The organism is Acidimicrobiales bacterium, assembly GCA_035531755.1.
In the GTDB taxonomy this organism is placed as follows: Bacteria; Actinomycetota; Acidimicrobiia; order Acidimicrobiales; family UBA8190; genus DATKSK01.
The window spans coordinates 1-46,034 of the sequence record DATKSK010000012.1 but is presented as its reverse complement, the minus strand read 5'-3'; the positions used below and the strand labels follow the sequence as shown (position 1 = coordinate 46,034).

Annotated in this window: 46 protein-coding genes, 2 tRNA genes and 1 riboswitch; of the genes, 26 read left to right on the top strand and 22 right to left on the bottom strand. The window is 72.2% G+C overall.

Going from position 1 to position 46,034, the window contains the following annotated elements:
• The 3 genes from VMV22_02855 to VMV22_02845 form a co-directional block, all read right to left on the bottom strand.
• The coding region (locus VMV22_02855; protein HUY21259.1) for a DUF1697 domain-containing protein at positions 1-516 on the bottom strand (516 nt) is incomplete at its 3' end.
• A 13-nt stretch (positions 517-529) separates the two neighbouring features.
• On the bottom strand, positions 530-1,099 hold the full coding sequence (locus VMV22_02850) for a TIGR03086 family metal-binding protein (GenBank protein HUY21258.1): 570 nt from the start codon (positions 1,097-1,099) through the stop codon (positions 530-532).
• 35 nt (positions 1,100-1,134) lie between these two features.
• Complete coding sequence (locus VMV22_02845) at positions 1,135-2,733, bottom strand: ABC-F family ATP-binding cassette domain-containing protein (GenBank protein ID HUY21257.1); 1,599 nt, start codon at positions 2,731-2,733, stop codon at positions 1,135-1,137.
• Between the two features lie 434 nt (positions 2,734-3,167).
• Between VMV22_02845 and VMV22_02840 the strand changes: the two genes are divergently transcribed.
• Positions 3,168-6,650 carry a fibronectin type III domain-containing protein gene (locus tag VMV22_02840; GenBank protein HUY21256.1) on the top strand — a complete coding sequence of 1,161 codons (3,483 nt, stop codon included), beginning with the start codon at positions 3,168-3,170 and terminating at the stop codon, positions 6,648-6,650.
• A 91-nt stretch (positions 6,651-6,741) separates the two neighbouring features.
• On the opposite strand, the gene VMV22_02835 is transcribed toward VMV22_02840, so the two are convergent.
• Positions 6,742-7,428 carry a hypothetical protein gene (locus VMV22_02835; GenBank protein HUY21255.1) on the bottom strand — a complete coding sequence of 229 codons (687 nt, stop codon included), beginning with the start codon at positions 7,426-7,428 and terminating at the stop codon, positions 6,742-6,744.
• A gap of 373 nt (positions 7,429-7,801) precedes the next feature.
• A tRNA-Leu gene (locus tag VMV22_02830) sits at positions 7,802-7,883 on the bottom strand.
• Positions 7,884-8,058: 175 nt separating this feature from the next.
• Here VMV22_02830 and VMV22_02825 point away from each other — a divergent pair.
• The 9 genes from VMV22_02825 to VMV22_02785 all read left to right on the top strand — a co-directional run bounded on the left by VMV22_02825 (position 8,059) and on the right by VMV22_02785 (position 17,989).
• Entirely contained in the window at positions 8,059-8,646 is a 588-nt protein-coding gene (locus tag VMV22_02825; protein HUY21254.1) for an ATP-dependent Clp protease proteolytic subunit, read from the top strand.
• Between the two features lie 90 nt (positions 8,647-8,736).
• Positions 8,737-9,801, top strand: a complete 1,065-nt coding sequence (locus VMV22_02820) for an ABC transporter permease (protein HUY21253.1) — start codon at positions 8,737-8,739, stop codon at positions 9,799-9,801.
• Positions 9,802-9,808: 7 nt separating this feature from the next.
• Positions 9,809-11,023, top strand: coding sequence for an ABC transporter ATP-binding protein (locus tag VMV22_02815; protein ID HUY21252.1), 1,215 nt, complete (start codon positions 9,809-9,811; stop codon positions 11,021-11,023).
• A 74-nt stretch (positions 11,024-11,097) separates the two neighbouring features.
• On the top strand, positions 11,098-12,150 hold the full coding sequence (locus VMV22_02810; GenBank protein HUY21251.1) for a methionine biosynthesis protein MetW: 1,053 nt from the start codon (positions 11,098-11,100) through the stop codon (positions 12,148-12,150).
• Positions 12,147-13,253, top strand: a complete 1,107-nt coding sequence (locus VMV22_02805; protein ID HUY21250.1) for a glycosyltransferase family 4 protein — start codon at positions 12,147-12,149, stop codon at positions 13,251-13,253. The genes VMV22_02810 and VMV22_02805 overlap by 4 nt, the downstream gene beginning before the upstream one ends.
• Positions 13,250-14,419, top strand: a complete 1,170-nt coding sequence (locus VMV22_02800) for a glycosyltransferase (protein ID HUY21249.1) — start codon at positions 13,250-13,252, stop codon at positions 14,417-14,419. The genes VMV22_02805 and VMV22_02800 overlap by 4 nt, the downstream gene beginning before the upstream one ends.
• Before the next feature lie 107 nt (positions 14,420-14,526).
• Complete coding sequence (locus VMV22_02795) at positions 14,527-15,621, top strand: glycosyltransferase family 4 protein (GenBank protein ID HUY21248.1); 1,095 nt, start codon at positions 14,527-14,529, stop codon at positions 15,619-15,621.
• A complete protein-coding gene (locus tag VMV22_02790; GenBank protein ID HUY21247.1) occupies positions 15,618-16,784 on the top strand; it encodes a glycosyltransferase in 1,167 nt (388 codons plus the stop codon). The genes VMV22_02795 and VMV22_02790 overlap by 4 nt, the downstream gene beginning before the upstream one ends.
• Positions 16,781-17,989: a glycosyltransferase family 4 protein gene (locus tag VMV22_02785; GenBank protein ID HUY21246.1), complete on the top strand. Its 1,209-nt coding sequence runs from the start codon at positions 16,781-16,783 to the stop codon at positions 17,987-17,989. Before VMV22_02790 ends, VMV22_02785 begins: the two co-directional genes overlap by 4 nt.
• A gap of 175 nt (positions 17,990-18,164) precedes the next feature.
• Here the strand turns inward: VMV22_02785 and VMV22_02780 are convergent, their stop codons facing one another.
• Together VMV22_02780 and VMV22_02775 are read right to left on the bottom strand one after the other, a co-directional pair.
• The gene (locus VMV22_02780; protein HUY21245.1) at positions 18,165-19,088 is read right to left on the bottom strand and encodes a hypothetical protein; all 924 of its coding nucleotides are present in this window, start codon (positions 19,086-19,088) and stop codon (positions 18,165-18,167) included.
• Positions 19,085-19,426, bottom strand: coding sequence for a PadR family transcriptional regulator (locus VMV22_02775; protein ID HUY21244.1), 342 nt, complete (start codon positions 19,424-19,426; stop codon positions 19,085-19,087). The genes VMV22_02780 and VMV22_02775 overlap by 4 nt, the downstream gene beginning before the upstream one ends.
• Positions 19,427-19,520: 94 nt before the next feature.
• Here VMV22_02775 and VMV22_02770 point away from each other — a divergent pair, with 94 nt between their 5' ends.
• Positions 19,521-21,287, top strand: a complete 1,767-nt coding sequence (locus VMV22_02770) for a SpoIID/LytB domain-containing protein (protein HUY21243.1) — start codon at positions 19,521-19,523, stop codon at positions 21,285-21,287.
• A 92-nt stretch (positions 21,288-21,379) separates the two neighbouring features.
• Complete coding sequence (locus VMV22_02765) at positions 21,380-22,240, top strand: aldo/keto reductase (GenBank protein HUY21242.1); 861 nt, start codon at positions 21,380-21,382, stop codon at positions 22,238-22,240.
• 22 nt (positions 22,241-22,262) lie between these two features.
• Here the strand turns inward: VMV22_02765 and VMV22_02760 are convergent, their stop codons facing one another.
• Both VMV22_02760 and crcB read right to left on the bottom strand, forming a co-directional pair.
• Positions 22,263-22,610 (bottom strand): DUF190 domain-containing protein, encoded by a 348-nt coding sequence (locus VMV22_02760; protein ID HUY21241.1) that lies wholly within the window; start codon positions 22,608-22,610, stop codon positions 22,263-22,265.
• Positions 22,607-22,978, bottom strand: a complete 372-nt coding sequence (gene crcB / locus VMV22_02755; protein ID HUY21240.1) for a fluoride efflux transporter CrcB — start codon at positions 22,976-22,978, stop codon at positions 22,607-22,609. The genes VMV22_02760 and crcB overlap by 4 nt, the downstream gene beginning before the upstream one ends.
• Before the next feature lie 23 nt (positions 22,979-23,001).
• A riboswitch (Fluoride riboswitch) is annotated at positions 23,002-23,065 on the bottom strand.
• 89 nt (positions 23,066-23,154) lie between these two features.
• Here crcB and VMV22_02750 point away from each other — a divergent pair.
• The gene (locus tag VMV22_02750; protein ID HUY21239.1) at positions 23,155-23,886 is read left to right on the top strand and encodes a class I SAM-dependent methyltransferase; all 732 of its coding nucleotides are present in this window, start codon (positions 23,155-23,157) and stop codon (positions 23,884-23,886) included.
• A 38-nt stretch (positions 23,887-23,924) separates the two neighbouring features.
• On the opposite strand, the gene VMV22_02745 is transcribed toward VMV22_02750, so the two are convergent.
• Genes VMV22_02745 through VMV22_02735 form a run of 3 tightly spaced genes read right to left on the bottom strand, consistent with a single transcriptional unit; the run spans position 23,925 to position 26,828 of the window.
• Positions 23,925-24,986, bottom strand: a complete 1,062-nt coding sequence (locus VMV22_02745) for an LLM class flavin-dependent oxidoreductase (protein ID HUY21238.1) — start codon at positions 24,984-24,986, stop codon at positions 23,925-23,927.
• Positions 24,987-25,017: 31 nt separating this feature from the next.
• Positions 25,018-25,878 carry an HAD-IB family hydrolase gene (locus VMV22_02740; protein ID HUY21237.1) on the bottom strand — a complete coding sequence of 287 codons (861 nt, stop codon included), beginning with the start codon at positions 25,876-25,878 and terminating at the stop codon, positions 25,018-25,020.
• Positions 25,875-26,828 carry a crotonase/enoyl-CoA hydratase family protein gene (locus VMV22_02735; GenBank protein ID HUY21236.1) on the bottom strand — a complete coding sequence of 318 codons (954 nt, stop codon included), beginning with the start codon at positions 26,826-26,828 and terminating at the stop codon, positions 25,875-25,877. Before VMV22_02735 ends, VMV22_02740 begins: the two co-directional genes overlap by 4 nt.
• Positions 26,829-26,965: 137 nt before the next feature.
• Here VMV22_02735 and VMV22_02730 point away from each other — a divergent pair, with 137 nt between their 5' ends.
• Together VMV22_02730 and VMV22_02725 are read left to right on the top strand one after the other, a co-directional pair.
• Positions 26,966-27,601 carry a peroxiredoxin gene (locus VMV22_02730; GenBank protein ID HUY21235.1) on the top strand — a complete coding sequence of 212 codons (636 nt, stop codon included), beginning with the start codon at positions 26,966-26,968 and terminating at the stop codon, positions 27,599-27,601.
• Positions 27,602-27,701: 100 nt separating this feature from the next.
• A complete protein-coding gene (locus VMV22_02725) occupies positions 27,702-28,487 on the top strand; it encodes a methyltransferase domain-containing protein (protein ID HUY21234.1) in 786 nt (261 codons plus the stop codon).
• A gap of 40 nt (positions 28,488-28,527) precedes the next feature.
• Here the strand turns inward: VMV22_02725 and VMV22_02720 are convergent, their stop codons facing one another.
• The gene (locus VMV22_02720; protein ID HUY21233.1) at positions 28,528-29,751 is read right to left on the bottom strand and encodes a PspC domain-containing protein; all 1,224 of its coding nucleotides are present in this window, start codon (positions 29,749-29,751) and stop codon (positions 28,528-28,530) included.
• Here VMV22_02720 and VMV22_02715 point away from each other — a divergent pair.
• Positions 29,750-31,276 (top strand): PspC domain-containing protein, encoded by a 1,527-nt coding sequence (locus VMV22_02715; GenBank protein ID HUY21232.1) that lies wholly within the window; start codon positions 29,750-29,752, stop codon positions 31,274-31,276. The genes VMV22_02720 and VMV22_02715 overlap by 2 nt on opposite strands.
• Positions 31,277-31,284: 8 nt before the next feature.
• Positions 31,285-32,064, top strand: a complete 780-nt coding sequence (locus VMV22_02710; GenBank protein ID HUY21231.1) for a response regulator transcription factor — start codon at positions 31,285-31,287, stop codon at positions 32,062-32,064.
• A gap of 5 nt (positions 32,065-32,069) precedes the next feature.
• On the opposite strand, the gene VMV22_02705 is transcribed toward VMV22_02710, so the two are convergent.
• The 3 genes from VMV22_02705 to VMV22_02695 all read right to left on the bottom strand — a co-directional run bounded on the left by VMV22_02705 (position 32,070) and on the right by VMV22_02695 (position 34,502).
• Positions 32,070-32,546 carry an SRPBCC family protein gene (locus tag VMV22_02705; protein ID HUY21230.1) on the bottom strand — a complete coding sequence of 159 codons (477 nt, stop codon included), beginning with the start codon at positions 32,544-32,546 and terminating at the stop codon, positions 32,070-32,072.
• Positions 32,547-32,688: 142 nt separating this feature from the next.
• The gene (locus VMV22_02700) at positions 32,689-33,525 is read right to left on the bottom strand and encodes an ABC transporter permease (GenBank protein HUY21229.1); all 837 of its coding nucleotides are present in this window, start codon (positions 33,523-33,525) and stop codon (positions 32,689-32,691) included.
• Positions 33,525-34,502 (bottom strand): ATP-binding cassette domain-containing protein, encoded by a 978-nt coding sequence (locus VMV22_02695; GenBank protein HUY21228.1) that lies wholly within the window; start codon positions 34,500-34,502, stop codon positions 33,525-33,527. Before VMV22_02695 ends, VMV22_02700 begins: the two co-directional genes overlap by 1 nt.
• 169 nt (positions 34,503-34,671) lie before the next feature.
• On the opposite strand from VMV22_02695, the gene VMV22_02690 reads away from it, so the two are divergent.
• On the top strand, positions 34,672-35,292 hold the full coding sequence (locus tag VMV22_02690) for a DsbA family protein (protein ID HUY21227.1): 621 nt from the start codon (positions 34,672-34,674) through the stop codon (positions 35,290-35,292).
• 53 nt (positions 35,293-35,345) lie between these two features.
• On the opposite strand, the gene VMV22_02685 is transcribed toward VMV22_02690, so the two are convergent.
• Genes VMV22_02685 through orn form a run of 4 tightly spaced genes read right to left on the bottom strand, consistent with a single transcriptional unit; the run spans position 35,346 to position 39,683 of the window.
• A complete protein-coding gene (locus VMV22_02685) occupies positions 35,346-36,164 on the bottom strand; it encodes an SDR family NAD(P)-dependent oxidoreductase (protein HUY21226.1) in 819 nt (272 codons plus the stop codon).
• Positions 36,164-37,963: an AMP-binding protein gene (locus tag VMV22_02680; GenBank protein ID HUY21225.1), complete on the bottom strand. Its 1,800-nt coding sequence runs from the start codon at positions 37,961-37,963 to the stop codon at positions 36,164-36,166. The genes VMV22_02685 and VMV22_02680 overlap by 1 nt, the downstream gene beginning before the upstream one ends.
• Before the next feature lie 34 nt (positions 37,964-37,997).
• The gene (locus VMV22_02675; GenBank protein HUY21224.1) at positions 37,998-39,050 is read right to left on the bottom strand and encodes an aldo/keto reductase; all 1,053 of its coding nucleotides are present in this window, start codon (positions 39,048-39,050) and stop codon (positions 37,998-38,000) included.
• Positions 39,051-39,086: 36 nt separating this feature from the next.
• Positions 39,087-39,683 (bottom strand): oligoribonuclease, encoded by a 597-nt coding sequence (gene orn / locus VMV22_02670; protein HUY21223.1) that lies wholly within the window; start codon positions 39,681-39,683, stop codon positions 39,087-39,089.
• An 86-nt stretch (positions 39,684-39,769) separates the two neighbouring features.
• On the opposite strand from orn, the gene dut reads away from it, so the two are divergent.
• The 3 genes from dut (at position 39,770) to VMV22_02655 (ending at position 41,851) form a co-directional block, all read left to right on the top strand.
• Positions 39,770-40,213, top strand: a complete 444-nt coding sequence (dut, locus tag VMV22_02665; protein HUY21222.1) for a dUTP diphosphatase — start codon at positions 39,770-39,772, stop codon at positions 40,211-40,213.
• Positions 40,214-40,244: 31 nt separating this feature from the next.
• Positions 40,245-41,690, top strand: a complete 1,446-nt coding sequence (locus VMV22_02660) for a wax ester/triacylglycerol synthase family O-acyltransferase (protein ID HUY21221.1) — start codon at positions 40,245-40,247, stop codon at positions 41,688-41,690.
• An 85-nt stretch (positions 41,691-41,775) separates the two neighbouring features.
• A tRNA-Gly gene (locus VMV22_02655) sits at positions 41,776-41,851 on the top strand.
• A 161-nt stretch (positions 41,852-42,012) separates the two neighbouring features.
• On the opposite strand, the gene VMV22_02650 is transcribed toward VMV22_02655, so the two are convergent.
• The gene (locus VMV22_02650) at positions 42,013-42,195 is read right to left on the bottom strand and encodes a transposase (protein ID HUY21220.1); all 183 of its coding nucleotides are present in this window, start codon (positions 42,193-42,195) and stop codon (positions 42,013-42,015) included.
• 124 nt (positions 42,196-42,319) lie between these two features.
• On the opposite strand from VMV22_02650, the gene VMV22_02645 reads away from it, so the two are divergent.
• From VMV22_02645 to VMV22_02625, 5 genes are all read left to right on the top strand, one after another.
• Complete coding sequence (locus VMV22_02645; GenBank protein ID HUY21219.1) at positions 42,320-42,571, top strand: ribbon-helix-helix domain-containing protein; 252 nt, start codon at positions 42,320-42,322, stop codon at positions 42,569-42,571.
• On the top strand, positions 42,558-42,866 hold the full coding sequence (locus VMV22_02640) for a type II toxin-antitoxin system PemK/MazF family toxin (GenBank protein HUY21218.1): 309 nt from the start codon (positions 42,558-42,560) through the stop codon (positions 42,864-42,866). Before VMV22_02645 ends, VMV22_02640 begins: the two co-directional genes overlap by 14 nt.
• Before the next feature lie 50 nt (positions 42,867-42,916).
• Positions 42,917-43,237 carry a transposase gene (locus VMV22_02635; protein HUY21217.1) on the top strand — a complete coding sequence of 107 codons (321 nt, stop codon included), beginning with the start codon at positions 42,917-42,919 and terminating at the stop codon, positions 43,235-43,237.
• A 103-nt stretch (positions 43,238-43,340) separates the two neighbouring features.
• Positions 43,341-43,649, top strand: coding sequence for an AbrB/MazE/SpoVT family DNA-binding domain-containing protein (locus VMV22_02630; GenBank protein ID HUY21216.1), 309 nt, complete (start codon positions 43,341-43,343; stop codon positions 43,647-43,649).
• Between the two features lie 6 nt (positions 43,650-43,655).
• Positions 43,656-43,946 (top strand): hypothetical protein, encoded by a 291-nt coding sequence (locus VMV22_02625; GenBank protein ID HUY21215.1) that lies wholly within the window; start codon positions 43,656-43,658, stop codon positions 43,944-43,946.
• Positions 43,947-44,855: 909 nt separating this feature from the next.
• Here VMV22_02625 and VMV22_02620 read toward each other — a convergent pair.
• Positions 44,856-46,034 (bottom strand): hypothetical protein (locus tag VMV22_02620; GenBank protein HUY21214.1); only part of this gene is annotated, 1,179 nt, incomplete at its 5' end.

Here is a 46,034-nt window from a genome sequence, read left to right as displayed (position 1 = left end):
CAGCTCGGCCACCGTCTGCAGGTTGCGCGTCGTGGCCACCACGTCGAGCGCACGTTCGAAGAAGCCGTTGTTGAGCTTGGTCCGCCCGTACCCGTCGGGGCAGTGGACGTACACCTCCCGGCCGACGATGCGGAACTCGTCGGGGAGGTACGCCCCGGGGTCGACCGCCCGGGCACGCGCCGACGTCGGCGCGCCGGCCAGGAAGCTGATGTGGAGCTTGGCCCTGTCCCTGCCGCCACCGGCCAGCGGGTTGCGGTCGAGAGCCTTCACGAGCTGCGCGTTGGTGCGCAGCACCACCTTGATGGGCAAGCCGAGCGATCCCTCGATCCGCTCCTCGATGGCCGTCGACAGTACGGCGGCGCGTCCCGGCGTCCGGAACACGACGTTGCCGCTCTGGATGTACGTGCGTACGTCGCCGTACCCGAGGTCGGTGAACAGGGTACGGAGATCCGCCATCGCCACCGTGGCACGGCCGCCGACGTTGATCCCCCGCAACATGGCGACGTAGGACGCCATGGCGCCCACCCGCCTACGGCCGGCGCCCGGACAGGTCGAGGAGGCGCTGCTGGAGGGGCGCGTCCTCACCGACCGTGCCGCAGGGCCCGGTGCCGAACGGCCCGATGGTGCCGATGGCCTCCGCCATGGGCTGCATCGTCGCCCAGGCCGACGCCACGAGGTCTTCGGGGAGCGCGTCGTCCCCGCCGGCGGCACGGGCCAGGTCCCAGCTGTGGAGCACGTAGTCGAGGGTGCGGAACTCGAGCAGCACGGTCGCCGGGATGTCACCGGCCGCGGGATGGTGGACCGTCTGGTCGAGCGCCCCCGGCTCGCCGAACGTGGCCAGCTCGTCGGCGAAGGCGGCGTCGAACTCGGCGCCGAGGTCCGGCCCGTGGGACGCGCCGAAGACACTCCTCGCCTCGGCTCCGGTAGCGCCGCAAAGCAGGCGCAGCGCCATGCGGCTCCCCTCGATCATGTGGACGACGAGGGCCCGAATGTCCCACTCGCTGCACGGCGTGGGCAGGGCCCGCTGGGAGCCGCCGATCGCAGCCACGCGGCGTCGGGCTTCACCCTGGGCAGCCTCGAGATCGGAGACTTCGGGCACGGTGTCCTCCTTCGGGTACGGCGTGGGCTCTCGCCTCATCGCAGCTCGACGTGGTCCAGGTACTCCTCGCGCCACAGCTCGTAGCGCTCCTCCGGCAGGTGCAGCGCGTGTGTCGGGCGTAGGGCGTCGACGAACAGGCGGTCGTGGCTGACGGCGACGACGGTGCCCGGCCACACGCTCAGCATGCCGCCCACGGCCTCCACCGACGCCGGGTCGAGGTTGTTGGTGGGCTCGTCGAGCACGAGGAGGTTGGCGCGGCCGGCCGACAGCATCGCCAGGCTGAGCTTGGCTCGTTCGCCGCCGGACAGCGAGGGTGGCAGCTGCTCGGCGGTGCCGCCCGTCAGACCGAACGAGCCCAGAAGCGCCCGGCGTTCCGACACCGTCCGCAGCACGCTGTCGTCGATGTGCCCCATGGCGGGCACGGACGGGTCCAGCTGCTCGTGCTCCTGGGCGAAGTACCCGAGGACGACGTTGTGCCCGGTCTCGACGCCGCCATCGGTCGGTCGCTGTACCCCGGCGAGGCAGCGCAGCAGGCTGCTCTTCCCGGCGCCGTTGCGACCGATGACGACCACCCGGTCGCCGCGCCCGACCACGAAGTCGACGTCGAGGAGCACCTTCTTCGCCCCGTAGGACACGCGCACCCCGCGCACCGTGAGCGGGACCGCACCGGACCGCGACGGCACGGGGAGGCGGAAGGAGACCTTCCTGTCACGCTTCACCAGCTGGGTGCGGTTGTCCTTCATCTTCTCGACGCGCCGGTCGAGGACCTTGGCCTTGCGGGCGCGGTCCTCGGTGCTGGCCCGCATCGAGTCGGCGAGCGTGCTGAGCCTGCGAATCTGGCGGTCCTCCAGGGCCCGGCGCTTCTCCCGCAGCTCGATGTCGACGGAGAGCTGAGCGCGGAAGGCCGTGTAGTTGCCGGGGAACTCCCGCAGGCCGCCCTCGGCCAGGCTCAGGACCTTGGTGATGACCCGGTCCAGCAGGGGGAGGTCGTGGCTGATGACGAGGAGCGCGCCCGGGAAGCGCTCCAGCTCGGCCATGAGCCACCGCTTGGCCGAGAGGTCGAGGTGGTTGGTGGGTTCGTCGAGCACGAGGGTGTCGGGCTGACCGAAGAGCACCCGGATGAGGTCGACGCGCCGGCGCTGCCCGCCGGACAGCGTGTCGATGTCGGCGAAGAGCGCGTCCTGGGGGAGGCCGAGACCGTCCGCCAGGCGGGCGACGTCCTTCTCGAGGCTGTACCCACCGGCCGTGCGGTACCGCTCCTCGAGGTCGGAGAACCACGCGATGGACTGCTCGGTGGGGTTCGCGGTCACGTCGGCGCGCGCCTGGTGGAGCTCCTCGTCGAGCACGTCGAGGCCGCGGGCGGAGAGCACATGGGAGAAGCCGGTGGGCTCGCGTCCGAGGCCACCAGGGGCGGGGACCTGGGGCAGGAACCCGATCGTGCCCTGCACGGAGACGTCGCCCCGCGTGCGCAGGTGCGGCGGGACCGCCCCGCAGACAACCGACACGAGCGACGACTTGCCCGTCCCGTTCCGGCCGACGAGGCCCACCTTGTCGTCCGGGCCCACGACGAACGACGCGTCGCGCAGCAGGGTCCTGCCCCCGATCTCCACGGTGACAGCGCGGCCGGTGATCACCCCCCCATTGGAGCAGGTCGGGGGACGGGTGCCGGCCAACCGCTCCCACCTGCGGCTTCAGCCGAAGGCTCAACCTGAAGTTGACGGTTAGTCCTGCTGCCGCTCGGGCACTGCGGAGGTCGACATCCGCAGAATGTCGGTGCGCCCGCCGGCCAGGGTCAAGGTGTCGGGAAGCGCGGTGTCGCCCTTCGTCGCGCGGGCGGGACGACTCGTTGTGCGGCCGGCCCGCGGCGGGCACGGCGTCGCCGGCCATGGCCCGTGGGGTCGTCACGGACGACGGCGTCCCCGGTCCCGAGAGCGACCGGAGGCACCGAGGGCGGGCACCCCCTCTGGCCAGGAATCCCTCGGACGGGATCCACCATCGGCGCGCGGTTCCATGATTTCTTATCGCAATGCCGAATCACGAGACGCGTGTCCCCCGGAACCGGGTTGCCGTGCGGTCGACGTTGCGCCGCCATGTCGCTCGGTCCGCCATCGCCCTGACGGCGGTGACGCTCGGTGTCGGCGGGTTGGCCGGGTCGGCCTATGCCGCCCCGAGCGCGCCGACGCCGCCGACGCCGCCGACACTGACCACCGTGCTGGGGACGATCTCGGCGTCGTTCGTGTCGCCCTACGACGGCGGCAGTGCCATCACCGGGTACACCGTCGACTGCGTGTCGAGCGACGGTGGCGCGGAGGGCATCAACACCGGTGCCAGTTCGCCCATCGTCGTGAGCGGGGTGACCAACGAGGACATCTACACCTGCACGGTCGTCGCCACCAACAGCGTGGGTGACAGCCCGGCGTCCAACGCGTCCAGTTCGATCGAGGTCGCCAACGTGCCGGCCCAACCCTCCCAGCCGACAGCGACGGGCGGCGCCAACGCCGACATCTCGGTTGCGTTCACCGCGCCCGACAACGGTGGGAGCGCGATCACGGGCTACACCGCCGACTGCGCCTCCGGTGACGGCGGCGTCGAGAACACCAACACCGGCTCGTCCTCCCCGATCGACGTGACCGGGCTCACCCCCGGTGACACCGACTACACCTGCACGGTGACGGCAACGAACGACCAGGGCGCCTCGGCGCCCTCGGTGGCGTCGGCCGTCGTGTCGGTCCCGACCACCGCACCGGACGCCCCGTCGATCACCGGGATCGCCGTCGGTGAGAACTCGGTCACCATCGATTACAGCCCGAACGGCACCGGTGGGAGCGCCATCACCGGGTACACGGCCACGTGCACCTCCGGCAACGGTGGTGCCACCCAGACCAGTGCAGGCAGCACCCTGGAGCTCGTCGTGAGCTCGCTCACCAACGGGGACGACTACACGTGCACCGTCGACGCCACCAACGGCGTGGGCACGAGCGCCGAGTCGGCCCCCTCGGGCTCCTTCACCGCGATCACCGTGCCCGACCCGCTGACGATCACGGGCATCACCCGAGGGCCTAACTCCGTCGCGGTGGTGGTGGCGGAGAACGGCAGCGACGGCAGCGACGCCATCCTGCTCTACAGCGTCACCTGTACCTCGTCCAACGGCGGGACCAGGCGCACCGTGATCGGTGTCAGCTCGCCGATCACGGTCGGCTCGCTGACCAATGGCAAGACGTACACGTGCACGGCCGTCGCGACCAACGACGCCGGTTCGAGCACAGCGTCCTCCGCCTCGTCGAGCTTCGTCGCCGCCACGACCCCGGGCGCGCCGACCATCACCAGCGTGACGCTCGGGACCAACGCCGGCATCGTCAACTTCACGCCCGGCAGCAGCGGGGGCACCGCGGTCACCGGCTACACCGCGACGTGCACCTCCAGCGACGGTGGGGCCACCCAGACCGGCACCGGGGGAAGCTCTCCGATCACCGTGGGGTCGCTCACCAACGGCAACACCTACACCTGCACCGTGACGGCCACCAACCCGATCGGGGACAGCCCGGCGTCCGCGGCGTCATCGAGCTTCGTCGCCGTTTCGTCGCCGAGCGCACCCACGCTCACCGGCGTGACCTTGGGCCCGAACTCGGTCACGGTCGCCTTCACACCGGGCGCCGACGGTGGAAGCCCGATCACCGACAACTCGGTGACGTGTACGTCGACCGACGGCGGTATGACGGCGACAGGCACCGGTGCCAGCTCGCCCATCGTCGTCGGCTCGCTCTCGAACAGCCACACGTACACCTGTGCGGTCGTATCGATCAACGTGGTGGGGTCCGGCTCGGCGTCCGCCCCGTCGAGCTCCTTCGTCGCCGCTGTCCTTCCGGACGCACCGACGATCACCTCGGCGACGCCTGGTAACAACGACGTGGCCGTCGCCTTCACCGCCGGCAGTGCCGGCGGTGGCACGATCACCGGGTTCACCGCCACGTGCAGCTCCAGCGACGGGGGAGTCACGCAGACGGGTACCGGTGCGAGCTCGCCGGTCACCGTCAGTTCGCTCAGCAACGGGAACACCTACACCTGCACAGTGGTGGCCACCAACGCGGTCGGCGACGGCCCGGCGTCGGCCGCCTCGAGCAGCTTCGTGGCCGCCGGACCCCCGGACCCACCCGTGATCACGTCGGTGGACCTTGCCGCCGACAGCGTCACGCTCGGGATCACCGACGCCGGCGACGGCGGGAGCGCCATCACCGCATACACGGCCACGTGCACCTCGAGCGACGGTGGCGCCACCCAGTCGAACAGCGGGAGCACCTCCCCGATCACGATCGCCTCGCTGACCAACGGCAACACCTACACCTGCACGGTCGTGGCCACCAACGCCATCGGCGACAGCCCGGCATCGGTGGCCTCGGGCAGCTTCGTGGCGGCCGGCACCCCGAGCGCCCCGACCATCGGCGCCGTGACCCCCGCGAGCGACGCGGGCATCGTCGCCTTCACGCCGGGAAGCGATGGCGGCGGTGCCGTCGAGGCGTACGTCGTCACCTGCATATCCGGTGACGGTGGCGTGACCCGGACGGCCTTCGGGACCTCCTCGCCGATCACGGTGGGCTCGCTCGTCAACGGCGACTCCTACACGTGCACGGTTCTGGCTATAAACGCCATCGGCGACAGCCCGGCGTCGGCCGCCTCGAGCAGCTTCGTGCCCGCCGGGCTACCGAGCGCGCCGACCGTCACGGGTGTGACGCCGTCGAGCGCTTCAGCCGCCGTCGCCTTTACGGCCGGCGGCGACGGCGGGAGCGCCATCACCGGCTACACGGCGACCTGCACCTCCAGCGACGGCGGGGCGACCGGGTCGAACAGCGGGAGCACGTCGCCGATCACGGTGGGCTCGCTCACCGACGGCAACACCTACACCTGCACCGTGGTGGCCACCAACGGCGTCGGCGACAGCCCGGCCTCGGCCGCCTCGGCCAGCTTCGTCTCGGGAGTCTCCGCCACGGTTCCGTCGGCACCCACCGGCCCGGTGGTCACGCGTGGCTCGAACTCGGCGTCGGTCGCCTTCACGGCGAGCGCCAGCGACGGCGGGAGCGCCATCACCGGCTACACGGCGACGTGCACCTCCAGCAACGGTGGGACGACCGGGTCGGGCTCTGGACCCGGTTCTCCGATCAACGTCACCACGCTCACCAACAGTGACACCTACACCTGCACCGTGGTGGCCACCAACGGCGTCGGCGACAGCCCGGCCTCGGCCGCCTCGGCCAGCTTCGTGGCGGCGACGGTGCCCGGCGCGCCGATCTTCACGCTGGGCACCGTGACGCACCCGGTTCCCACCTCGGCGACCGTCCCCTTCACTGCCGGCAGCACCGGTGGGAGCGCCATCACCGGCTTCACGGTGACGTGCATCTCCAGCAACGGTGGGACGACGCAGTCCAACAGCGGGAGCACCTCGCCGATCACGGTCACCGGGATGACGGCGGGCAAGGTCTACACCTGCACGATCACCGCCACGAACGCCATCGGTGTCAGCCTGCCGTCCGCGGCCACGGCCGCGTACACGGCGTAGACGGGGAGCAGGGCTCGAGCCGTCCACCCCCTCCACCCGTGGCCCACAGGTGCCTGCTAGCCGGAGGAGTGGGCGGCCGGGTCGTGGCCGGTCACAGGGCCTGCGACTGCCCCGGGCCGGCCCCTGCGTCCACGAGAGGATGGCGGCCTGACAAGGCGGTCAGGCGGGTCATGAGGTCCTCGTATTCGGTCGGGACGGGTTGCCCGTCGCCGTGCTCGTGGCGCAGGCGGGCCGAAACCGTGTCCGCGGCGTCGGCGACGCGGGCCGCGTCGAGGACGTACCCGGGAAGCACCTTCTGGAGCCAGGCGGCTGCCCGGGTCGTCGTCGACTTGGGGTCCCGCAGCAAATCGTCGTAGTTGACGCCCAGGACGTCGTATGACCGGCTGTTGCGCAGGGCGGCCTCGTTGTATCGATGCCAGAGAGCGAGACCCTGATCGACGGGCATCCTGTCCCTGGTCTCCAGGGAGCGGGCGACGGCCAGCGGCTCTCGCCACGGTAGGACGATGCCGACGATCGGGTTGAGCACCTGCGCCCAAAAGGGCAACAGGAGGGAATTGCGCGGGTCCTTCCATATCGCCACCTCCGGCCGCGGGAAGGCGGCGGCGGCCACCCGTGCCGCGAGTTGCATGATGGCGACCCGATCGGTCCCCTTCTCCCATCCCGGCGGCAGTGCCGGCGGGATGTCCCACGTCCCCCCGAGCAACCCCAGGATGCCGTCGTTCACGTCGGTGAGAGAGACACTCTCGTGGTGCTCAGGATTGTCCTCACGCTCGGTCATCGGATCCGCGGGGAGCGACAGCCCGAGCCCGTGGAGAACCCCGGCGGTCGCCGATGTACCGCTCCGGTGCATGCCGACGACGAGAACCCACGCACTCGGCACCCGGCAGCCTCCGATCCTGCCCCGGTCGCCCGAGGACTCGGCCTGGACGACCTCGGCGTCAATCTACGTGCGGGCCGCCTTCACCTGGCGGACCGATCGGGAGGACCGGCGTCGGGCTCAGGGGCCAGGGAGCGGCCAGCTGGTCGTGCGGATGATCGTCCGGCTCGACCGAGGATCTCTCTCCTGCACCCGGCCGGGCGACGAAAAGGGTGGCTGACCAGATCGAACGTTGTGGATTCCGAACGAACGCGGGCGAGCGGTCCAAAACCAGTGCGGGCGAGAGGACTCGAACCTCCACCCCCGAAGGGACGGGGACCTAAACCCCGCGCGTCTACCAGTTCCGCCACGCCCGCACGTGCCCGCCGCGCCGCGGCGACGGCCACGTCAGGCAGGTCCGAGCCTAATTGGGCCGAATCGGGTCGCGCCGCACCGTGCCCGACCGGGGCCGACTTCCCGGGTAGCCTCGTGCTCATGGCATCACATCCATCGCCCCCCGGGCCGGCGCTGACCGCGGGCCCGCCTCCGTCGATGCGATCGGGCAACCTGCCCGACCTGGCCTCGGCCGACGTGTTCCAGCGGCTGCTCAAGGAGCGGATCATCTTCCTGGGCAGCGCCATCGACGAGACGGTGGCCAACCAGGTCTGCGCCCAGCTCCTGCTCCTGGCGGCCGAGAACTCCGAGAGGGAGATCGCGCTGTACATCAACTCGCCGGGCGGGTCGGTGACCGACGGCCTGGCCATCTACGACACGATGCAGTACGTGAGCTGCGACGTCAGCACCATCTGCGTCGGCCTGGCGGCCTCGATGGGACAGTTCCTGCTGTGCGCGGGGGAGCCGGGCAAGCGCTTCGCCCTTCCCCACAGCCGGATCCTGATGCACCAGCCGTCGGGGCAGATGCAGGGCCAGGCGGCCGACATCGCCATCCAGGCCGAGCAGATCGTCTACCTCAAGCGCATGATGGCCGAGCGCATCGCCTTCCACACCGGCCAGCCGCTCGAGCGCATCGAGGCCGACTCCGACCGTGACCGGTGGTTCACCGCCGAGGAGGGGAAGGACTACGGCTTCATCGACCGCGTCATCGAGCACTCCTCTCCGCACCCCGCCACCCAGCACTGAGCACGCGGAGCCGAGGGCGGGCTGGCGCCACCATGACCGACCACCCGTCGGGGGTGAGGCCGTGACCGCTCGCGCCTTCGGAGACACCCGATGACCGACGTCCAGTCGGAGACCGGGCCCGTGCCGCGCCCCGCCGAGGCCGGCGAGCCCGGCGAGCAGCAGCCGCTCCTGCTCGGCGAGCACGAGCGGGAACTGGCGGCCCGCGCCGCCCGGGCCGCGGCCCGGGGCGCCAAGCCCACGCGCATCGTGGCCGCCCGGGTGAGCGTGTGGAAGAGGATCCCGGAGCTGTGGCGATCGCGGGAGCTGTTCGTCTTCCTCGTCCGCAAGGAGATCAAGGTCAAGTACAAGAACTCGGTCCTCGGGTTCATGTGGTCGATGCTCAACCCGGCACTGACGCTGGCCGTCTTCTACGTCCTGTTCACCTTCTTCCTGCCCAACGGCATCCCGAACTTCGTCATCTACATGTTCTCGGCCATGCTGGTGTGGAACCTCTTCCAGACGGCGGTGCTCACCGGGACGAGCAGCGTCGTGGCCAACGGCGGCATCGTGAAGAAGGTCGCCTTCCCCCGCGAGATCCTGGCGTTGTCGTCGGTGGGTTCGGCGTTCATGTTCTTCCTGTTCCAGTCCATCGTGCTCCTCGTGTTCATGGTGGCGTTCTGGCACCGGCCCGACTGGAGCGCCATCTGGCTGATCATCCCGGCGCTGGCCGCCGTCCTCGCCTTTGCCGCCGCCCTGGCCGTCTTCCTGTCGGCTGTCAACGTCTACCTGCGCGACACCCAGCACCTGGTCGAGGTGGCCCTCATGGCGTGGTTCTGGGCCGTCCCCGGGATCTATCCGTTCTCGGGACGCGTCCACGACGGGCTCGTCAGGAAGCACATCATCTGGGTGTACTTCCTCAATCCCGTCACGCCCGTCGTCATGACCTTTCAGCGGGTCTTCTACAACGTCCTGCATCCCATCTCGACGACCCTCACCCAGAAGCTCGCGTCGGGGACGGTGGTGCACCTCCCGGTTCCGAACGGCGTCTTGGCCAGCTACGGAACGCTGTGGTACGTGGGTGCCGATCTGGCAGTGCTGGCGATCTCCGTTGTCCTCCTCTTCGGTGCTCTCGTGGTCTTCGGGCGCCTGGAGGGTAACTTCGCCGAGGAGCTCTGAGGGGCCGATGTCCACACCGGTGGCCGTCGACGTGGTGGGCGTCTCCAAGCGCTTCCGGCTGTACCGGGAGAAGTACCAGTCGGTCAAGGAGCGGTTCCTCCATGCCGGCCAGAACCCCCACGAGGACTTCTGGGCCCTGCGGGACCTGAGCTTCCAGGTCGCCGAGGGCGAGACCGTCGGCGTGCTCGGGCGCAACGGGTCGGGGAAGTCGACCCTGCTCAAGTGCGTGTCGGGGATCCTGCAGCCCACCGACGGGAAGGTCGTGGTGCGCGGCTCGCTGGCGGCGCTGTTGGAGCTCGGAGCCGGATTCCAGCCCGAGCTGTCGGGCCGGGACAACATCTACCTGAACGCGTCGCTCCTGGGCCTCTCCACCAAGGAGGTCGACAAGCGCTTCGAGGACATCGTGGCGTTCGCCGAGCTCGAGCAGTTCATCGACAACCAGGTCAAGTTCTACTCGTCGGGGATGTTCGTGCGGCTGGGCTTCGCCGTGGCGGTCAACGTCGAGCCCGACGTCCTCGTGGTCGACGAGGTCCTGGCCGTGGGGGACGAGAATTTCCAGCGCAAGTGCCTGGCCCGCATCAAGCAGTTCCAGGACGAGGGCCGGACCATCCTCTTCGTGACCCACTCCGCCGACCTGGTACGCGTGATCTGCGATCGTGCCGTCGTGCTGAGCTCGGGCCAGATGCTCGGCATGGGGCCGTCGGCCGAGGCCATCCACCTGTACCACGACCACCTGCTCGCCGCCGGCAGCTCGGTGGACACCGGCGCCCTCGGGGGCGCCACCCCTCCGGAGGCCGCCCACCGGCCGGTGCTGATCACCGGCGTGGAGGTCGAGCACCCCGGTGTGGGGAGCAGGCCCTATCTGCTCCCCGACGAGCCGCTCACGGTGCACGTGGCATTCGACGCGTCCGAGCCCGTCGACGATGTCGTGTTCTCGATCGAGATCCACGACAAGGACGGCCAGCTCGTCTTCGCGTCCGACACCGACGGCATCGGCCAGCACATCGACCTGCCGGCCGGCGGGGGCCGGGCCGACCTCGCTTTCGATCGGGTCCCGCTTCTCGGGGGCGCCTACAACGTGGGCATTGCCATCAAGAGTCGTGGGGGGGTCGTCTACGATCTGCGCGAGCAGGAGGGATTCGAGGTCATGAACCCCGGCAGGTCGCGGGGGACCGTGGCCCTGGAGCTCCGGGTCGACGTCCGGGCCGCCAGCCTGAGCTGAGGGGTCGGCTCCGGCCAGGGCACTCGGGGGCTCCGGCCCGCCCTGCCCAGAGCCCCCCCACCCGAGGAGACATCGTGACCACCGACGACACCACCGCCGGCGACGATGCCACGCGCGCATACCTCGACCGCGTCCGGCGCGAGATCGACGACGAGGTCCGCCGCCGGCGTGCCGCGGGGGACTTCCCGCCGAGCTTCGAACGACGCCTCGACGAGCTGTTCGCCCGCTTCACCCCGACCGGCACCGCCGACGACGCCTTCACCGAGGCGCTCAAGCTGGCGGACCGTTCCGCCTACTTCGACATCGAGGTGCCGATCGGGTCGCGACGCGAGCCCAAGGGCTTCGTCAAGTGGTCGCTCTGGCAGGCCGAGGCCTGGTTCGTCAACTACGTCGTCACCCAGCTCAACCACTTCGCGGCCTCGGCCATGCGGGTCCTGCACCTGCTCGACGAGCGCCTGAGCGACGTGGAGCGCGACGTGGGGTCGCTCACACCGCCCCCCCTCCCCGAGGAGGAGGTGCTCGTCCCCGGCGCCGACCCCGCGCCCTTCGCCGACGCGGTGCGCGCCGCGCTGACCGCGGCCACCTCGCCGGCGGGCCGGGTGCTGCACGTCGAATGCGGTGACGGGTCGCTCGTGGCCTCCCTGGCGGGGGCAGGTGTCGATGTGTACGGCGTCGACCCCGGCAGCGCCGCCGCGGACCGCGCCGCCCTGGCGGGGCTGGACGTCCGGCGCGACGACGTCCTGGGGCACCTGGGCTCCGTGGCCGACGATGTACTCGCCGGCTTGGTGCTGTCGGCCTGTGTCGACCGCTTGTCGCTGGCCGAGCGCCGGCGCCTGCTGCGGCTGGCCGAGGAGAAGCTCGCCCCGGGGGGCACGCTGGTGGTGATCGGCACCATGCCCGAAGCGTGGGAGCGCACCGCAGGCCCGGTCGCCGCCGATCTGGCCCCGGGTCGTCCCCTGCACCCCGACACCTGGGTCCACCTCGTCGGGCAGCTGGGGTTCTCGGGAGCGCAGGCGACGGTCGGCGCCGACGGGTTCGCCGTTCTGGCGACCAAGGGCCGGTCCGACGTGCCCGGAGGTGGACCTGCGGGCGAGGCTCCCGCCGCCTCCGACCACGCCGCACGGTGAGGCCGACGCGCATCGACCAGGTCGTGCCGTCGTTCAGCGGGCGCGACGCCATCGGTGTGCATATGACCCACGTCCGCGACCTCTTGCGCGCCAGGGGGTTCGAATCCGACATCTGGTGCGAGGGCACCTTCCCCGACGTGCGGTCCCAGTGCCGGCTGCTGACGGAGCTCCCGGCGCGTCCACGCCCGGGCACGTGGTGGCTCTATCACCTGTCGAGCGGCTCGCCGGTCGCCGACCTCATCCGGCGCCGCCCCGAGCCCACCATGCTCGACTACCACAACATCACGCCCGGCGAGCTGTTCGGCCCGTGGGTGCCGTGGGCGGTGGAGGAGGCCGCCAGCGGCCGCAAGCAGCTCGACGACATGATCGGCGCCACGTTCTTCGCCTTCGCCGACTCCATCTACAACGAGGCGGAGCTTCGTGACCGGGGATGCACCCGGACGCGTGTCGTCCCCCCGATGTTCGACGCCCGCGCCCTCGAGTCGGGCGCGGACCGCGACACGCTGGCCGCCCGGCGCGAGGAACGGGCCGAGGGCGGCGCCGACTGGTTGTTCGTCGGGCGGGTGACGCCGAGCAAGGCCCAGCACGACCTGATCAAGGCGCTGGCCTGCTACCGGCGCTTCCATGACCCCCGTGCCCGGCTTCACCTGGTGGGCTCCTGGATGGGCGACGACTACCCGCGCGCCCTGCGGCGGTTCGCGTCCGGGCTCGGGCTGGGGGCGGCGGTGCACCTCACCGGCCCGGTCCCGGAGCCGGCGCTCGCCGCCTATTACGCCACGGCCGACGTCTTCGTGTGCGCCTCCGAGCACGAGGGATTCTGCGTGCCCGTGGTCGAGGCCATGCACCTGGGGGTCCCGGTGGTGGCCCTGGCCGCCACGGCGGTGACCGAGACGGCGGCCGACGCCGCGCTCCTGCTCGACGACAAGTCCCCCATGGCCCTGTCGACCGCCGTGCACCGGGTGCTGTCGGACGCGACGCTGCGCGGACGCCTCGTGGAGGCCGGACGGGCCCGGGCGCACGAGTTCTCGCTGGACCGCAGCCGTCAACGGTGGGCGGCGGCCATCGACGAGGCCATCGGCGCGTACGGCGGTGGATCGTCGTGACCCGCCCCGCCCGCCCGGCGCGCATCGACCAGGTCCTGCACATCCTGGCGGCACGCGACGCCATCGGCACCCACGTGCTCCACACCCGCGACGCCCTGCGTGCCGCGGGGTTCGGGTCCGACATCTACGCGGGGGACGCCCATCCTGAGGTGCGTGCCCAGGCGCGCCCGCTCGAGGAGTTGCCCGTCAGCCCGCGGCCCGACTCGTGGCTGCTGTTCCATCACTCGACAGGGAGTGCGGTCGCCGACGCCGTGCTGCGCCGGCCCGAGCCCCTCCTCGTCGACTACCACAACATCACGCCGCCCGCTCTCGTCCGCCGGTGGGCGCCGTGGATCCGCGAGGAGCTCGAGCTCGGGCTGGAGCAGTTGGGCGCCGTCGCCCCCGCGTCGTTCTTCGGGATCGCCCACTCGCGTTTCAGCGAGACCGAGCTCCACGCCGCCGGGTGTGCCCGCACGGCTGTGGTCGCCCCTCTCGTGGACCTGGCCGCATTCGAGGTCACCGCCGACGCCGCCGTGCCGGGGGCGCACCGGGCCGAGAGGGCCGACGGCGGCGCCGACTGGTTGTTCGTGGGACGGGTGTCGCCGCACAAAGCGCAGCACGACCTGATCAAGGCGCTCGCCTGCTACCGGCGCTTCTACGACCCCCGGGCGCGGCTGCACCTCGTGGGATCGTCGCTCGGCACCGACTATCCGCGCGCGCTGGAGCGGTTCGCCGCCCGCCTCGGCCTCGGCGACGCCGTGCGCATGGTGGGGACGGTGAGCGACGAAGCGCTGGCCGCCTACTACCGGTCCGCCGACGTCTTCGTGTGCGCGTCGGACCACGAAGGCTTTTGCGTCCCCCTCGTCGAGGCCATGCACCTCGGCCTCCCGGTGGTCGCCTACGACACCGCGGCGGTGGGGGAGACCGTCGGCGACGGGGGGATCGTGCTCACCGACAAGGCACCCATGACCGTGGCGGCCGCCGTCCATCGCGTGGTGGCCGACGACGCGCTGCGCGTCGCCCTCGTCGACGCGGGGAGACGACGGGCCCGGGCCTTCGCGCTTCCCGTGGGCAAAGCCCGACTGGTGGCCGCCATCGAGACCGCCATCGAGACCGCCATCGAGAACGGTGCCGGGGCCGCCGCCGGGGCCGCCGCCGGGGCCGACGCCGGGCGGGGGACGCGGTGACGGGCGCGCGGCCGGCACGGGCGTCGGCCGGCGACAGCGGTGGGACCCCCGCGGGCGCCGCTCCGGGCGTTTCCCACGGGAACGTCCCAGGCACCGAAGGGGTCGCCGTGCACCTGCTGCTGCCGTCGCTGCACGTTGCCGACGCCTCGGGGGCGCACACGCTCGCCGCCCGCGACGCCCTGCGCGCCGCCGGTTTCGTGTCGGAACTGTTCGTCGAGCACGTCGACGCGCCGCTGGCCGGCGAGGCCCACCACGTCGACCGGCTCGACGACTTCGTCGTCGCGGGCCGGACGGTCCTCGTGTACCAGCTCGCCGTGGGCTCGGCCATAGCGGAGCGCCTGATGCAGCGAGGCGAGCCGCTCGTGGTGAACTACCACAACCTCACCCCGGCGAGCTTCTTCTGGCAGTGGGCCCCGGACTGGCTCGGGGCCGTCGAGTCCGGGCGCCAGCAGCTGCACCGCCTGGCCCCGCGTGTCACCCATGCCATCGCCGTGTCGGCCTTCAACGAGCGCGACCTGCGCGCCGCGGGGTACCGCTCCACGTCGGTGGTGCCCCCGTTCGTGGACCTCGGGGCGTTCGGCCCCCGGGCCGACGCCGACGCCGGCGGGGACCGGGTGCGGGGGAGTGGTGGGACGTCGTGGCTCTTCGTGGGCAAGTTGCTGCCGCACAAGGCGGCGCACGACCTCGTGAAGGCCCTCGCCGCCTACCGCCGCGGCTTCGACCCGACGGCCTCGCTGACCCTTGTCGGCGGCCACCCGGTCCCGAGCTACGCCGCCGCGGTGCGCGGCTACGCACACGAGCTCGGGTTGGCCGACGCCGTGCGTCTGGTGGGCTCGGTGAGCCTCGACGAGCTCGTCGGCCATTACCGCACCGCAGACGCCTTCGTGTGCCTGTCCGACCACGAGGGCTTCTGCTTCCCCCTCCTGGAGGCCATGCACCACGGGGTTCCCGTCGTGGCCTTCGACGCCGGCGCCGTGCGCGACACCGCCGGGCCCGCCGCCCTGGTGCTGGCGGAGAAGTCTCCGGCGGTCGTGGCGACCGCGGTGCACCGCGCCGTGGCCGACGCCGAGCTGCGGGCCCGGCTGGTGGCGGCCGGGGCCGAGCGGCTGGGTGCGTTCGCGCTCGAGCGGACCGCGCAGCGGTTCGTCGACACGTTGCGGGGGGTGATGGCCCGCCCCGACCTCCTCCGGGCGGCGTCGTGAGCACGACGTTCGTCCACCAGCTCGTGCCGTCGGTCGTGCCGGGAGACGCCACCACCGGGCACACCCTCCAGGTGCAGCGCCTCCTGCGGGACCTCGGGTACGAGTCCGAGATCTTCGCGCTGGCGATCCATCCGCTCCTGGAGCACCGCGCCCGGCTGATCGAGGAGCTGCGGGGCCCGTCGCGCCGCGACCGCTTCCTCGTCTACCAGTGCTCGGCTGTGTCGGAACTGGGGGACTGGGTCGTGGGACGGCGCGAATCGGTCGCCGTCGACTACCACAACATCACCCCGCCCGAGTTCTTCCACCGCTTCGATCCCGGCATCGCTCTGTCGCTCCACGCCGCGCAGGTGCAGGTGGCTCAGCTCTCGGTGCGTGCCGCCTTGGGCATCTGCGACTCGAGGTTCAACGCCGCCGATCTGCGCGCCCGCGGCTTCCGGGCGACCCCGGTGGCCCCCATCCTGCTGGACCTGCGCGAGTTCGACGCCGAGCCCGACCCCGCCACCGCGGTGGCGCTCGAGCACGCCCGGCGGGAGGGGAGCTCGCAATGGCTGTTCGTGGGGGGCATCGCCCCCCACAAGGCCCAGCACCGCCTGGTGCAGGCCCTGGCCGTCTACCGGTCGGTGTACGACCCCGGGGCGCGCCTGTCGCTCGTGGGCCGGGCGGTGTCGCCCGGCTACGACGCCGCGCTACGCACCCTGGTCGGCGCGCTCGGCCTCGACGGGGCCGTCGACCTCCCGGGCGCCGTGTCGCACGAGCAGCTCGTGGCCTACTACCGCGCCGCCGACGTCTTCGTGAGCCTCTCCGAGCACGAGGGGTTCTGCGTGCCGCTGTTGGAGGCCATGCACCACGGGGTGCCCGTGGTGGCCCTCGGCGCCGGTGCGGTCCCCGAAACCCTCGGGGTGGGAGGCCTGCTCCTCGACGACCCCGCACCCCAGCACGTCGCCGCCGCCCTGCACCGGGTCCTCGCCGACCGGGCCACCCGGGCGGTGCTCGTGGAGGCCGGCCGGGCGCGCCTCGTGCACTTCGCCCTGGCGCGCACCCGGGCGACGATGGCGGGCGTCGTCCGCCGCTGGGTGGCGGCGGGCGGGGTCTGGCCCGACGCCGCGCCCCGCGACGGGACGGACGACGTGGCGGACGACGCGCTCGTGGCGGTGACGGTGTGAAGTACGCCTTCGTGGTCCCGCGCTACGGCCTCGAGGTCGTGGGCGGCGCCGAGCTCGGGGCCCGCATGCTGGCAGAGCGGCTGGTGGCCCGGCTCGGCTGGTCGGTGGACGTCTTCACCACCTGTGCCAGGGACCACATGACCTGGGCCAACGAGTACCCCGAGGGCGACGAGACGGTGAACGGCGTCGTGGTGCACCGTTTCGCCACCACGTCGGGTCGCCCCCCGCGCTTCTTCCCGTTCTCCGAGCGGGTCCTGTCGTCGCCATCGGCCGCCACCGTCGCCGAGGCGGAGGAGTTCGTCGAGCTCCAGGGCCCAGGATGCCCCGACCTCGTCGACGCACTGGTGGCGTGCGACCGCGACCTCCTCGCCTTCTACCCCTACCTCTACGCCACCACCGTGCGCGGGCTGCCGCCGGTGGCGGCCCGCGCCGTGATGCATCCCGCCGCGCACGACGAGCCGGCCCTGCACCTCTCGGTGTTCCGGCGGCCGATGACGATGGCGCAGGGGTTCGTCTTCCAGACGTGGGGCGAGCGCGCCCTCGTCCAGCGGCTGTTCCCGGTGGGCCAGGTCCCACAGGTCGTCGTGGGCCTCGGGTTCGAGGGGCCGCCGCCCGGTCCCGCCCCCGCCCCCGACCGCGCCGTGCCGGCCATCGCGGCCATCGGGGACCGCCCGTACCTGCTGTCGCTCGGGCGGGTGGACGGCTTCAAGGGCACCACCATGCTGGGCGCCTTCTTCGCCGCCTACAAGCGGCGCAACCCCGGGCCCCTGGCGCTGGTGGTGGCCGGCCCGGTGACGGCCCCCCCGCCGTCGCACCCCGACGTCATCGTGACCGGCCCCGTCGACGAGATCGACAAATGGGCCCTACTGCGGGGGGCCACCGCCTTCGTGCAACCGTCGCCCCACGAGGCCTTCTCCATCGTGCTCATGGAGGCGTGGAGCCAGTCCCTGGCCGTGATCGTGAACGCCCGGTGCGCCGCCACCCGCGAGCACTGCGAGCGCTCGGGCGGCGGGCTGTGGTTCGACTCCTACGCCCAGTTCGAGTCGCTCGTGGACCGGGTGGTGACCGACGGCGCCCTCAGGGCGCTGCTCGGCGAGCGGGGACGGGTCTACGTGGAGGCCAACTTCCGCTGGCCCACGATCATCGAGCGCTACGGGTCCTTCGCCGACGGCGTGCTCGAGCGCTGCCGCGCCGGCGCCAACTGAGGAGCCGGCCCACGAGCAACCCCTCCTGAGCCGGCTGCCGCGCTGAGCGACCGCCCGCCGAGGAGGGTCGGCTGCCGCGCTGAGGGACCGCCCGCCGAGGAGGGCCGGCTGCCGCCGAGGAGGGCCGGCTGCCGCCGAGGAGGGACCGCGCCGGTCAGGGGCCGGACCGGCGGGATCAGGCCGGGGGCCGTACCGGGGACGGCGGGTCCGCGCGCATGGCCGCCAGGCCCCGTGCCGTCGAGAGCGCGGCGACGGCCGAGGCCACGAGGAGCACCGCCACCGACCCCGCCGAGAACACGGCGTCGCGCGGTGCCAGCCCGCCACCGGCGCCGAGCAGCATCACGAGGCACAGCGTGCCCGCCACCGCCTGGACAGCCACCCCGACCGTGGCCAGCGCGGCCACCAGCGTCGTGCGCACGAGGCGCGCCTCGCTGAGCCGGGCGCGGCGCAGGGCGAGCGCCGCCGCCGCCGCGCACCCGAACGCGCACACCAGGGTCACTGCCAGCCACGCCACCAGCACCGCCAGGACGCCGGCACCGCGCGGCCACGTCAGCGCCACGCTGTGGCGGCGGCCGACGTGCTGGGCGAACAGGGCGACGAGCAGCGTGACCCCCAGCCACGCGAGGACGATGGGCGCCGGGGCGATCGCCGGGACGAGTACGTCGCCACGCCGGGCACGCGCCGCGGGCACGACGACGGCGACCCAGCAGACGAAGCCGGCGGCGATCACGACGCCGGCGAGTACCTCGAGGGCCACGAAGGCCGTGCCGTAGGCGGTCCACGCCGCGCCGTGCAGGCCCGGGAGCCGCGGGTCGTCCACCGACTTGGAGAGGCCGGCGACGGCCAGGAGGCTCGCGCACCAGGCCACCAGCACGGTGGTCGTGGTCGCCTGGAGCCGGGCCCGACGCTGCTCGGCGGCGTCGCCGGCGAACGAGGGCGCCATCCAGGCCCGGGCGGCGCCGCGGGCGAGGTCGGCGCGGTCGCGCCACCGGGATCCGCCCTCGGCGACCAGGGCGGCGAGCTCGTCGCCGTAGCGGCTGCGGAAGCCGGGCGGATACGCCGCCAGCAGGACGCGCTCCACGCGGGTGGGGGTGCTCACGCGCCGGCCCCGAAGACCGGGGCGAGCCGGGCCAGGCGCCGGCGCCCGATCCCGGCGAAGCGCTGCATGTCGGCGAGCTGGCGCCCGAGCACCTCGACGCCTCGGGCCGTCAGGCGGTAGGGGCGGCGGCGGGAGTCGGCGGCCTCGAGGGGCTCGATGAGGCCCCGGGCCTCGAGACGGGCGATGGCGCCGTAGAGCGTGCCCGGCCCGAGCCGGACACCGGTGCTCTCCTCGAGGTCCTGCACCATGGCGTAGCCGTGCTTGGGGCCGTCGGCGAGGCTCCCCATGACGAGCAACCCGGGGTCGGTCCACTTCGGGTCCGCGGCGTGCCTCGGCACTGGGCCTCCCTTCGTTCCGAGATAGTACGTATAACGATATATCAAGCGCCAGGCGATGTCACGCGGGGTGGGGGCGTCCCACGGAGATCGCACGGTGCTCGCTACCATCGTCTGCATCCCCGTCCTTCCCCCCCGACTCCGACGCGCCCTGGCGCGGGTCGTCCCGGCGGCCACCGTCGTGGCGGCCACCTCGGGGCTGGTCGCCCTGGTCCCGAGCGGGCCGGCGGCCGCCTATCCGTACCCCGACGTCTCGTTCATCGGGCACGGCTGGGGCCACGGCCGCGGCATGGGCCAATGGGGGGCACTGGGGTACGCCGTCGGCCAGGTCCCGTACCAGCAGATCCTGTCGACCTACTACGGGGCATTGAGCGGGGGCGGCACCACGTCGCTCGGCTCGCTGCCCAACGGGTGGAGCGACGCATCCACCCCGGTCAAGGTCGCCATCACCGCCAACGCCGGCAACACCGTGATCGTGACCTCAGGCTCGCCGTTCACGGTGACCGGTGTGGCCGCGCCGTTCGGGCCGGGGGGCAGCTACCCGGCCGTCATGCTGCAGCTGGCCGGGGGCAACGGGACCACGGGCCAGTGGAACGTGTTCGGGGGCGGCGGGTGCGCGGGCCCGTCATGGACGCCGGTGGCCTTGAACGTGGCCGACCCGACGATCTCTCCGGTGACGCCGGCACCCTTCCCGGCGGACGCCGGCGTGAACAGTGAGGTGCTCCAGCTGTGCCAGCCGGGCGGCAACCTGATGGCGCGGGGGAGCATCCAGGGCGTCATCAACTCGAACAACCAGACCCGCACGGTGAACATCGTGCCCCTGGGCCAGTACGTCGCCGACGTGACGCCGTCGGAGTCCCCGACGGGCTGGGGCTCCCTGGGGGGCGCGGGACCGCAGGGCCAGTCGTGGGGGTTCCAGGCCCTGGAGGCCCAGGCCGTGGCGGCACGCTCCTACGTGATGAGCACCTACGGCAGTCTGCAGGGCTGGTTCGGCTACGCCGACATCTGCGACTCCAGCGCCTGCCAGGACTATCCGGGTATCGCCAACGAGAACACCGTGACCGATGCCGCCACCGCCGATACACCCGACCTCGTGGTCCTGATGCCCACCGGCACCGTCGCCACCACCCAGTACTCGTCATCCACCGGTGGGTACAGCGCGGGTGGGACCTTCGCACCGGTTCCCGACGCCGGTGACGCCGTGTGCCTCCCGGGCGCGTGCAACGCCCACCACACCTGGCACGCGGCGGTCCCGGTGTCCGCCATCGAGGCCGCCTACCCGCAGATCGGCACCCTCATCTCGGTGGGCGTGTCGCAGCGCAACGGCTTCGGCGACCTCGGCGGCCGCGTCGTGCAGATGACGCTGCAGGGGACCAGCCAGAGCGTGTCCATCAGCGGCGACACCTTCGCGTCGCAGTTCTCGCAGGACGGCGTGCAGTCGAACTGGTTCGCGGTGACCAGCCAGCCGAGCGGCGGGGTGGGTGGCTACTGGATGCTCGGCAACGACGGCGGCGTGTTCTCCTTCGGCGACGCCCGGTTCTTCGGGTCGATGGGCGGTGTGCGGCTGAACGCCCCCATGGTGGGGATGGCCGGCACCCCCGACGGCGGCGGCTACTGGACCGTGGCCGCCGACGGCGGCGTGTTCTCGCTCGGCGACGCCCCCTACGAGGGCTCGTTGCCCGGTGTGGGCCTGCGTGCCCAGGCCGTGTCGGTGCTCCCGACCCGCGCCGGGCTCGGGTACCTGATCGTCACCGCCGACGGCCAGGTCGTCGACTTCGGCGACGCCCCGCAGTTCAGCGACGTGGCGGCCTCGGTGGCGGGATGGCAGGGCCGTCTCGTGGGCGGAGCCACCTCCCCGGGGTAGTCCCCGAGGACGGGCGCCCCGACCCCCGGTGCGCCCGCCCGCCACGGCGCGCAACGTTCACCACCCGCCCAGCCGGCGGGTACCCTGCCCGCATGTTGACGCGCCGTCTGGGGCGGACCGGGCACCGCTCGTCGGTGGCCGTGCTCGGCGGGGCCGCCTTCTGGGACGCCGACCCCGACGTGGCGGCCTCCACGTTCGGCGCCGCCCTCGACGCCGGCGTCAACCATCTCGACGTGGCCCCTCGCTACGGCCGGGCCCAGGAGCTGCTCGGCCCCCTCCTCGCCCCGGTGCGCGACCGCCTCTTCGTGGCGTGCAAGACCATGCGCCACGACCCCGCCGGCGTCCGGGCCCAGCTCGAGGAGTCGCTGTCGCTGCTGCGTTGCGAGCACTTCGACCTCTACCAGCTCCACGCCGTCACAGACCTCGACGAGCTCGAGGCCCGGGCGGGGGCGGTGTCGGCGATCATGGCGGCGCGCGACGAGGGCCTGTGCCGGTTCGTCGGCATCACCGGCCACAACCTGACCACGCCGGCAGCACAGCTCGAGGCCCTGCGGCGTTACGACCTCGACACCGTGATGTTCCCCGTGAGCCCGCGGCTGTGGGCCGACCACGCCTACCGCCGTGACGCCGAGGCGCTCATCGCCGAGGCCGGGGCACGCGACGTGGGCGTGATGGCGATCAAGGCGGTGTCGGCGAGGCCCTGGGGCGACCGCCCGCACACGTCGGGCACGTGGTACGAGGCGTACACGACCGACCGTGAGATCACCCGCGGGGTCCGTTTCGTGCTGAGCGTCCCGGGTGTGCACGTGCTGTGCACGCCGAGTGACCCCGTCCTGACGGCGGCGGCCATCGGGGCGGCGGCCCGCTTCGAGCCGATGTCCGAGGACGAGCAGGCCGCCGCCATGCGCGACACCGCGGCCGAGGAGCACATCTTCCCCATGCCCACGGGCTGAGCGCGTCAGCCCGCGCGGCGCCTCACCCGGTGCGCTCGGGCCCCGCCCGGTAGGTCACGACCTCGACGCGCTCGAGGGTCAGCATGCCGTCGGAAACCATCTCGTCGAGCATCGGGAGCACTCGCTGGATGTGCTGCTCGGTGTCCACCACCTCGATGACGAGGGGCAGGTCCTCGGACAGCCGGAGGATGCGCGCCGTGTGCAGGTGGCTGGTGGCGCCGTAGCCCTCGATGGCCCGGATCACGGTTGCGCCGGCGATGCCCTCCTCGCGCAGGCGGCGCACGATCGCCTGGTACAGCGGCTTGCCGTGCCAGGTGTCGGACTCACCGATGAAGATCCGCAGCAGCCTGCCCTCACCCTGAAGCCTCACAGCGCCCTCCCGAGGACGATCCCGACCCACGTCGCCGTCAATCCGACGACGATCGAAGACACCACGTTGACCGCCGCGATCCCGAGCGCGCCGTTCTGGCCCAGCCGCACGCTCTCGTAGGCGAAGGTCGAGAACGTCGTGTAGGCGCCCACGAACCCCACCGTGACGGCGATGCGCAGCGTGGGGTGGGGCAGGAAGCGCTCGGTGAGCACGGTCGTGAGGAAGCCGACGATCAGGCATCCCGAGATGTTCACGACCCAGGTCCCCCACGGGAACGACCCGCTCGTGGCCCGGCTCACCACGCCGTCGAGCCAGTAGCGCGACACCGCCCCGCAGAACCCCGCCACCCCGACCCACACCACCCGCACGCGAGCTCCTTCCCACGGTTCGCCGTCAGGTAGGAGCCATCAGCAGCCAGGCTGCGGTCAAGGGCGAGCCCCATCGCCGTCGCAGATCATATGGCGGCGAGCCCCTGGTCGCCGCCGACCATATGGCGGCGAGCCCCTGGTCGCCGCCGACCCCATGGCGGGGCCAGACTGCGGGCATGGGGACGCAGGGCGACGCCTTCGGCCGGGCCTTGGCCGACTGGGCGGCCGGCGGCACCGAGCCCGAGGTCATCGAGCGCGACGACGGATTCGGCGAGGTGGGCGCGGGGCACGAGCTGTACGTCACCGGGCCCGAGCGCTGGCCCGCGGCGGAGCGGCGGGCCCTGCGCCTGGCGCGCGGCCGGGTCGTCGACGTGGGCTGTGCGGCGGGCCGCGTCGCCCTGCACCTGCAGGAGCGGGGGATGGACGTGGTCGGCGTGGACGCCTCGCCGCTGGCCGTGCGGACGGCCCGGGCCCGCGGCCTGCGGGCCGCCCGGTGCATGACCGTCGACGCCCTCGGTGCCGACATCGGCTCGTTCGACACCGCCGTGCTGTTCGGCAACAACTTCGGGATCTTCGGCACCCCGGCCAAGCTGCGGCGGGCGCTGATGCGCTGGGCCCGAACCATGCCGCCCGGCGCCCGGATCCTGGCCGAGAGCACCAATCCGTACTGCGGCGGCGTGCCGGCCTTCGACCGGTCCTACTACCGGCGCAACGTCGAGCGGGGGCTCATGCCCGGCCAGGCGCGGCTGCGCGTCCGGTACCGCCGGTGGGAGACGCCGTGGTTCGCGTGGCTCTTCGTCTCGCGTGCCGACATGCGGTCACTGCTCCGCGGCACGGGCTGGCACCAGGCCGACGTCCTGGGCGGTGCGCCGAGCGAGCCGTACGTCGCCGTCCTCGAGAAGTCCTGAGCCGCCGGTTCCTCGTCGACAACCGGGCCCGCCGGGGATCACATCTCGAGCATGGGGACGACCTCACCGATGAACCGACGGAGCGTCTCGTCGGACGGGTAGTCGCGCATCCACAGCACGAAGTCGCGAGCGCCCGCATCGACGAACTCCTGCGCCTTCTCCGCCACCTGGTCCACGGTTCCCACGAAGTTCTCCCGGATGTACTCGTCGGGGGGCTGTCCACCCCACAGGTGGCCGCCGTCGAGCTCGTCGCACCATCTGTGCAACTCCTCCTCGGTGTCGAAGATCCTGCAGTCAGGGCCGTGCGTCCGGGTGATCTCGGTGAAGGGTCGCCCGATCTCCTCGCAGTAGCGCTCCAGGAGCTGTGACTTACGACGGAAGGCCTCCAGCCCCACCTGCCAGTTGGTGGCGTCGGCGTGCCGGGCGGCGATGCGGAGGTTCACCTGTTCGCCGCCGCCGCCGATCCAGACCGGCGGGAACCGTTGGATCGGCTTGGGGTCGCAGTACGCGTCGTGCAGGTGGACGTGCTGCCCGTCGAACGTCACCGTCTGCTCGCTCCAGAGCATCCGGATGGCCGAGACGGTCTCCTCCAGCGCGGTCAGGCGGTCCCGTGCCGGCAGGAACCGGTAGCCGTAGGAGGCGTACTCCTCGTGGAACCATCCGGCGCCGAGGCCGAGGATCAGCCGGCCGCCCGAGTACACGTCGATGCACGCGCCCTCCTTGGCCAGCAACCCGGCATTGCGGTACGACGAGCACGTGACGAGCTGGCCGAGGCCCACCCGGTCGGTGCACTGCGAGAGGGCCGCCAGCATCGTGAAGGCCTCGAAGACGTGCGTCGGCTCTCGACGCGGCACCGTCTCGACGTGGTCGTAGACCCAGATGTGGTCGTAGCCGAGTTCTTCGGCCTGGCGGGCCAGCTCGACACTGCGCTCCCAGGCCGCGTGCGCCTCCCAGCCCGAGTACTCGAGCTTCCATCCCTGCGGGACGAAGACCCCCACCCGCAGCGGTGCGCCGTGACCGGCGTGGGGTGCCGAATCGGCGCGTCCTTCTCCTCGAGGCATCGTCTTCTCCCAGGTGTCGACCGCCTGACGCTTGTCCATCGGCCCGTGCCGGCGCAAGCGTCGAGCCCACTCACCAGGCGGTGAGCACGTCCCCCAGTCGGCGGAAGCGGCGCAGCTTCCCGAACCGTCCCAGGCGCCCGGCGTCCACCCCGATGTCGGCCGCCGCCAGGAGCTCGCGGTCGCCGGCGCTGTTGCCGTAGGCCCACAGGAACGGGTGGTCGCCGACGGCCCCCGTGGTGTCGAGCCCCGCCTCTCCGGCCTGGTCGTAGGGCCCGTCGTCGGAGGTGGCGCCCTCACCCGCACCGCCGGGGGCGTTGCCGGCGTGGTCCGCACCGTCGTGGGCACCCGCACCGTCGTGGGCACCGGTGGACGAGGACCGTATCCACTCCCGCAGGCGTTCGAGCTTCTGGGCCCCCCGGCAGTTGCTGCCCTCGAAGCGCCCCGTCAGCCGGCCGGCGTCGTCGACCTCCAGTCGGGTGGCCACCACGCCGTCGGCACCGAGCTCCCCGGCCACGGCGCGCACGTAGTACTCGGGTGACGCCGACACGATCACGATGCGGTGGCCCTGGCGGCGGTGCCAGTCGACGCGGGCGCGCACCTTGGTGCGGCTGCGGCGGTCGAAGTGGGCCAGGCCGAAGCGCTCGGCGCCCGCCTGCACCCCGGTGGCGTCCATGCCGGCCAGGGTGCGCAGGAACAGCGCTTCCTTGGCCTCGTCGGCGTAGTGCCCGCCGAACAGCGCCGCCTTGGCGAGCTGGGGTGCCAGCGCCACGCCCGCGGCGATCACGGCAGGCCGGCCGCGGATGCTCGACAGGAACTGCCAGACGCTCCCGCCCCGGGTGAGCGTGCCGTCGAGGTCGAACGCGGCGACCACGTCCGCGCCGGGGCCGCGCTCGAGGTGCACCGGGGCGCCCTGGGGCTCGATGGCGGTCACGACGCGCTCCCCGGGCTGTCGGGGTGGGCCTCCATCGCCGGCGGCACGTGCCCACCGGCGGCAGGGCCCGCGGGCCGGGCATCGGGCACGACCGACCCGTGGCGGCCCGCACCCGAGGCGAAGCGCTGCGCGCCCTCGGTGGTCTCGCCGCTGGCGATCGTGTCGAGCCCGAAGCGGGCTTCGAGGACGAGGGCGTCGGGCTCGGGCAGCCCCCACTGCCACAAGAGCGACCGCCGGTCGTTGCGCATACACGTCTGGGGGAGCGCGGCGAGCTCCCGGGCCAGGCCGAGCGCCGTGTCGAGGGCGCGCCCCGGCGGGGCCAGGCGGTTCACCAGCCCCATCGCCAGCGCTTCGGGCCCTCCCACGGCCCGCCCCGTCAACACGAGATCGAGGGCGTGGCTCTGCCCGATCAGCCGCGGCAGCCGGACCGTCCCGCCGTCCACCAGGGGCACGCCGAAGCGCCGGCAGTACACGCCGAGCACGGCGTCGGTGGCGGCCACCCGCAGGTCGCACCACAGGGCCAGCTCGAGGCCGCCCGCCACGGCGTGGCCTTCGATGGCGGCGATGACCGGTTTCGACAGCTCCAGGCGGGTGGGCCCCATGGGACCGGGCCCCTCCTCGAGCACCGGCCGCCGGTCGCCCTCGGCCAGGGCCTTCAGATCCGCGCCGGCGCAGAACGCCCCCCCCGCCCCCGTGAGCACGGCCACCGAGGCGGAGTCGTCCTCATCGAAGGCGGCGAAGGCGGCGAGCAGGGCGGCGGCCGTGGTGGCGTCGACGGCGTTGCGCCGTTCGGGCCGGAAGATGGTGACCACGATGACCGGCCCCTGGCGCGAGACGTCGACGGTCTTCCAGACCGCCTCAGCCACGGCGTCGACCCCCGCGCTGCGAGTTGCGCCGGTGGCGTCCCATACCCGCCCATTCTCCCAGAGCAGGCGCGCCTCGACGGCCAACCACGCCGCCTGTCGTGCCCGGCCGGGGGCCCGCCCCGAAATCCGACCCAGCCGGTCGACAATTGCGGACACGGCCGGTACACTCCTCGTCGGACGGCACGAACCGACGTCACCGTGAGACCAACGCAGGAGGAGACATGGCAGTCCGCCTGGGGGACATCGCCCCCGATTTCACCGCCGACACGACCGAGGGCACGATCAACTTCCACGAGTGGCTCGGCGACTCGTGGGGGATCCTGTTCTCCCACCCGAAGGACTTCACCCCGGTCTGCACGACCGAGCTCGGCGCCTTCGCCAAGGCGAAGGCCGAGTTCGACAGGCGCAACACCAAGCTGATCGGCCTGTCGGTCGACTCGGTCGAGTCCCACCGCTCGTGGGAGAAGGACATCGAGGAGACCCAGGGCCAGGCCGTCAACTTCCCGATGATCGGGGACCCCGACCGCAAGGTCGCCGACCTCTACGACATGATCCACCCCAACGCCAGCGACACCCTCACGGTGCGCTCGGTGTTCATCATCGGCGCCGACAAGAAGGTGAAGCTGACGATCACCTACCCGGCGTCGACGGGGCGCAACGTGGCCGAGGTGCTGCGCGTGCTCGACTCGCTGCAGCTGACGGCCGACTACTCGGTCGCCACGCCGGTCAACTGGAAGGACGGGGACGACGTCATCGTGGTGCCGACCCTCTCCGACGAGGACGCCGAGAAGAAATTCCCCAAGGGCTTCAAGCGCCTGAAGCCCTACCTCCGGGTCACGCCGCAGCCCAACAAGTAGCCGCACCCGCCCCCGGGGCCCCCGACGGCGCCCGGCGCGCGGTGACGTCGCATCCACGGCCGGCCCTCCGGGGCCGGCCGTGACGCGTACCGTGTCGGAGGTGGGGCCGACACCGCAGCCTGGCTACGCCTTCGGCGACACGCCGGACGCCTCGGACCGTCTCGACGTGCTGGCCGCCGTGTTCGCGCCCACCAGTCGGGCCCTGCTGCGATCGCTGCCGTGCGCACCGGCCCTCGTCCTCGACCTCGGCTGCGGGCCGGGGCACACGAGCGCCATGGTGGCCGAGGCCTTCCCCGGGGCGCGGGTGGTGGGCATCGACACCTCACCCGCCTTCGTGGCCGAGGCCGGCGCGTCCGGGACCGAGCGTTGCCACTTCACGGTGGGGGACGTCACCCGCACGCCGCTGCCGTGCGCGCCCGCCGACCTCGTCTACGCCCGGTTCCTTCTCGTGCATCTGCGCCATCCGGCCGCCGTCGCCGCGGCCTGGGTGGGCGAGCTGCGACCCGGGGGTGTGCTGGTGCTCGAGGAGCCCGAGGCCATCGACACCGCCGACCCCGACTTCCGGCGCTACCTGGAGCTGGCCGAGACGGTGGTGGCCGCCCGGGGTGGCGACCTCTACGTCGGGCGCCGGCTGACGGGCGTGTCGCCGCCCGCCGGCGCGGAGGTCCTCGTGCAGCGGGAGGTGCCCCTGGCGGTGACGGCGGGGTCCGCGGCGCGCATCTTCTCGCTCAACCTCGGCACCTGGCGCCACGACCCGGCCCTCACCGGTGTGGCCGGGCCCGAGGAGACGGCCGCCCTGTTGCACCGGCTGCAGCGCCGGGCGGGCGACGCGTCCACCGGCGTCATCCGATGGCACATGCGCCAGGTGGTGGTCACGAGGACCTGACCACCCCGACGCCCGACCGGTGCGTTGCGCCCCGTGGCGGTCAGGACCTGACCACCTCGACGCGGCCGACGCCGGTCTCGGCGTCGATGACCAGCCGGGGGACGCCGGCCGCGACGGCGGTGCCGGCGGTGCCGGGGGTCGCGGGCGGCGCCGGTGCGCCGCTGCCGCCGGCGGGCACCACGACCGTCTGCCGGGTGGCGAAGCCGCCCTGGTCCTGGCCGAAGACCTGGACGGCGCCGAGCCCGGAGTGGGCCGTGACGCTCACCGTGGTCCCCGTGGGCACGTACACCACGAGGCGGCCGATCCCGACCGTGGCGGTCACGTGCGTCGTGCCGGGGCCGAAGGTGACGTTGCGCAGGTCGACCTCCATGGTGCCGATGGCCTGGCGGTAGTCCGGTGCCACTTGCGACACCGACGTGGGCCGCCACTGCGTGTCGCCGATCCCGCCGCGCAGCGGCACGCCGCTCAGCGCCTCCACCGAGAAGACCGTCGCCGCCGCCACCATGACGATGCCGACCAGCGCCACCAGGGTGGTGACGAGCAGCCACCGCACGGGCGAGCCCTCACGCCGCCCGCTCGAGATGAGCAGCGCCACGCCGAGCGCCAGCGCACACAGGCCGAAGAAGAACCCGAAGCCGCCGAAGCCCCCGTCCCAGTGCCGCCACCACGGGCCGCTCGAGAACAGGTTCGAGACGGCCACGATGGCGATGACGGCCCCGATGACGAGGGCGAGGATGCTCCGCCGGCGGGGCCGGCGCTCGATGTAGTCCTGCACCACGGCGCGGCCGGTGTCCTCGGCGGGGATGAGCAGCCACGCGGCCAGGTACAGCAGGACGCCGGAGCCACCCAGCACGGCCAGGACGACCATGGCGATGCGCACGAGGAGCACGTCGACGTCGAGGTACTCCGCCAGCCCTGCGGCCACGCCGCCGAGCATGCGGTTCCGCACCGAGCGCCGCAGGTGCCGCCGCTCGCCGGGGGGCGGAGGCGGCGTCTGCCACCCGCCGGAGGGGCCACCGGGCCCGGGGGGCGGGGGCGGCGGGGGCGGGAACGGGGGAGGGGGTGACTCGGGCGGGGGCGGCGCCGCCGCCGTCGGGGGTGCCTGGCCGGAGAAGGGAGGGCCCACGGCGGGCATGCCCACCGCTTCGGTGTCGACGGGGGCGCCGGTGGAGGGGTCGGGGTCGGTCGGGGTGGGGTCCACGGGGCCGGCGGTGCGGTGGCCGGTGGTGGGATCAGAGGTGGGATCTCGTGTGATCAGTTCCATGCGTCGATCATCAGGGATCGGCGCCCGGAGCGGAATCGGGGACCACCCTGAGGAAGACCCCGACGACACCGGCCGCGACCAGGGGCACCCCTCATGGTCGGCCGGCCCGGCATCATGGGATCATCGATGCATCCCCGATCCCGCCATGCCACTCCCGCAGCCCTCACGTCCCCCGTCGCCACCCCCGCCGCCACCACCATCGGCATGGCCGCCACCCCCGCCCTCGCCTGCATGGCCGCCCTCGTCGTCGGAACGGCGCCACCTCCGGCGGACCTGGTGGCGGACGTCCCGTGTCCCCGGACCGCTGCGGCGGAGCACCACGGACCGCATCGCCGGCGGCGTCGCCGCCGGAGTGTCGGCCCGCATCGGCGTCGACGTCAACGTCGTCCGGATCCTGTTCGTGGTCCTGGCGATCGGCGGTGGGGCCGGGTTGACCCTGTACGTCCTGGCGTGGCTGGTCTTCCCCCGCGAGGGGGCGACCACCTCGATCGGCCGCCGCGTCCTGGGCGACCGCCGCACGGTGGGGCTGGCCCTCGCCTTCGGCTCCGCCCTGGTGGTCGTGCTGCTCGTCCTGGCCGCCCTCGGCCTGGGGTTCGCCGGCAACCTGTTGTGGCCGGTGTCGATGGCCGTCTGTGGCCTGGTCCTCGTGTGGCGGGGCGCCGACGAGGAGGAGCGGGCCTTCCTGCACGAGCTCGTGGGGCAGGCCCCGCTGCTCGGGAGCACGACGCACGGGACGCGCCGGGCCACCGTGCTCCGCGTGGCGGTCGGGACGTTCCTGGCCTGCGCGGGCCTCGGGGGCCTGGTGGCGTCGCGCAATCCGGCCGGCAACATCGTCGCGATGGTCATCGCCGCCAACGTGGTGATCGTCGGGTTCCTGGTGGTGTTCGGGCCGTGGTGGCTGCGCCTGGCGCGTGACCTGTCGCTGGAGCGCCGGGAGCGCGTGCGCACCGAGGAGCGCGCCGCCATGGCCGCCACCGTGCACGACTCCGTGCTGCAGACGCTGGCGCTCATCCAGCGGGCCGCCGGCGACCAGGGTGAGGTGACCCGCCTCGCCCGGGCCCAGGAGCGCGAACTGCGGGCCTGGCTGTTCGAGGGCCGCCCACCGGGCTCGTTCGACGAGAGCGCGGTGGCGACCGTCACGCAGGCCGTCTCGGTCATCGAGCGCGACGTCGAGGCCGACCACCGCGTCGCCGTGGACACCGTGACGGTGGGCGACTGCCCGCTGACCGACGGGCTGCGGGCACTGCTGTCGGCGGCCCGCGAGGCCACGGTGAACGCGGCCAAGTGGTCGGGGGCGTCCACGGTGTCGCTGTTCGTCGAGGTCGAGTCGACCCGGGTCTCCGTGTTCGTGCGGGACCGGGGCAAGGGATTCGACCCCGACGCCGTGGACCGCGACCGGCAGGGCATCGCCGAGTCCATCCGCGCCCGGGTGGCTCGCCACGGCGGGAGCGCCGTCGTCCGCAGCGTGCCGGGCCAGGGGACCGAGGTGGAGCTCGTCATGCCCACGACCCAGGACCGCATGTGAGCCCGGATGTGAGCCCGGACGAGAGCCCGGACGGGAGCCCGGGCGGGAGCCCGGGCGGGAGCCCGGACGAGAGCCCGGGCGGGAGCGGGGCGAGGCGCGGCGACGGCTCGTCGGGCGCCGCCAGCGCCGCCGACGGCCGGGTGCGCGTGTTCCTGGTGGACGACCACCACCTCTTCCTGTCCGGGGTGCGCGCCGAGCTCGGGGACAGCGTCGACGTGATCGGTGACGCCGACGAGGTCGCCGCCGCCATCGAGCTGATCGGCGAGCGACTCCCCGACGTCGTGCTCGTCGACGTGCACATGCCCGACGGCGGGGGGCGGGCGGTGATCGAGGCGATCGGCCGGACCCATCCCGAGGTCCGCTTCCTCGCGCTGTCGGTGTCCGACGCCGCCGAGGACGTCATCGGTGTCATCCGGGCGGGCGCCCGGGGCTATGTGACCAAGACGATCTCGGGCCCCGAGCTGACCGGCGCCATCCGCCGCGTGGCTGACGGCGACGCCGTCTTCTCGCCCCGGCTGGCGGGGTTCGTCCTGGACGCCTTCGCCGCCGACCCCGAGCGACGGGGTGACATGGTGCCGTCGTTCGACCCCGAGCTCGACCAGATCACCCCGCGCGAACGCGAGGTGCTACGGCTCATCGCCCGCGGCTACGCGTACAAAGAGGTGGCGCGCGAGCTGTCGATCTCGATCAAGACGGTCGAGTCCCACGTGTCCGCGGTGCTGCGCAAGCTCCAGCTGTCGAGTCGCCACCAGCTGACCCGGTGGGCCACGGAGCGGCGCCTGCTGTAGGAGGGCTATGACGTCGGGGTGGTGGTGGACTCCGCGGCGGACTTCAGGCGCTCGAGCGTCCGCTCCATGGTGGCCCGGTTGTGCCCCGCTCGTTCCGTGACCCCGCTGACGGGCCCGCCGAGTGCCTTGGCGATGCGGCCGCGCTGGTCGATCCAAGTCTCGGTGACCCGGCACCCGGTGGCGGTGGTCTCGAACTCGTAGCGCCACTCGGCGACCTTGAAGCCTCCGGCGGTGATCCGGAAGGTGAACCGGCGACCGGGCTCGGCGTCGACGACCGTCCCCGTGGTCTTCCATGTCCTCTTGCCGTTGCGGTTCAGGCCCCGGAACGTGGCGCCCGGTGTCGGGCCCGTCGCTCCCCGCAACCAGACGGCACCCTCGTTCTCGGGTGACCATTCGCCCATGCGGGTCAGGTCGGAGACCATCGCCCACACCTTCTCCGCCGGGGCACCGATGTCCCGGGTCGCGATCACGTTCTCGGCCATGAAGCGCAGGGTAGCGCGGGCGCGCCGCGCGCCGACGTGCCCGTGTCAACCTTCCCGTTGGTCGGCCCGGACGGGACGACGGGCGTCGGACGGCGTTCTCGTCGGCGCCGCGCTCGCCCGGGGACCGCCCGGGCCGGGGTGCTCACGGGTCCCGGCGGACCATGATGACGCCCCCGACGACCAGCGCCCCGACGGCGTAGGCGCACAGGATGGAGAACCCCGTCCACGGCGGGAACGACGGCAGGAAGTCGGGGTGGCCGTGGCCGGTCGTCGTCGTCATGGCCGAGCCGATGACGGCGGGCAGGTACCGGCCGATCGGGTGGCCGATGGAGGCGGGGAAGGCCGAGACGATGAGGGGCAGGATGAGCAGGACCGACACGAAGGTGAAGATGGCGCCGGCGGTGTGGCGGATGATGGTCGCCAGGCCCAGGGCGAGCAGGCCCAGGACCGTCAGGTAGAGGCCGCCGCCCACGACGGCGCGGGTGACGCCCGGGCCCGACAGCGTGGCCGTGGGCGTGCTGCCCGACAGGATCGCCTGGCCGATGAAGAAGGCGGCGAAGGCCACCACCTCGCTCACCACCAGTGCCACCGCACCGAAGACGACGATCTTGGCGCCCAGCACCACGGGCCGGCGCGGGACGGCGGCCAACGACGCTCGGATGGTCCCGGTCCCGTACTCGGCGCTCATGACGAGCACCCCGAGCACCCCGACGGCGAGCTGTCCGAACAGCAGGCCGGTGAGGCTGATGCTCGTCGGGTCGAACAGCGCCTTGTCGACGAATCCCGCGTTGCGCCAGTTGGACGCCTCGGACGACGTGGCGAGCACGCAGATGCCGATGCCGCCGACGACGGTGGCGACCAGGCACCACAGGGTGGAACGGACCGAGCGCACCTTGGTCCACTCGGCTCGCAGCGCACCGGCGAAGCGCTGGCGCCCGGCGGGCAGGGCCCGCGGCGCGGTGACGGCGGCGCTGACCATCAGCCCGGCACCTCGGACCCCGACACGGCCGCCCCGCCGCCACCCGGCCCACCCGCCGTGCCCGCCGCGGCGGGGCGCTCGGCGCGGAACTCGACGCTGTCGCGGGTGAGCTCCATGAAGGCGTCCTCGAGCGAGCCCGTCTGGGGCGACAGCTCGTGCAACGCGATGCCGAGCTCGGCGGCCAGGTCCCCGACGGCGGCGGCGGGCAGGCCCACGACGACCATTGCGCCGTCGGCACCGGGGTCGACGCGCCCACCGGCGTCGGTGAGCGCGGCGCGCAGCCGATCGGGCCGCGGGGTCCGCACCAGCACCGACTGCCGGGAGCTCTGGGCCACGAACTCGGCGACCGGCTGGTCGGCGATCAGGTGGCCCCGCCCGATCACCACGAGATGGTCCGCGGTCAGCGCCATCTCGCTCATGAGGTGGCTCGACACGAACACGGCCCGCCCCTCGGCGGCCAGGCGCTTGAGCAGGTTCCGCACCCACAGGATGCCCTCGGGGTCCAGGCCGTTCACGGGCTCGTCGAACAACAGCACGCCCGGGTTTCCGAGGAGCGCGGCGGCGATGCCCAGGCGCTGCGTCATGCCCAGCGAGAACTTGCCCGCCCGCTTGCGGGCCACGCTCGACAGGCCCACGAGCTCGAGCACCTCGTCGACGCGCGCCCGGGGGATGTCGTTGGTCTGGGCCAGGGCCAGCAGATGGTTGGTGGCGCTGCGCCCGGGGTGGATGGCCTTCGACTCGAGCAGGCCCCCCACCTCCCGCAGCGGCCAGGGGAGGTCGTGGTAGCGGCGGCCGTTCACCGTGACGTGCCCGGCGTCGGGTCGGTCGAGGCCCATCACCATGCGCATGGTCGTGGACTTCCCCGACCCGTTCGGCCCCAGGAAGCCGGTCACCTGCCCGGGCAGGACCTCGAAGGACAGGGCGTCCACCGCCACGGTGCTGCCGTAGCGCTTGGTCAGGCCCCGTGCCTCGATCACGTCTGGTGCCTCCTCGCCGGCCCCGGGGCGCTCGGCGCCGCCACGCGCACACCTGTCGACGCCGGCGTCGTCCACCGTAGGCGACCTGCGGACGATCCCGGCGCGCGCCCCGGGGGTCGGTGGAGCGGGACAGGTGAGGACGCCGTCGCCCCGGGGGTACGGTCCGGTCATGGTGGTGATGGAGGTGTTCGTCGACGTCACGTGCCCGTTCACGCATGTGGGGCTGTGCGCCGTGGCACGCCGCCGCCACGACCTCGGGCGCGACGACGCGGTCGTCCGGGTGCGCGCCTGGCCCCTCGAGCTCGTCGACGGTGTCCCGCTCGACCCCGTGCACACGGCCGAGCACGTCGACGCCCTGCGGGCCCAGGTGGCACCCGCGCTCTTCGCCCACTTCGAGCCGGCCCACCTCCCGCTCACCTCCCTGCCCGCCCTGGCCCTCGCCGCCGCCGGCTACCGGCAGGGTGACGCCCTGGGCGAAGCGGTGAGCTTCGCCCTGCGTCGTGCCCTGTTCGAGGAGGGCGCCGACATCTCGCGCCCGGACGTGCTGGCGGCCGTGGCCGACGCCCACGGCCTCGGTGCTCCGGGGTCGGAGGACGATGCCGCCGTGCTCGCCGACTGGCACGAGGGCGAGGCCCGGGGCGTGAGGGGCTCGCCGCACTTCTTCTGCGGGGGTGAGGGCACGTTCTGCCCCTCGCTCGAGATCTCCCGGGACGGGGAGGGCCGCCTCCACGTCCGACGCGACAGCGACGCGCTCGAGGCCTTCCTGGTCGAGTGCTTCGCGAGGGCGTGAGCCCGCGCCGCCGACCCGCTCCGCCGCAGCGCCGGCGCCCCGACGGCGTCGGGTCAGGTCCGCTGGTGGGGGTCGCCCCGCCGGAAGAAGCGGTCGAAGAGCCCGTCGACACCCGCGCCGTGCAGCGTCATGCCACCGTCCACCACCACCGTCTGGCCGGTGACGAAGCGGGCCAGGTCCGAGCACAGGAAGACCACGACGTCGGCCACGTCCTCGGGCTCGCCCACCCGGGCGGCGGGGGTCAGGCGGGCGTAGTGGGCGTCGGAGTCGGGGAGGATGTCGAGCAGCGGGCGGGTCAGGTTCGTCCGGATCATCCCCGGGGCCACGGCGTTGACGCGGAGGGCCGGTCCGTACTCGAGCGCGGCCGACGCCGTCAGGGCCATCACACCCGCCTTGGCGGCCGAGTACGGGGTCTCGCCGGCGGAGGGCCGTGTGGCGCTGATCGAGGACGTGCTCACCACGGCACCGCCGCCACCGGCGAGCAGGTGGGGGACGCCGGCGCGCATGCCGTTGAACACGCCGGTCAGGTTCAGGCGCACGATCCGGTCCCACTCGTCGGGGTCCCACCCCGCCAGCGGCGCCATGGTGCTCCCGCCGGCGTTGTTGACGAGGATCGACACACCTCCGAGGTGCGCGGCGGCGTCGTCGACGGCGGCCTGCATGGCCGCGGCGTCGGTGACGTCCACCACGAAGGCGGCCCCACCCACGGCGTCGGCGGTCGCCCGGGCGCCGGTCCCGTCGATGTCGAGCACGGCTACCGTGGCGCCCTCCTCGGCGAAGCGCCGGCACACCGCCCGCCCGATGCCCGACGCCCCCCCGGTCACGACGGCGCGGCCCCCGGCGAGCAGGCCTGCTCCGTGCGGTGCGGGCATCAGCCGATCTCCTCGGGTGGCGGCTCCTCGCCGGGTTGGCCCTCGCCGATCAGGGCGCTGCGCAGCTCGCGCTTCAAGACCTTCCCCTGGGGGTTGCGGGGGAGGGGCTCGGCCCGGAACCAGATGTGGGTCGGCACCTTGAACGACGCCAAGCGCTCGTGCACGTGCCGGGAGAGCTCCTCGGCCGACACCTTGCTGCCGGGGCGCAGCACCACCGCCGCGCCCACCTCCTCCCCGAGGACGTCGTGGGGGACGCCGATGACCGCGGCGTCGGCCACAGCCGGGTGCTCGAAGAGCGCCGCCTCGACCTCGACCGAGTAGACGTTCTCGCCGCCCCGGATGACCATGTCCTTGGCGCGGTCGACGATGGAGACGAAACCGTTCTGGTCGATCCGGGCGACGTCGCCGGAGTGCAGCCAGCCACGCGTGAAGGTGGCGTCGGTGGCCTCGGGCTTGTTCCAGTAGCCGCGCACCACGTTGGGCCCCTTGATCCACAGCTCCCCGGTCACGTCGGGGCCGGCGGGGAGGTCGTCGGTGGGCTCGGGGCCCGCGAAGCCGTCGGGCACGACGCGCACGTCGCACACCGGGACCGGCGGGCCCACGCTGTCGGGCCGGGCCACGTAGTCGTCGCCGGTGATCATGGTCGTGACCGACGACGTCTCGGTGAGCCCGTAGCCGTTGGAGGGCGCACCCACGGGGAAGTGCTCCTTGATACGCCGGACGAGGTCGGGCGGCGCCGGGGCCCCGCCGTAGGCGATGGAGCGGACCGACGAGGTGTCGCGGCCGGCGAAGCTGGGCGAGTCGATCACCTGCATCACCATGGCGGGCACGCCGCCGAAGGTGACCACGCGCTCGCGCTCGATCAGCTCGAGGGCGCGCTCGGGGTCCCAGTGGTGCATCATCACGAGCTTGTTCCCCGCTGCGGTGTTGGCCACCAGGATGGAGTGGCACCCGGTGGCGTGGAAGAGCGGCACCGACAGCAGGTACGCCCCCTGGCGCCCGTCCTCCTCGCCGTCGCCCGGGCCGCGGCCGCTGGCCGAGCGCATCCCGGCACGGGAGTTGAGGAAGAACAGGCTCATCAGGTTGGTGCACATGTTGCGGTGCGTGCCCACGGCGCCCTTGGGTTTCCCGGTCGTCCCGGACGTGTAGAAGATGGTGGCGTCGTCCTCGGGGTCGATGGCCACGTCGGGGAGGGCGGCCTCGGCGCTGCGCTCGCCGACCAGCTCGGCGAACGACACCACGGGGACGGGTGATCCGGGTAGGGGCTCGACCTCGGTGCGGTCCTCGTGCGTGACCACCACGGCGCGCAGGTCGGGCAGCTCGGCCAGGTAGGGGGCGATGCGCTCCAGGCGGGCGGCGTCGACGAAGGCCACCGCGGTGCCGGAGTCGGCCAGGCCGTACTGGAGCTCGGGGCTCGTCCACCAGGCGTTGAGCGGCACCACCACGCCGCCGGCCACCACCGCCCCCCAGAACGCCATGGCCCACTCGGGGAGGTTGCGCATGGCGATCGTGACCCGGTCGCCCTTCTCGATGCCGAAGCGCTCCCGCAGCTGCCCGGCGATGGTGGCGGCCGTGCGGAAGTGCTCCTCGTATGTCGTGCGCTCGTCTTCGTAGACGAGATAGTCCTTGTCGCCATGGACCCGGGACAGCTCGAGGACCACGCGCAGGCTGGCCGGGCAGTTCTTCCAGACCCGGGTGGGGACGCCGCGGATCTCCACCTCCTCCATCTCGAACATCTGCCCCGGCGCCGTGAGCGCCCGCGTCGCCTCCTCGATCGACATGGCGGGTGTGTCGGGCATGCTGCGGTCTCCTCGTGGGTCGGGGCGCGGCAGGTCAGGAGCCGCCGGCGCGGGTGGCGGCCGGCCGCCGCCGCCGCCAGGAGTCGGCGATGGCGGGCGGCGACCATCCGGCGTCCGACGGGTCGATCGTCGTGCCCGGCGCCACCACGGCGTCGATGCGGTCCAAGACGTCGTCGGTGAGGCCGACGTCGACGGCGCCGAGCGTCCCCTGCAGCTGCTCCATCGTGCGGGGCCCGATGATCGCGGCGGTGACGGCCGGATGGGTGAGCACGAAGGCCAGGGCGAGGTGGGTGAGGGGCACGCCGGCGCCGCTCGCCACCTCGACGAGGGACTCCACCAGCTCGAGCTTGGTGGCGACCTCCGGCCGCGTGGACGAGAACCGGTCGGGCACGCGGCTGGCACGGCCGCCCTGGGGGAGCGGCGCACCCTTGCGGTACCGGCCCGTGAGCCACCCGCCGTTCAGGGGGCTCCAGGCGATGACCCCCATCCCGTAGCGCTGGCAGACGGGCAGGACGGCGGCCTCCACCCCGCGCGCCAGGATCGAGTACGGCGGCTGCTCGCAGGCAAAGCGCTCGCGCCCGCGGCGCTCGGCGACCCAGTGGGACTCCACGATGAGGTCGGCGGGGAACGTCGAGCACCCGACCGCCCGGACCTTGCCCTGGTGCACGAGGTCCGAGAGCGCGCCCAGCGTCTCGTCGACGTCGCAGCTCGGGTCGGGCCGGTGGACCTGGTAGAGGTCGATCCAGTCGGAGCGGAGGCGCTTGAGGCTCGACTCCACCTCGCGCACGATCCACCGGCGTGAGTTGCCCGCCATGTTGGGGTCGGCGCCCATGGGGGCGTGGAACTTGGTGGCCAGGATGACGCCGTCACGTCGGCCGCCGGCGAGCGCCTTGGCCACGATCTCCTCGGACTCTCCCCCGGAGTAGACGTCGGCGGTGTCGACGAAGTTGATCCCGGCGTCGAGCGCGGCGTGCACGATCCGCACGCAGTCGTCGTGGTCCGGGTTGCCCCAGGCGCCGAACATCATGGTTCCCAGGCACAGCGGTGACACCCGCATGCCCGTGCGGCCCAAGGTGCGCAGTTCCATCTCTTCCCCTTCCGTGCGGAGCGGCGGGCGGTGGGTCTACGAGCCCGTCCCGCCGGGCGGGGAGGCGGATGCCGGCGCGGCGGCCGGGGCGTCGACGGCCGGAGGGATGAAGACCGTTTGCCGATAGAAGGCCAGCTCGGCCACGGACTCGCGCACGTCGTCGAGGGCGCGGTGCGATATCTTCTTGGCCGGCGCCGTGACGAGTGCCTTCGGGTACCAGCGGCGGCAGAGCTCCTTCACGGTGGAGACGTCCACCGACCGGTAGTGCAGCCACGACTCGATCTCGGGGAGCTGGGCGGCCAGGAAGCGACGGTCGGTGCCGATGCTGTTGCCGCACAGGGGGACGGTCGCCTTGGCGGGCACGTGGAGCTTGATGAAGTCGAGCGTCCGGCGACCGGCCTCCTCGAGGGTGACGGTGGAGGACTCGATGGCCGCCAGGAGCCCCGACCGGGTGTGCATCTGCCGCACCACGTCCTCCATGCCGGCGAGCTGCTCGGGGCCGGCGTGCACCACGATGTCGGGCCCCTCGGCCACGACCACCAGGTCGTCGTCGGTCACCAGGGTGGCGATCTCCACGATGGTGTGACGCGCCGGGTCGAGGCCCGTCATCTCGAGGTCCATCCACACGAGCACCCGGGGGATGCTACCGGTGGATCCGGGGCCGCCCCCGAGGCCCCGGGTCGGGGCATCGCCGAGCGCTCGGACGATAGGGTCATGCGGTGCTCGAGGTGCCGCTCGTCCGCCTCGATCCCGACCTGCCCGTGCCCTCCTATGCGCATCGGGGCGACGCCGGGGCCGACCTGCACGCGCGCCAGGACGTCGTCCTGGCCGCCGGGGGCGGGCGCGCGCTCGTGCCGACGGGGATCGCCCTGGCCCTCCCACCCGGCTTCGCCGGGTTCGTGCAGCCGCGCAGCGGGCTCGCCCTCCGCCACGGCGTGACGTGCCTCAACACCCCCGGCCTCATCGACGCCGGGTACCGCGACGAGCTGCGCGTGCTGCTCGTGAACACGGATCCGGCGACGCCCTACGAGGTCCACCGGGGCGACCGGATCGCGCAGCTCGTGATCCAGGCCGTGGAGGAGGCCACGTTCGTGGAGGTCGACGACGGGCAGCTCTCCGACTCCAGCCGCGGGCTCGGTGGCTTCGGCCATACCGGCCGGTGACCGCCGTGCCCGGTCCCCGGGACGCGATCTGATGGAACGCCTGAGCGGCATGGACGCCGCCTTCCTCGCTCTCGAGACCGACACCATGCACATGCACGTGGCGGCGGTGATGGTCTTCGACCCGTCGTCGCCCGAGGACGGCCACGACCTTCCGCCGTTGCACGTCGACCGCTTGCGTGCGCTCGTGGACGAGCGCATCCACCTGGTGCCGCCGCTGCGCCGACGGGTGGTGCGCGTCCCCTTCGGCCTGCACCACCCGGTGTCGGTGGACGACCCGCACTTCGAGCTCGAGCACCACCTCCGCCGGGCGAGCCTCCCCGCGCCGGGTGGTCCCGGTGAGCTCGGAGCCTTCGTGGCGGACGTGGTCGGGCGACCCCTCGACCAGCACGCGCCGTTGTGGGAGATGCACCTCGTGGAGGGCCTCGAGTCCGGGTACGTGGCGGTGGTCCCCAAGGTCCACCACTCGCTGTTCGACGGCGCGTCGGGCGCCGAGGTGCTGGCCGCGTTCCTCGACGCCGGCCCCGTGCCGCGCGCCGTCCCACCGCCCCTGCGACCCTGGCGCCCCGAGGCCATCCCGAGCGAGGCGGAGCTGGTCGGGTCGGCGATGTCCTCGCTGGCACGCCAGCCCGAGCGCGCCGCCGGCGCCCTGCGCCGGACGGTCGGGGCGTTTCGGGACCTGGCCGAGCGGAATCGCCGGCTGCGGGAAGAGGACGACATCGAGCCGCCCCCGGCGCCGTTCCGGGCTCCGCGCACGTCGATCAACGGCGCCATCTCACCGCATCGCCGCTTCGCGTTCGCCCAGATGCCGCTGGAGGAGCTGCGGACGGTCCGCCACGCCTTCGGGGGGACCCTCAACGACGTCGTGCTGGCGGCCGTCGCCGGCGCGCTGCGGCGGCTGCTGGCCGAACGCGGCGAGCGGTTGCAGGACCCCTTGGTGGCCATGGTGCCCATGTCGGTGCGCCAGGAGTCCGAGCGCGGCGCCCTCGGCAACCGGGTGTCGGCCATGCTCGTGTCGCTGGCCACGTCGGTCGCCGACCCCGTCGAGCGCTTCACCACGATCGCATCGGGGACGAGGCTGGCCAAGGACCAGGCGCGGGTCATCTCCGAAGAGCTCTTCCGCGGCTGGGCACAGCTGGCCTTCCCGGCCCTGTCCTCCCGCATCGCCCGCCTGGCGGGCAACCTGCGGGTGTTCGACCACGTGCCACCGCTGTTCAACGTCCTCGTGTCCAATGTCGCGGGCCCGACGGTCCCGCTGTGGTGCGCGGGGGCGAGGCTCGTCGGGCTGTACCCGGTGGGGCCGCTCATCGAGGGCGTCGGCCTCAACGTGACCGTGGCCAGCTACGAAGACACCCTCTACGTGGGGATCCTGGGCTGCCGGGAGCTCGTCCCCGAGGTCGTCCACTTCGGAGACCACCTGGCCGACGCCTTCGCCGAGCTGGTCAAGGCGGCTGTCCGCACCGGCGGCCACTGGGCCTGACCGGGAAGGCCTGTGGTGTGCAGGGACGACGTGCCCGACGGGCACGGCGGCAGGCGATGCCGCTGTAGGATCCCGGGTGCAACAGGCGGACGTGGCTCAGCTGGTAGAGCATCACCTTGCCAAGGTGAGGGTCGCGGGTTCGAATCCCGTCGTCCGCTCCAGAGAAAGCCCAGGTAGCGGCGGTGCGAGGGACGGAAATCGGCCTCTCGTGACGCGTCTGAGACCGTCGCGCACCACATTTGCACCACATTTTCTGGCAGTTTCTCGGGCCTCGGGTCGTTGACCCTTTATTTTTGGCTCTCCTGACCCATCCGTGGGTCGATCACGCCGCTTGACGCCCCGGCAGCGGCGGGCAGTATCCGCCCCGATCGAGCAGCGCCAGGGCGATCAGGTGCTCGGGCTTCTTGAACCCAAAGGCCATGCGGTGAAGGACGCGGCTCTTGGTGTTCGTCGATTCGACCAGCGCCTTCGACAGGTTGTGGACGAGCGCCCGTAGTGTCTGAATACTCGATCAGCTCCCTAACCAGGGACTTCGCCGAGCGGGGACGAGGACTCGTGCCCACTGGTGCAGGAGCACCTGACGGAGCAGAACCCGGTTCCCATAGCGTCATACATGATACCCTATTTGTATGACGATGATCAGTTTTCGGGTCAGCGAGAGCGAAGCCGCGGAGGCCCAACGACGGGCGCAGCAGTTGGGCGTGGACCGCTCCGAGCTCCTCAGAGATGCCCTCCACCGGTACCTGGTGAGGCTGGCGAGCGAGGACGACGCCAAGACATGGGACCAGTTGCCGCCGACCTCCGCGGAGCAAGTCCTTGCCGAAGTTGCAGACTGGGGTCCGGCTGAGGACTGGTCGGACTGGGCTGATGCAACGGGGTGAGATCTGGTTTGCCGCCACGCCTGGAGGAGATCGACCGGTGTTAGTCCTGACGAGAGACCCGGTCGCTGATCGCATCCAGTCGGTCGTGGTGGCAGCATTGACTCGTACGAAACGGGACCTGGTTTCCGAACTGGAACTAACTGTCATCGCCGACGGAGTTCCCAGTGACTGTGTCGTAAACTTCGACAACCTCCATACTCTGCCCAGACCGCTATTTCGGCGCCGCGTATCGACCCTGTCCCCGAGTCGCATGGCTCAAGCATGTGGTGTGATGAAGGACGCGATGGGCTGCTGATGGCACTTGGGTCTGCCCAGGGTTCAGTTGACTCCTAACGTGTCGACGAGGTGTTCCGCTCCGAGGGCATCCGCATCATCAAGACCCCGGTGCGAGCTCCGCGTGCGAACGCGTTCGTCGAAAGACTCGTGGGCACCGTTCGCCGAGAGTGCCTGGACAGGCTTCTCATCTTCGGCCCTCGCCATCTCGAACAGGTTCTGATCGAATACATCGCTCACTACAACGATCACCGCCCGCACCGCGCTCTGGATCAGCGGGCACCAGGATGCCTGGGTCTGACGCCGGCTTCGATCCACGATCCGGAGCCGAAGCGAATGGGAAGAACGGAAATCCTGGGAGGACTCATCCACGAGTACCGGCTCGTGGCGTGAGCTGGCCGGATGAGTAATCGGCACCGACAGGGGCACACCGCGCTGGTCCAAGAGTACGAAAGTCGGACTATCCGATATTCGGAACATCTGCTAGGCTATGATTATGCCGAGAACCACTCTGCGGGCCAAAGGACAACTGACTCTTCCCGAGGAGATCCGCGCCGCTGCGCATCTCGAAGAAGGCGATCTCCTGGATGCCGAGATCACGGCCGAGGGGATTCTGCTTCGGCCGCAGAAGGTCATCGACGCCACCCAGGCATGGTTTTGGACGACGGAGTGGCAGGAGGGGGAGCGGGAAGCGGATACCGATCTTGCCGGCGATCGTCTGGAGATCTTCGGCTCCGGCGAGGACCTCCTCACGGCCTTGGGGAGTCGGGCAAAAGCTCCAGGGCGGCCGCGGCGCGCTCGCTGACAGAGCGTGCCCACCTTTGCCTGGTTGGCCCGCTTCGGCGCCGACTTCGACGCGCTTTCGGCTGACCAGCAAGGAGTATTTCTGGCGGCGGTCGCACGGTTCGTGGCCGACCTGAAAGCGGGAGCGTTTCGATCGACTCTTCGGGTGAAGGGCGTGAAGGGGGCCGCCGGCATCTTCGAGATGACGTGGGCCGCCGACGGGCGGGCGACCTTCGAGTACGGGAGCGAGATCACCCCTGGTGAAACACACATCATCTGGCGACGCGTGGGTACGCATGATGTATTCAGGACTCCGTGATAACGGAGAAGCGTGGTGCACGTGGCATGGAATCCCCGGTTCGCGCTCCACAAAAAACGCACGCGCCATTGACAATTATGGTCAATAGCGGTCTGCTGTGGTCAGTCGAAAACGCCGATCACGCTGCGTCAATTTGCGAAGGTGCAGGCAGGGGAGTTGGGCCTCAGTCTATTGCCAAGGTGAGGGTCGCGGGTTCGAATCCCGTCGTCCGCTCCAGAGAAATTCCAGGTCGTGGGGGTGCGAGGGGCCGAGATCGGCCCCTCGTGGCGCGTCTCGGAGCGCCGTGCACCACATGTGCACCACAGTTCTGGATGACACGGTGCCGTCGACGAGCCAACCGCTGTCTGAGCCCGTGCAGCCTGGGCTCTCGTTGCTCTTGGCGTGCCCGAACGTCGGGCTCCCGTTCCCGATCTCATGCCGTCGGATAGCCCGCAACGCCCTGCCGGCACACCCAGGACGGATTCCTGCGCTACCTGCGAGCGTACCTTCGGTCTGTCTGCTTGCCCGTAGCGCATCAACGGGTCGCGAGACGGAGTAGCGGCTCCCTGGGTTGCACGCGGCCACTTCCTTTTCGACATCGTCGAGCGTCGTGACGAATCGGTGGCGGAACTCGAACGCGGGTCAGCCATCCCGCCGGATCGACCGGTTGCGTGCAGAGGCCGATGTCCTCGGCCGGTAGTCGGGGGATGTCGATGTCGGCCAGGATCTCGTTCGGATCGAACGGTCCTGGTCCCAACCATCAACGACGACGTCATGCCAGACCTTGAGTACCCGCAGGCGGCGGATCAATGGCTCGTTGATGCCGCTCCGGCACGGAGCTCCGCCCGGTCCTGGGGAGTCGTGCAAGAGCTCCGGAGCGCCAGCGCGTCGTGATCGCTGACCGAGCGTGTCCACCTTGACGGTCCGAGATCAAGCTGGAAACAGGTGCGTCGGGATCGAACCGGTCACGACCGTGCCACCGGCGGCTTCCTGCTCGTGGCCGAGCTGTTCCCAGAGAGGGAGGATCCGGGGGGCGAGCAGATCCGCGCCGATACCTGCACCCGGGGCGAAGTGCACACCGTCGGGGGACCGCAGCTGCACGCCGGCGAGTGTCGGGGTGAACTTCCCGCCGGGACAGGTCATGGCGTAGAGGTCCTGCACGGTCACCGTGGCCGGGAATTCGGCGCCGACCTCCCGGACGAGGCGGTTGTACTCCTGGACGCGGCGGACGTTGTCCTCGGGGAAGGGGGTCCCGTCCGGCTGCTCGCCCTCGGAGAAGCACGGCGACGTCATGAGGACCATGTGGGCGCCACCCGACGTGCCGATGGTGACGGCACGCTCGAGCATGCGCTTCACGTAGGCGGCGAACACGGGGTGGAGGATGTTGGTGCGCCGGCCTTGGTACACGCGGTCCACGACCTCCCAGCGCCCGGCCAGGAGGACGACCAGGTTGGGCCGGATCTCCCTCAGCCAATGCCGCCACGCTTCGGGCCACGGGACGAAGCCGTGCTTTGGCCCCAGCCAGCAAGGCCACCCGACGTCGTAGGCCTGTTGCTGCCCATTTTCAGGTGCCCACGCCTTCGTCCCCTGGACGACCCCACAACCGACGATGCCCTGGTTCGCGAGCGTGATGTGCGAGCCCGTCTCGTGATACAGGAGGCCGCGACCGAGGGTGATCGCCACGGAGTCCCCGACGAGCATCACCCGCACGGGCGCGGTGGCCAGCGCCGCGGGGATGCTGACCACGGTGCTCGGCACGGGTGCGACGGGCACCGTGCCGGTGTGCGGGGCCCCGACCGCGCCCGCCGCCGGCACGGTGGCGAGCACCACGACGACGGCGGTGCCGACCACGGCCACCGGTGTGACGACCTTGGCCCGCACCGCCCGCAGCAGTGTCCCGGTGCGGACGGGACGCTCCAGGCCGTAGAACGACAGCGTGCTCACCGCCACGGTCACGGCGCTGCGCAGGGCGAACAACGCCCAGCCGTGCAGCCCGGTGCGGCCCCCGGTGAGGGCGATGTCGAGCGGGAAGTGCCACAGGTACATCCCGTAGGAGATGCGCCCGATGAAGCGCAGCGGTGCCCACGACAGCCCCCGGGCGACGATCCC

Excerpts from the sequence above, each read along its gene's own strand:
- VMV22_02835 (HUY21255.1), bottom strand. The coding sequence starts at position 7,428 with ATGACCGAGCGTGAGGACAATCCTGAGCACCACGAGAGTGTCTCTCTC.
- VMV22_02825 (HUY21254.1), top strand. The coding sequence starts at position 8,059 with ATGCGATCGGGCAACCTGCCCGACCTGGCCTCGGCCGACGTGTTCCAG.
- VMV22_02820 (HUY21253.1), top strand. The coding sequence starts at position 8,737 with ATGACCGACGTCCAGTCGGAGACCGGGCCCGTGCCGCGCCCCGCCGAG.
- VMV22_02815 (HUY21252.1), top strand. The coding sequence starts at position 9,809 with ATGTCCACACCGGTGGCCGTCGACGTGGTGGGCGTCTCCAAGCGCTTC.
- VMV22_02765 (HUY21242.1), top strand. The coding sequence starts at position 21,380 with ATGTTGACGCGCCGTCTGGGGCGGACCGGGCACCGCTCGTCGGTGGCC.
- VMV22_02750 (HUY21239.1), top strand. The coding sequence starts at position 23,155 with ATGGGGACGCAGGGCGACGCCTTCGGCCGGGCCTTGGCCGACTGGGCG.
- VMV22_02745 (HUY21238.1), bottom strand. The coding sequence starts at position 24,986 with ATGGACAAGCGTCAGGCGGTCGACACCTGGGAGAAGACGATGCCTCGA.
- VMV22_02730 (HUY21235.1), top strand. The coding sequence starts at position 26,966 with ATGGCAGTCCGCCTGGGGGACATCGCCCCCGATTTCACCGCCGACACG.
- VMV22_02715 (HUY21232.1), top strand. The coding sequence starts at position 29,750 with ATGCGTCGATCATCAGGGATCGGCGCCCGGAGCGGAATCGGGGACCAC.
- VMV22_02720 (HUY21233.1), bottom strand. The coding sequence starts at position 29,751 with ATGGAACTGATCACACGAGATCCCACCTCTGATCCCACCACCGGCCAC.
- VMV22_02705 (HUY21230.1), bottom strand. The coding sequence starts at position 32,546 with ATGGCCGAGAACGTGATCGCGACCCGGGACATCGGTGCCCCGGCGGAG.
- VMV22_02700 (HUY21229.1), bottom strand. The coding sequence starts at position 33,525 with ATGGTCAGCGCCGCCGTCACCGCGCCGCGGGCCCTGCCCGCCGGGCGC.
- VMV22_02690 (HUY21227.1), top strand. The coding sequence starts at position 34,672 with ATGGTGGTGATGGAGGTGTTCGTCGACGTCACGTGCCCGTTCACGCAT.
- VMV22_02685 (HUY21226.1), bottom strand. The coding sequence starts at position 36,164 with ATGCCCGCACCGCACGGAGCAGGCCTGCTCGCCGGGGGCCGCGCCGTC.
- VMV22_02680 (HUY21225.1), bottom strand. The coding sequence starts at position 37,963 with ATGCCCGACACACCCGCCATGTCGATCGAGGAGGCGACGCGGGCGCTC.
- VMV22_02675 (HUY21224.1), bottom strand. The coding sequence starts at position 39,050 with ATGGAACTGCGCACCTTGGGCCGCACGGGCATGCGGGTGTCACCGCTG.
- VMV22_02660 (HUY21221.1), top strand. The coding sequence starts at position 40,245 with ATGGAACGCCTGAGCGGCATGGACGCCGCCTTCCTCGCTCTCGAGACC.
- VMV22_02645 (HUY21219.1), top strand. The coding sequence starts at position 42,320 with ATGACGATGATCAGTTTTCGGGTCAGCGAGAGCGAAGCCGCGGAGGCC.
- VMV22_02640 (HUY21218.1), top strand. The coding sequence starts at position 42,558 with ATGCAACGGGGTGAGATCTGGTTTGCCGCCACGCCTGGAGGAGATCGA.
- VMV22_02630 (HUY21216.1), top strand. The coding sequence starts at position 43,341 with ATGCCGAGAACCACTCTGCGGGCCAAAGGACAACTGACTCTTCCCGAG.